The sequence below is a fragment of the Pseudomonas sp. GLN_2 genome (assembly GCF_043106005.1).
Taxonomy (GTDB): Bacteria; Pseudomonadota; Gammaproteobacteria; order Pseudomonadales; family Pseudomonadaceae; genus Aquipseudomonas; species Aquipseudomonas alloputida.
This window is the reverse complement of sequence record NZ_JBICMC010000067.1, coordinates 56,106-100,641: the sequence shown is the minus strand read 5'-3', so window position 1 is coordinate 100,641 and position 44,536 is coordinate 56,106. Positions and strand designations below refer to the sequence as shown.

Annotated in this window: 37 protein-coding genes and 2 pseudogenes (1 of these 39 running past the window's edge); 20 read left to right on the top strand and 19 right to left on the bottom strand. The window is 61.5% G+C overall.

Annotated features, from left to right (window positions below):
• Positions 1-65 precede the first annotated feature (65 nt).
• Positions 66-1,613, bottom strand: coding sequence for an AmpG family muropeptide MFS transporter (locus ACF8Q6_RS16135; protein WP_012053644.1), 1,548 nt, complete (start codon positions 1,611-1,613; stop codon positions 66-68).
• 43 nt (positions 1,614-1,656) lie between these two features.
• Entirely contained in the window at positions 1,657-2,010 is a 354-nt protein-coding gene (locus ACF8Q6_RS16130) for an MGMT family protein (protein ID WP_010952470.1), read from the bottom strand.
• Positions 2,011-2,174: 164 nt separating this feature from the next.
• Between ACF8Q6_RS16130 and ACF8Q6_RS16125 the strand changes: the two genes are divergently transcribed.
• The 5 genes from ACF8Q6_RS16125 (at position 2,175) to groL (ending at position 6,754) form a co-directional block, all read left to right on the top strand.
• Positions 2,175-3,185, top strand: coding sequence for a DUF481 domain-containing protein (locus tag ACF8Q6_RS16125; protein ID WP_392493834.1), 1,011 nt, complete (start codon positions 2,175-2,177; stop codon positions 3,183-3,185).
• An 82-nt stretch (positions 3,186-3,267) separates the two neighbouring features.
• Positions 3,268-3,999, top strand: coding sequence for a HugZ family protein (locus ACF8Q6_RS16120; protein ID WP_392493833.1), 732 nt, complete (start codon positions 3,268-3,270; stop codon positions 3,997-3,999).
• A gap of 65 nt (positions 4,000-4,064) precedes the next feature.
• On the top strand, positions 4,065-4,526 hold the full coding sequence (locus ACF8Q6_RS16115; RefSeq protein WP_003251903.1) for an FxsA family protein: 462 nt from the start codon (positions 4,065-4,067) through the stop codon (positions 4,524-4,526).
• 243 nt (positions 4,527-4,769) lie between these two features.
• Positions 4,770-5,063 (top strand): co-chaperone GroES, encoded by a 294-nt coding sequence (locus tag ACF8Q6_RS16110; protein WP_003251905.1) that lies wholly within the window; start codon positions 4,770-4,772, stop codon positions 5,061-5,063.
• Positions 5,064-5,113: 50 nt separating this feature from the next.
• Positions 5,114-6,754 (top strand): chaperonin GroEL, encoded by a 1,641-nt coding sequence (gene groL / locus ACF8Q6_RS16105; protein ID WP_003251907.1) that lies wholly within the window; start codon positions 5,114-5,116, stop codon positions 6,752-6,754.
• Between the two features lie 126 nt (positions 6,755-6,880).
• On the opposite strand, the gene pyk is transcribed toward groL, so the two are convergent.
• Complete coding sequence (gene pyk / locus ACF8Q6_RS16100) at positions 6,881-8,335, bottom strand: pyruvate kinase (protein ID WP_003251912.1); 1,455 nt, start codon at positions 8,333-8,335, stop codon at positions 6,881-6,883.
• 180 nt (positions 8,336-8,515) lie between these two features.
• Between pyk and ACF8Q6_RS16095 the strand changes: the two genes are divergently transcribed.
• From ACF8Q6_RS16095 to sbcB, 3 genes are all read left to right on the top strand, one after another.
• A complete protein-coding gene (locus ACF8Q6_RS16095; protein WP_003251914.1) occupies positions 8,516-8,902 on the top strand; it encodes a hypothetical protein in 387 nt (128 codons plus the stop codon).
• Positions 8,903-9,025: 123 nt separating this feature from the next.
• Complete coding sequence (locus ACF8Q6_RS16090) at positions 9,026-9,385, top strand: PilZ domain-containing protein (protein ID WP_012053641.1); 360 nt, start codon at positions 9,026-9,028, stop codon at positions 9,383-9,385.
• A gap of 57 nt (positions 9,386-9,442) precedes the next feature.
• Positions 9,443-10,876: an exodeoxyribonuclease I gene (sbcB, locus tag ACF8Q6_RS16085; RefSeq protein ID WP_392493143.1), complete on the top strand. Its 1,434-nt coding sequence runs from the start codon at positions 9,443-9,445 to the stop codon at positions 10,874-10,876.
• 72 nt (positions 10,877-10,948) lie between these two features.
• On the opposite strand, the gene mvaT is transcribed toward sbcB, so the two are convergent.
• Positions 10,949-11,326 (bottom strand): histone-like nucleoid-structuring protein MvaT, encoded by a 378-nt coding sequence (mvaT, locus tag ACF8Q6_RS16080; protein ID WP_003251920.1) that lies wholly within the window; start codon positions 11,324-11,326, stop codon positions 10,949-10,951.
• Positions 11,327-11,610: 284 nt separating this feature from the next.
• On the opposite strand from mvaT, the gene purU reads away from it, so the two are divergent.
• Positions 11,611-12,462, top strand: a complete 852-nt coding sequence (purU, locus tag ACF8Q6_RS16075) for a formyltetrahydrofolate deformylase (protein ID WP_003251921.1) — start codon at positions 11,611-11,613, stop codon at positions 12,460-12,462.
• A 231-nt stretch (positions 12,463-12,693) separates the two neighbouring features.
• Here the strand turns inward: purU and ACF8Q6_RS16070 are convergent, their stop codons facing one another.
• The 5 genes and pseudogenes from ACF8Q6_RS16070 to ACF8Q6_RS16050 form a co-directional block, all read right to left on the bottom strand.
• On the bottom strand, positions 12,694-13,686 hold the full coding sequence (locus tag ACF8Q6_RS16070; RefSeq protein ID WP_014859133.1) for a lysylphosphatidylglycerol synthase transmembrane domain-containing protein: 993 nt from the start codon (positions 13,684-13,686) through the stop codon (positions 12,694-12,696).
• Positions 13,683-14,447, bottom strand: coding sequence for a DUF2334 domain-containing protein (locus ACF8Q6_RS16065; RefSeq protein ID WP_392492421.1), 765 nt, complete (start codon positions 14,445-14,447; stop codon positions 13,683-13,685). The genes ACF8Q6_RS16070 and ACF8Q6_RS16065 overlap by 4 nt, the downstream gene beginning before the upstream one ends.
• Positions 14,440-15,561: a glycosyltransferase family 1 protein gene (locus ACF8Q6_RS16060; RefSeq protein WP_019437961.1), complete on the bottom strand. Its 1,122-nt coding sequence runs from the start codon at positions 15,559-15,561 to the stop codon at positions 14,440-14,442. Before ACF8Q6_RS16060 ends, ACF8Q6_RS16065 begins: the two co-directional genes overlap by 8 nt.
• A gap of 167 nt (positions 15,562-15,728) precedes the next feature.
• Positions 15,729-16,325: pseudogene (locus tag ACF8Q6_RS16055) on the bottom strand (methyl-accepting chemotaxis protein); the annotation flags it as partial.
• Positions 16,326-16,586: 261 nt separating this feature from the next.
• Positions 16,587-17,603 (bottom strand): annotated as a pseudogene (locus tag ACF8Q6_RS16050) (cache domain-containing protein); the annotation flags it as partial.
• Positions 17,604-17,772: 169 nt separating this feature from the next.
• On the opposite strand from ACF8Q6_RS16050, the gene ACF8Q6_RS16045 reads away from it, so the two are divergent.
• Entirely contained in the window at positions 17,773-19,248 is a 1,476-nt protein-coding gene (locus tag ACF8Q6_RS16045; RefSeq protein ID WP_392492418.1) for a helicase HerA-like domain-containing protein, read from the top strand.
• Positions 19,249-19,353: 105 nt separating this feature from the next.
• Here ACF8Q6_RS16045 and ACF8Q6_RS16040 read toward each other — a convergent pair whose 3' ends face one another.
• Complete coding sequence (locus ACF8Q6_RS16040) at positions 19,354-20,826, bottom strand: inorganic phosphate transporter (RefSeq protein ID WP_003251935.1); 1,473 nt, start codon at positions 20,824-20,826, stop codon at positions 19,354-19,356.
• 314 nt (positions 20,827-21,140) lie between these two features.
• Positions 21,141-21,341 (bottom strand): hypothetical protein, encoded by a 201-nt coding sequence (locus tag ACF8Q6_RS16035; protein ID WP_003251937.1) that lies wholly within the window; start codon positions 21,339-21,341, stop codon positions 21,141-21,143.
• 478 nt (positions 21,342-21,819) lie between these two features.
• Between ACF8Q6_RS16035 and pcaR the strand changes: the two genes are divergently transcribed.
• The 7 genes from pcaR (at position 21,820) to pcaC (ending at position 29,936) form a co-directional block, all read left to right on the top strand.
• Positions 21,820-22,695 (top strand): pca regulon transcriptional regulator PcaR, encoded by an 876-nt coding sequence (gene pcaR, locus ACF8Q6_RS16030; protein WP_003251938.1) that lies wholly within the window; start codon positions 21,820-21,822, stop codon positions 22,693-22,695.
• Between the two features lie 320 nt (positions 22,696-23,015).
• Positions 23,016-24,362, top strand: coding sequence for an MFS transporter (locus ACF8Q6_RS16025; RefSeq protein WP_012053634.1), 1,347 nt, complete (start codon positions 23,016-23,018; stop codon positions 24,360-24,362).
• A 323-nt stretch (positions 24,363-24,685) separates the two neighbouring features.
• Positions 24,686-25,891 (top strand): 3-oxoadipyl-CoA thiolase, encoded by a 1,206-nt coding sequence (gene pcaF / locus ACF8Q6_RS16020; RefSeq protein WP_392492424.1) that lies wholly within the window; start codon positions 24,686-24,688, stop codon positions 25,889-25,891.
• A gap of 187 nt (positions 25,892-26,078) precedes the next feature.
• Entirely contained in the window at positions 26,079-27,368 is a 1,290-nt protein-coding gene (locus ACF8Q6_RS16015) for an MFS family transporter (protein ID WP_003251946.1), read from the top strand.
• A gap of 9 nt (positions 27,369-27,377) precedes the next feature.
• Positions 27,378-28,730, top strand: coding sequence for a 3-carboxy-cis,cis-muconate cycloisomerase (locus ACF8Q6_RS16010; protein WP_392492417.1), 1,353 nt, complete (start codon positions 27,378-27,380; stop codon positions 28,728-28,730).
• Positions 28,731-28,741: 11 nt separating this feature from the next.
• Positions 28,742-29,533 (top strand): 3-oxoadipate enol-lactonase, encoded by a 792-nt coding sequence (pcaD, locus tag ACF8Q6_RS16005; RefSeq protein ID WP_014754363.1) that lies wholly within the window; start codon positions 28,742-28,744, stop codon positions 29,531-29,533.
• Positions 29,534-29,543: 10 nt separating this feature from the next.
• A complete protein-coding gene (gene pcaC / locus ACF8Q6_RS16000; RefSeq protein WP_003251949.1) occupies positions 29,544-29,936 on the top strand; it encodes a 4-carboxymuconolactone decarboxylase in 393 nt (130 codons plus the stop codon).
• Positions 29,937-29,989: 53 nt separating this feature from the next.
• On the opposite strand, the gene ACF8Q6_RS15995 is transcribed toward pcaC, so the two are convergent.
• The 5 genes from ACF8Q6_RS15995 to ttgA all read right to left on the bottom strand — a co-directional run bounded on the left by ACF8Q6_RS15995 (position 29,990) and on the right by ttgA (position 38,178).
• Complete coding sequence (locus ACF8Q6_RS15995) at positions 29,990-30,514, bottom strand: DUF962 domain-containing protein (protein ID WP_392492415.1); 525 nt, start codon at positions 30,512-30,514, stop codon at positions 29,990-29,992.
• Positions 30,515-30,757: 243 nt separating this feature from the next.
• Complete coding sequence (locus ACF8Q6_RS15990; protein ID WP_392492414.1) at positions 30,758-32,014, bottom strand: OprD family porin; 1,257 nt, start codon at positions 32,012-32,014, stop codon at positions 30,758-30,760.
• A 402-nt stretch (positions 32,015-32,416) separates the two neighbouring features.
• A complete protein-coding gene (locus ACF8Q6_RS15985) occupies positions 32,417-33,871 on the bottom strand; it encodes an AdeC/AdeK/OprM family multidrug efflux complex outer membrane factor (RefSeq protein ID WP_010952492.1) in 1,455 nt (484 codons plus the stop codon).
• Entirely contained in the window at positions 33,868-37,020 is a 3,153-nt protein-coding gene (gene ttgB / locus ACF8Q6_RS15980; protein ID WP_014754360.1) for a multidrug efflux RND transporter permease subunit TtgB, read from the bottom strand. The genes ACF8Q6_RS15985 and ttgB overlap by 4 nt, the downstream gene beginning before the upstream one ends.
• Before the next feature lie 3 nt (positions 37,021-37,023).
• Positions 37,024-38,178 (bottom strand): toluene efflux RND transporter periplasmic adaptor subunit TtgA, encoded by a 1,155-nt coding sequence (gene ttgA / locus ACF8Q6_RS15975; protein WP_010952494.1) that lies wholly within the window; start codon positions 38,176-38,178, stop codon positions 37,024-37,026.
• A gap of 257 nt (positions 38,179-38,435) precedes the next feature.
• Between ttgA and ttgR the strand changes: the two genes are divergently transcribed.
• Positions 38,436-39,068: an efflux transport transcriptional regulator TtgR gene (gene ttgR / locus ACF8Q6_RS15970; RefSeq protein WP_012053630.1), complete on the top strand. Its 633-nt coding sequence runs from the start codon at positions 38,436-38,438 to the stop codon at positions 39,066-39,068.
• Positions 39,069-39,176: 108 nt separating this feature from the next.
• On the opposite strand, the gene ACF8Q6_RS15965 is transcribed toward ttgR, so the two are convergent.
• Positions 39,177-40,628, bottom strand: a complete 1,452-nt coding sequence (locus ACF8Q6_RS15965) for an MDR family MFS transporter (RefSeq protein WP_392491136.1) — start codon at positions 40,626-40,628, stop codon at positions 39,177-39,179.
• Between the two features lie 380 nt (positions 40,629-41,008).
• Here ACF8Q6_RS15965 and ACF8Q6_RS15960 point away from each other — a divergent pair, with 380 nt between their 5' ends.
• Positions 41,009-41,878: an oxaloacetate decarboxylase gene (locus ACF8Q6_RS15960; protein WP_003251963.1), complete on the top strand. Its 870-nt coding sequence runs from the start codon at positions 41,009-41,011 to the stop codon at positions 41,876-41,878.
• Between the two features lie 232 nt (positions 41,879-42,110).
• Here the strand turns inward: ACF8Q6_RS15960 and ACF8Q6_RS15955 are convergent, their stop codons facing one another.
• Complete coding sequence (locus tag ACF8Q6_RS15955; RefSeq protein ID WP_012053628.1) at positions 42,111-43,019, bottom strand: LysR family transcriptional regulator; 909 nt, start codon at positions 43,017-43,019, stop codon at positions 42,111-42,113.
• Between the two features lie 183 nt (positions 43,020-43,202).
• On the opposite strand from ACF8Q6_RS15955, the gene ACF8Q6_RS15950 reads away from it, so the two are divergent.
• Positions 43,203-43,817: an NAD(P)-dependent oxidoreductase gene (locus tag ACF8Q6_RS15950; RefSeq protein WP_003251968.1), complete on the top strand. Its 615-nt coding sequence runs from the start codon at positions 43,203-43,205 to the stop codon at positions 43,815-43,817.
• Between the two features lie 19 nt (positions 43,818-43,836).
• Here ACF8Q6_RS15950 and ACF8Q6_RS15945 read toward each other — a convergent pair whose 3' ends face one another.
• A protein-coding gene (locus tag ACF8Q6_RS15945; protein ID WP_012053627.1) for a LysR substrate-binding domain-containing protein crosses the window boundary here: on the bottom strand, positions 43,837-44,536 show its 3' portion. 176 nt of this gene lie beyond the right edge of the window; only the last 700 of its 876 coding nucleotides appear in the window; its start codon lies beyond the right edge, outside the window; the stop codon is at positions 43,837-43,839.

The window sequence follows — 44,536 nt, the reverse complement described above, 5'->3', positions numbered from 1 at the left end:
GGCAACGCGGCCCGGTGTAGGAGCGGGTTTACCCGCGAAGAGGCCAGTACAGGCAATACAAAGTTTCAGGGCCGCTCAGCCACCGAGTGGTCGTCCGCCACCGGCGTTCCCCGCCCGGCTTCCTGATGCCACTGCAGGGCGATCAGGATCAGCGTAGGCACCCCCAGCAGCGCTGTGATCAGGAAGAAGTCGTGGTAGCCGAACTTCTCCACAATAACGCCCGAATACCCGCCGATCAGCCGCGGCAACAGCAACATGATCGAACTGAGCAGCGCGTACTGGGTCGCCGAGAACTTCAGGTTGGTCAGGCTTGACAGGTAGGCGACAAAGGCCGAGGTAGCCATGCCGGAGCTGAAGTTGTCCAGCGAGATGGTCACCACCAGCATTTCCAGGTTCGGCCCCATGTCAGCCAACATCAGGAACAGGATGTTGGTGCCGGCAGAGGCTACGCCGCCAATGAACAGGATGGGCATGATGCCGAAGCGTACGATCAGCAGGCCGCCAACCCCGGCGCCGACCAGGGTCATGATCAGGCCGAAGATCTTGCTGACGCTGGCAATCTGGTCCTTGGTGAAGCCCATGTCGATATAGAACACGTTGGCCATCACCCCCATCACCGTGTCCGACATGCGATAGGTGGCGATCAGGCCCAGCAGCAGCAGAGCCTGCCAGCGGTAGCGGGTGATGAAGTCGTTGATCGGGGTCAGCACGGGGGCCAGGCCGCGGCGGCCGAGGCTCGACAGGCAGGCCCAGGTCAGCAGCACGTAGAGGATCAGGCGCAGGAAGGCGCGGTCTTCCAGCAGCAGGTCGAGCGGCGTGGCATCACCGGAGACCACGCTGGACCAGCCGGTATTGAACATCTGGGTGAAGCTGGCCGGTACCGAGACCAGCAGGATGATCAGCACGAACACCGAAGCCATCTGGTGCACCAGCCCGTAGCGCGCTGCCGACAGTTGGGTGCGCATGGGCACTGGCGGTTCGCGCATGACCAAGGTGGTGAACAGGGCGGGCAGCATCATCACCCCGAACATCACGTAGGTGCCGGCCCAGGCCTTGTGCAGGTAGCTGAAGCCGGTAGAGCCGAACCACTCGGCGAAGAACAGGGCACCGGCGGTGGCGAGCAAGGCAGCCACCCGGTAGCCGGCCATGTAACTGGCTGCGAGCGCGGCCTGGCGCTGGTCGTCAGCGATTTCCAGGCGGTAGGCGTCGACAGCAATGTCCTGGGTAGCCGAGGCGAAAGCAACCAGTACGGCCATGGCAATCAGCCAGGAGAGATGCTGTTGCGGGTCGCACAGGCTCATGCCGACCAGCCCGATCACCACTAGCGCTTGCGACAACAGCAGCCACGAGCGCCGGCGCCCGAGGCCGCCAAGCAGCGGCAAGCGCCATTGGTCGAGCAGCGGTGACCAGACCCACTTGAAGGCGTAGGCCAAGCCAATCAGGCTTGCATAACCGATGGTTTCACGGGCAACGCCGGCTTCGCGCAACCATACCGACAGGGTCGAGAACACCAGCATGTAGGGTAGGCCGGCGGCGAAACCGAGTAGCAAAAGTACCAATGTTGACGGGCTGGCATAGGCAGCAAGCGCAGCGCGCCAGGTTTTACGGGGCATGGGCCAACATCTGCCTCAAGTTTTCGAAAACAAAGCGCGCACTCTAACCGCTGTGCTCCATTGGGCGCCAGCCATGGCGCGTCATATCCACACGATTGTTGCTTACATTCACACCTTCTGCGCGTAACCGCGCCCGTTGTTCATCGCCCGACGGGGTGCCCAGCGCCAGGCTCAGCCGGCCACCCGCACCAAGCACCCGGTGCCAAGGCAGGCGTGTGTCTGCAGGCAACTGCCCCAGGGTGCGCCCAACCCAGCGCGCCGCACGGCCAAGCCCAGCCAGTTCGGCCAGTTGGCCATAGCTCACGACCTTGCCGGGTGGCACTTGGCCCAGTACTGAATATAGCGCCGTTCGTCGGCCCTCGGCCGAATCGAGGGCGTGCTCATATCCATCAGACATCTCGCCCGCCTTGGGCTGCAGATGAAACCGGACCGGTGGTCTGGTAAATGAGAGTTGAACTCAACGGCATACTCCCGGTCTGTCCTTGCTCTGGTCGTGGGTATCTGGATAATGCCCGGCTTTTTCGTCAAATCGAACCCATAGTCCGCAAACAAAGCCCGTTTATGAATTCTAGATCCTTGTTGTGCCTTCTTGCTGTTTCCCTGTGTGCCTCTCCGGTGTTCGCCGACACTGTGTGGATGAAGAACGGTGACCGGCTAAGTGGCAAGATCAAGGTATTCGACGGCGGCAAGCTGCTGCTGGAAACCCCTTATGGCGGGTCCATCGCCCTGGACTGGAAAGAGGTCCAGACGCTGGAAAGCGACCAGGAGATGCTGGTCAAGCAGGACGCCTACAGCGGAGAGAAAGCCAAGTCGCTCAAGGCGGCAGAGCCAGGCAAGGTGACCTTGGCCAATGGCGATTCACCGAAGACGGTGGAGCTGGCCAGCATCGAACAGATCATGAAGCCCAAGCCGTTGGTCGAGGATTTCGTGTGGAAAGGCAATGTCGACGTGGCGCTGGACTACAAGCGCGCCGAGAACGACACCGACGATTACGACGTAGGCTTCAAGACCACTGCCCGCCATGGCCGCTGGCGGCACAACGCCGAGGGTGAGTACAACCGCGAGACCAAGGACGACGTCACCACCACCAACAACTGGAGCGCCGAGTACGCGCTGGACCGCTTCATTACCGATAAGTGGTTCTGGCAGGGGCGTGCGGAATACAAGCGCGATCACATCGAAGACCTGGCCCGCCAGCGCACCGTGGGTACCGGCCCGGGTTACCAGTTCTGGGACGATGAGCTGGGTGCGTTCTCGCTGGGCTCACTGATCAACCGCACAGATTTCGAGTACCGGGACGGCGGCAAGGATAATTTCTATTCTGCGGCCGTGAAGTGGGATTACACGCGATACCTGATCGGCAAGAACGTGCAGCTGTTCACCAACGGCGAGTTCGCCAAGCCGCTGGGTGGCGTGGCCGACTACTCGCTGGATGCCGAGGTTGGCCTGCGCTACAAGGTCACCGAGTGGGCCTCGCTGAACCTCAAGGCGGAGAAGGATATCATCACCGGCACGCGTGAAAGTGACCTGGACAAGACACGCTATACCGCGGGCTTCGGCGTTACCTGGTAAGGCGTCTGGATGCAGGTCAGTGGCACAGGCAGCTGATAATGCTTATCTTGTCCCCAACCCGTCCGCCAGGAGCCGCCCTCAAGTGAGTACCAACGCCATCCGCCCCGCCCGGGAACTGCTGCTCAAGGAATACCGCGGCGTGCTTTCGACACATTCCAGGTCGATGCCTGGCTACCCCTTCGGTTCGGTCGTGCCGTACTGCCTGGACGCCCAGGGCAACCCGCTGATCCTGATCAGCCGCATTGCCCAGCACACCCATAATCTGCAGAAGGACCCCAAGTGTTCGCTGTTGGTGGGTGAGCGCGAGGCTGAGGATGTGCAGGCGGTAGGGCGCCTGACGGTGATGGCCGAAGCGCACAAGCTGGTCGACGAAGCCGTCATCGAGGCCGCCGCCGAACGCTATTACCGCTATTTCCCGGACGCGGCCAACTACCACAAGGCCCACGACTTCGATTTCTGGGTGCTGCAACCGGTGCGCCACCGCTACATCGGCGGCTTCGGTGCGATCCACTGGCTTGACCATGTGACCTTGGCCAACCCGTTCGCGGGCAAGGCCGAGGGGAGCATGATCGAACACATGAACAGCGATCACGCCAGTGCCATTGCCCACTACGTCGAATTGACCGGGTTGCCACGGCACGTACCGGCGCAGATGGTTGGGGTAGACAGTGAAGGCATGCACCTGCGCATCGGCCAGGCCGTGCACTGGTTGCCTTTCCCCACTACTTGCAACACGCCGACACAAGTCCGCGAGGCCTTGGTTTTGCTGGCTCGCGCCGACAATTGGCCGCTTGTGATGCAAGCCGAGGGTTGAAATCCGGAGCGCAGGCATCCATTTGAGGTCTTATTGGAAGGTTATCTTCCGTCGAGGAACCCTTGATGCGTGCTTTTCTACTGCTGTTTCTGATTTTTCCTGTGCTGGAGCTGTTCGTCTTCGTGAAGGTCAGCGCGGCAATCGGTTTCTTTCCGGCGTTGCTGCTGATCATCGCCGGCTCCGCCTTGGGCGTACTGGTCATGCGGGTAGCCGGCCTGGCGACTGCATTGCGCGCCCGTGAAAGCCTGCAGCGCGGTGAATTGCCCGCCGAGGACATGTTCCAGGGCATGATGCTGGCCGTGGGTGGTGGCCTGTTGTTGCTGCCCGGCTTCATCAGCGACGTGCTGGGTGTGCTGTGCCTGCTGCCATTCACCCGCCGCCTGGCAGCGCGCAAGATGCGCGAGCGTGCCGAGGCCCAGGCCATGCGCCAGCGTGCATTCCAGGACGACCCCTTCCAGGCGCAGCCGCGTGATGGCGGCCACCGCCCGAACGTGATCGAAGGCGAGTACGAGCGCCGCGACAAGTAAGAAGGACCGGGGCCGCGCAAGCGGCCCCGGTTTTTTTTGGCCTGATGAAAAATTTTCTATCTCGAGCCTTGTAATTGGATGTGGCGGCCTCATGTATGTGGTCACCGCAAGGTTTCTGGTGGCAACACCAGACATTACACAGGTGGTTCGCTCACAGCGGGCCACCCCCGGCAACGCCGGACAGCATCAAAACCGCCGGTGTCGAACCGGCCGATGAAAACCACAATTTGGGAGAGATCGACAATGAAACTTCGTCCTCTGCATGACCGCGTAGTCATCCGTCGCAGCGAAGAAGAATCGAAAACCGCTGGCGGTATCGTCCTGCCGGGTTCGGCCGCTGAAAAACCAAACCGCGGCGAAGTTGTAGCCGTCGGCACCGGTCGCGTCCTGGACAACGGCGAAGTTCGCGCGCTGGCCGTGAAAGTGGGTGACAAAGTGGTTTTCGGCCCGTACTCGGGCAGCAACACCGTGAAAGTCGATGGCGAAGACCTGCTGGTCATGGCCGAGAACGAAATCCTCGCCGTTGTCGAAGGCTGATTTCCCCCCGACTTCCCGTTACTCCAAAGTTTTTCAAGGATTAAACGATCATGGCTGCTAAAGACGTAAAATTTGGTGATTCCGCTCGTAAGAAAATGCTGGTTGGTGTCAACGTTCTGGCTGACGCGGTAAAAGCGACCCTGGGCCCGAAAGGCCGTAACGTGGTACTGGCCAAGAGCTTCGGCGCGCCGACCATCACCAAGGACGGCGTTTCCGTCGCCAAAGAAATCGAGCTGAAAGACGCTTTCGAAAACATGGGCGCCCAGCTGGTCAAGGAAGTTGCTTCCAAGGCCAACGACGCTGCCGGTGACGGCACCACCACCGCTACCGTTCTGGCTCAGGCCATCGTCAACGAAGGCCTGAAAGCCGTCGCTGCCGGCATGAACCCGATGGACCTGAAGCGCGGTATCGACAAGGCCACTGCTGCCGTTGTTGCCGAGCTGAAGAACCTGTCCAAGCCATGCGCCGACTCCAAGGCCATCGCCCAGGTAGGTACTATCTCTGCCAACTCCGACAACTCCATCGGTGAAATCATCGCCGAAGCCATGGAAAAAGTCGGTAAAGAAGGCGTGATCACCGTTGAAGAAGGCTCGGGCCTGGAAAACGAACTGTCCGTCGTAGAAGGCATGCAGTTCGACCGCGGCTACCTGTCGCCGTACTTCGTCAACAAGCCGGACACCATGGTTGCCGAGCTGGAAGGCCCGCTGCTGCTGCTGGTCGACAAGAAAATCTCCAACATCCGTGAGCTGCTGCCAGTTCTGGAAGCCGTTGCCAAGGCCGGCCGCCCACTGCTGATCGTTGCCGAAGACGTTGAAGGTGAAGCGCTGGCTACCCTGGTAGTCAACAACATGCGCGGCATCGTCAAGGTTGCTGCAGTCAAGGCTCCAGGCTTCGGCGATCGCCGCAAGGCCATGCTGCAGGACATCGCTGTCCTGACTGGCGGCCAGGTCATCTCCGAAGAAATCGGCCTGTCCCTGGAAACCGCTACCCTGGAGCACCTGGGTAACGCCAAGCGCGTCATCCTGTCCAAGGAAAACACCACCATCATCGACGGTGCCGGCGCTGACACCGAGATCGAAGCACGCGTCAAGCAGATCCGTGCCCAGATCGAAGAAACTTCCTCGGACTACGACCGTGAGAAGCTGCAAGAGCGTCTGGCCAAGCTGGCTGGCGGTGTTGCCGTGATCAAGGTAGGTGCCGGCACTGAAGTTGAAATGAAAGAGAAGAAAGCCCGCGTTGAAGACGCCCTGCACGCTACCCGTGCAGCCGTTGAAGAAGGCGTGGTGCCTGGCGGTGGTGTTGCCCTGGTTCGCGCCCTGGCGGCCATCGTCGACCTGAAAGGCGACAACGAAGACCAGAACGTCGGTATCGCGCTGCTGCGTCGCGCTGTTGAATCCCCGCTGCGCCAGATCACTGCCAACGCCGGTGATGAGCCAAGCGTGGTTGCTGACAAGGTCAAGCAAGGTTCGGGCAACTTCGGCTACAACGCCGCTACCGGTGAATACGGCGACATGATCGAGATGGGCATCCTGGACCCAGCCAAGGTTACTCGCTCGGCGCTGCAAGCTGCTGCTTCGATCGGCGGTCTGATGATCACCACCGAAGCCATGGTTGCCGACCTGCCGGAAGACAAGCCAGCTGCTGGCATGCCTGATATGGGCGGCATGGGTGGCATGGGCGGCATGATGTAAGCCAGCCTTACCCCCTGCACCATCAAAAAGCCCCGGTTCGCGAGAACCGGGGCTTTTTGTTATTCCTGTCGGGGCCTCTTCGCAGCACAAGGCTGCGCTTGAGCCTTGTGCTGTGAAAAGCGTGGATCAACCGACCAGCGGATCACCCACGTGCAGGATCTTCATGCCGTTGGTGCCACCGATAGTGTGGTAGCTGTCACCCTTGGTCAGGATCACCCAGTCTCCTTGCTCCACCAGGCCACGTTTGAGCAGTTCGTCGACCGCTGCCTGGCTCACCTTGTCGGCCGGCAGCGCGGCCGGGTCGAAGGCAATCGGATACACGCCACGGAACATCGAGGCGCGTGCCTGGGTGGCGCGGTGCGGCGACAGGGCGAAGATCGGTACATGCGAACGCAGGCGCGACATGATCAGCGGGGTGTAGCCGCTTTCGGTCAGGGCGATGATCGCCTTTACGCCCGGGAAGTGGTTGGCAGTGTACATGGCCGCCAAGGCGATGCTTTCGTCGCAGCGCTGGAAGGTGGTGTGCAGGCGATGGCTGGACTTCTGGCTGGTCGGGTGCTTTTCGGCACCCAGGCAGATGCGTGCCATGGCCTGGACCGCTTCGATCGGGTAGGAACCGGCGGCGCTTTCGGCCGACAGCATCACCGCATCGGTGTTGTCCAGCACGGCGTTGGCCACATCGGACACTTCCGCGCGGGTCGGCATCGGGTTCTGGATCATCGACTCCATCATCTGAGTCGCCACGATCACGGCCTTGTTGTTGCGGCGGGCGTGCTGGATGATCTTCTTCTGGATAGCGATCAGCTCGGCGTCGCCGATTTCCACGCCCAGGTCACCACGGGCAACCATCACAGCGTCGGAGGCGGCGATCAGCTTGTCGAGGGTCTCGTCATCGGCAACTGCTTCGGCGCGTTCGATCTTGGCCACCAGCCAGGCGCTGCCGCCGGCTTCGTCACGCAGCTTGCGCGCGTATTCCATGTCGCTGGCGTCACGCGGGAAGGAAACGGCCAGGTAGTCCAGGTCCATTTCCGCAGCCAGTTTGATGTCGGCCTTGTCTTTTTCGGTCAGGGCCGGTGCGGTCAGGCCACCACCTTTACGGTTGATGCCTTTGTGGTCCGACAGCGGGCCACCGATGATCACCACGCAGTGCAGGGCGTCTGCAGTGGCGGTTTCGACGCGCATGACCACACGGCCATCGTCGAGCAGCAGTTCGTCACCAACGCCGCAGTCCTTGACCAGGTCGGGGTAGTCGATACCGACGATGTCCTGGTTGCCTTCGGTCAGCGGGTGGGCGGTGGAGAAGGTGAACTTGTCACCGATCTTCAGTTCGATGCGCTTGTTGGCGAACTTGGCGATGCGGATCTTCGGACCCTGCAGGTCGCCCAGCAGTGCAACATGGCGGCCGTTCTTGGCGGCGATGTCACGGATCAGGCGCGCGCGGGCCTTGTGCTCGTCCGGCGTGCCGTGGGAGAAGTTCAGACGTGCCACGTCCAGGCCGGCGAGGATCAGTTGTTCGATCACTTCCGGCGAGTTGCTGGCGGGGCCAAGGGTGGCGACGATTTTGGTGCGGCGGATGCTCATGCACAGACTCCTATAGTGAAGCGCAGCGAAAGGCTACTCCTGAATCTCGCTGTAGTCATTGTTCCGTTGCACTACCTGCGACCAAGGCAGGGTGGCATTTGAACGGGGCAGGGTATCCTTGCAAAAGGGTGTGAAGATTTGCAGGCAAACGCCGATACACTGGCATCAAAGGAGATCCCCATGCGAGCCCTGATCGTTTTAGCCTTGGCCGCCAGCGCCGTCGGCTGTACCCGCTGGTCCATGGACCACCATCTGAACAATGCCTACCGCGCCTACGACCGCGGCGATTGCGCACGGGTCATGCTCGAACTGTCGCAGGTTGATCGCACCAGCCGTGCCCGGCCGTTCATCCACCCCGAAGTGTCACTGCTGCGCGGCCAGTGCCTGGAGCGCCAGGCGTTGTACGTGGATGCGGCGCAAACCTATCAGTACCTGATCCAGCAGTACCCGGGCAACGAATATGCCTATCGCGCCCGAGCGCGTCTGCAGACGCTGGAAAAACTCGGCCATTTGCGCGGCGCAGAAACGGCCGTGGCCAATCCGGTGACGACCGTACCTTGGCGCTAACACAAAGGTGTGGTTTATTTCACGGGATTTGCTGCGCGTGCTGCGCTAATCTGTAACTCAGCTGTTACAACAACCGCCAGTACCTAGTATTCCTGGCATCAGGTACGGAATACACTCGCGATCATGTTTAACAAGCGCCACATCGAACGTCATCAGCTACCTTGTGTCCTCAAGGTGTTCAACCGCTTTACCGGTCAGGAGATCGGTCAGCTAGGCAATGCCTCTGAAAATGGGTTGATGGTCATCAGCCAGCTGCCCGTGTTGGTCGGGCCTGATTACGAGCTGCAACTGCGTATGCCCCTGCCGGGCGGCGGGCACCAGTTCGTCAACCTCACGGCCAGTTGCCTGTGGTGCCGCGAGGACCAGACGCCTGGGCACTACGATTCGGGCTTCATGCTGCTGCAGTCTCCGCGCGAGTACGATGATTTCGTACGTTCGTTGCGCGACTATTTCAGTTTCCGCCCCGCCAACGCTCCCGTCTGAACGTTCATTTTTCAGAATCGCGCTAGAATCGGGTCGACCTCGATACAGGACGACCCCGTGACCTCCAGCATTTTCTGGCACGACTATGAAACCACCGGCATCAACCCGCGCTGCGATCGGCCGCTGCAGGTGGCCGGCCTGCGCACTGACTTCGACCTCAACGAAATCGACGAGCCAATCAGCCTTTATTGCCGACCGTCGGACGACATCCTGCCGCACCCGGCGGCCTGCCTGGTGACAGGCATCACGCCACAACTGTTGGCGGAGCAGGGCCTGTGCGAAGCCGAGTTCATGACTCGCGTGCATGCCCAGCTGGCGCAACCGGGCACCTGTGGTGCCGGCTACAACACCCTGCGCTTCGACGATGAAGTGACTCGCTACAGCCTTTACCGCAACTTTTTCGACCCCTATGCCCGTGAATGGCAGGGAGGCAATAGCCGCTGGGACCTGATCGACATTGTACGCACCGCCTATGCCCTGCGCCCGGAAGGCATTGAATGGCCGCAGCAGGACGGGCGCACCAGCCTGCGTCTGGAGCTGCTGAGCAAGGCCAATGGCATTGACCACGGTCATGCCCACGAAGCGCTTTCCGACGTGCGGGCAACCATTGCCTTGGCTCGCCTGATTCGGCAGAAACAACCCAAGTTGTATGACTGGCTGTTTCAACTGCGCAGCAAGCATAAAGTGATGGAACAGATCCGTCTGTTGCAGCCACTGGTGCATATATCCGGGCGTTTTTCGGCGGCGCGCAATTACCTGGGGGTCGTATTGCCACTGGCCTGGCACCCGCGTAATCGCAATGCACTGATTGTCTGCGACCTGCATCAGGAAACCCTACCGTTACTGCGGGAAAGTGCTGAAGTTTTGCGTCAGCGCTTGTACACCCGGCATGATGAATTGGCTGAAGGTGAATTACCGGTACCGCTCAAATTGGTGCAGATCAATCGTTGCCCGGTAGTGGCGCCGCTGTCGGTATTGCGCCCGCTCGATCAACAACGATTGGGCCTGGACTTGACGTTGTTACAATCGCGCGGCGAACAATTGGCCAATCAACAGGCGCAATGGCAAGAAAAGCTGGAGCACATCTATGGCAAGGACGAGTTCGCTCCGAGCGAGGACCCGGAACAGCAGTTGTATGAGGGTTTTATAGGTGACCGCGACCGGCGCTTATGCGAGCAAGTTCGTGCGCTGGAACCGGCGCAGTTGAGCCATGGCCACTGGATGTTCGATGATCCGCGTTTGCCGGAGCTGTTGTTTCGCTACCGGGCACGTAACTTTCCTGAAACCTTGACCCCCGAAGAGCGGCAACGTTGGTATGGCTTCTGCCAGCAACGCCTGAGCGACCCGCAGTGGGGCGCGCCGAATACCTTGGGCGACTTCGAACAGGCACGCCAGCAAGCCTGGGAGGGCGCCGACGAGGCGGGCAGGCGAGTGTTGGAGGCCTGGCAACTGCATGCTCGACAATTGCAGGAGCACTATTCAATCGGCTGATGGCCGGTAAACAAAAACGCCGGCAGTGTGCCGGCGTTTTTGTTGTGCGAAGCAAGAGGCGTATGCGGATAATCAGTCCAGCAGGGTTGCCCAGCTTTCAACCACATCGCCGCCCCAAGTGGCTTTCCACTCTTTCAGGGTCTTGTGGTTGCCGCCTTTGGTTTCGATCACTTCACCGTTGTGCGGGTTCTTGTATTGCTTGACCTTGCGTGCGCGCTTGGTGGCGGTAGTCTTGACCGAACCACGAGGTGCCTTGCTCAGTTTCGATTCTGGATCGAGCAGGGCAATCACGTCGCGCAGCGACTTGGAGTACTCGCCCATCAGTGTGCGCAGTTTGCCTTCGAACTCCAGTTCTTTCTTCAGCTTGTCATCCTGCGACAGATTGGCCAGGCGGGCCTGAAGTTCCTTGATGGCTTCTTCGGTAGCGCGGTACTCGTTGATCAGGGACATGGAGTGTTCCTTAATGCGTGTTCAGAAATGTGTGGGGCAATAATAGACAGCCCCTACTCGCAAGTAAACATAAGATTGGGCAATTAACTGTTAATTAAGCTGTGACAGCATTTCTCTACGTGAACAAATTTTTACATATGCCCCGTGCGTTTCCTCTTGTCTGTCAGGCAGCGCCCGTGTGGCGTTTTCGGGCCTGCATATGCAATCGCGGCAGCGATCAATACTGCGTTTTTTCTGGCGGGCCGCTAGAATAGGCGCCTTTGCGAAGTTCTGGAGTCTCATTCATGCGCACCTATCGTCTGGTGATCGCCTGCCCCGACCGTGTAGGCATCGTGGCGAAAGTCAGTAATTTCCTGGCCTTGTACAATGGCTGGATCAACGAAGCCAGCCACCACTCCGATGAGCAGAGCGGTTGGTTCTTCATGCGTCATGAAATCCGCGCTGAATCGCTGCCGTTCGGTATCGAAGCCTTCCGTGAGGCGTTTGCGCCGATCGCCGAAGAGTTCTCCATGACCTGGCGCATTACCGACTCGGCTCAGAAAAAACGCGTGGTATTGATGGCCAGCCGTGAGTCGCACTGCCTGGCAGACTTGCTGCACCGCTGGCACACCGATGAGCTGGACTGCGAGATCCCTTGCGTCATCTCCAACCACAACGACCTGCGCAGCATGGTCGAGTGGCACGGTATTCCGTTCTTCCATGTTCCGGTCGACCCCAAAGACAAGGCCCCGGCCTTTGCCGAAGTGTCGCGCCTGGTGCAGGAGCATGCCGCCGACGTCGTGGTGCTGGCCCGCTACATGCAAATCCTGCCACCACAACTGTGCCGGGACTATGCCGAGAAGGTGATCAACATCCATCACAGCTTCCTGCCGTCGTTCGTCGGCGCCAAGCCTTACCACCAGGCTGCCCTGCGTGGGGTGAAGCTGATTGGCGCGACGTGCCACTACGTCACTGAAGAGTTGGATGCCGGCCCGATCATCGAGCAGGATGTGGTGCGTGTCAGCCATGCCGACAGCATCGAGGACATGGTCCGCTTTGGCCGTGATGTGGAGAAGATGGTGCTGGCCCGTGGCCTGCGTTATCACCTGGAAGACCGTGTGCTGGTGCATGGTAACAAGACTGTGGTGTTCGACTGACACCGTCCGGCTTGCTGTAAGAGGCTGGGCTGCTGCGCAGCCCTGTCGCAACAGGGGCGCAGAGCGCCCCGGCAATCTTGGGTGAAACGGCAATGACCAAGCAACGCAACAACCCCGTCGTCTCACCTCCACCGATTCTTGGCGAAGGCTGCCTGGCCCGCTACGACCCTGACGCCCTGGATGACACGGATGGCACCGACTTCCCCGGCGCCGCCGAACTCTGGCAACAGCTCAACCCGCCTGACGCCGCCAGCGCTCCAGCAACGGACGTCCCAGCAGGCACACAAACACCGGCCCCCCAGCCAGCAGATAAAAGTAGTAAGTAACCGCCCGCCATATCAGGATTGCCGCAGCTGCGGTCGAACTGCCCACCAAGGGTGTCAACAGGCTGGCCGACGTCAGCTCGGCGGCCCCGGCCCCGCCAGGCAGCAGACTGAATTGGCCGGCGCTCAGCGACAGCATCTGCACCAGGAAGCTGGGAATCCACTGCAGGTCTACCCCCAAGCCCCGCAACACCAGGTACAGCACGCTGTAGCGCAGCCCCCAGTGGATGCACGTCAGGGTGAACACCAGGCTCAGCCTGCGCTTGGGCAGGCGCCAGGTCTGCGCCAGTGCTGCAACGAAGTGCAGCAGTTTGCGCGCCCAGCGACGTTTGCGCGGCTGGCCCATCCCCATGCGCTGCAACAGCCTGCCGTTCATGCGCATTATCGGGCGCCGGTAGCGCAACAGCCCGATCACCCCGGCCAACGCTGTGCACAGCATTAACGCACTGCCAAGCAACATGCTTTCCTGGCTGCGGCCCAGGCTGTGGAACAGCGCGTAGCCGGCAATCGCCAGCATTGCGCAGAAGAAGAACACCAGGTCGTTCAACTGGTCCATGGCAAAAACGGCGCCGCTGCGCGCCGGGCGGATGCGGTCTCGCGCCAGCAGGGCCATCAGGGTCAGCGGCCCACCACTGCCGCCAGGGGTGGTGCAGATGGCAAACTCGGTGGCCATGACCACGCCGAGGCTGCGAGCATGGCTCAACTGTTTTGCCTGTTCACCCAGCAACAGGCGCAGGCGCAGCGCATTGATGACCCAGCACAACAGAATCATGCCTAGCAGCATGAGCAGCAGGTGCGGGTCGAACCGGCTCAGCCTCGGCAGCAGCTCGCTACCACCCAGCAACGCTGGCACCAGCGCTGCCCCCAGCAATGCCAGCGCCAGCCAGGCCCAGCGCTTCATGCTGCCCCCTGGCGCTCCAGCCAGGCAGATTTGGTCAGCGGTTCGCGGCCATCCTTCACCAGTGTTTCCAGCGTTCGCAACCAATAGTCTCGGGATGAGCGATGACGCATGTCTACAGGGTGCAGCCCCAAGCGCAATGTGCTCGCGCCCCGCCAGCGCCGGCATTGCCAGTCGCACAGCGTGCGGGACAACGTGCGACGCCATGCGCTCCGTGCGCTCCAGACCAGGCCTGGCGCATCAATGGCCGTAAAGTCCGGCAAGCGGTACAGATGCTGCGGTGTACTGGTGTATTTCAGTGGCAGGCGGCACAGCGCTTGCCGTGTGCCCTGGCTCATGAGCCAGGCCGGTGCGACAAACCCTGCCACAGGCCACCCTTGGTCTTCGAACAGTGCCAGGCCCTCCTGTAGACGGGTAAGCGCTTCGTTCTCATCAAGGCCGTAGAACTCGCCTTCATGGGTATATATACGCCGCATGAAGTAGTCGATGGGGCTGCGGGGGGCGGGGCCTTCGTCAGCATGGGCGTAGCCGTGAAGCGCCAGTTCGTCGCCTTTGGCAAGGCGTTCGTCCAGGAGGCGGCAGAACGAAGGTGCCTGGTGCAGCGGATTACGTCGATGGAAGTCCGGGACCACCAGCCATGTCATTGGCACGTTGCCCAGCGCGTCCACGGCCCTTACGAACGGTTCATAGTCCGGCCAGGTTTCCGGGGCAATATCATGCAACACCAGCATGAGGCTGCGCTGGCTGGCGGAGGGCTCAAGCATGGGCGCGCACCTGCGGCTGGTGGCCGAGCACGGCCTGGTAGTGCTGGAGCAGGCCAGCTACTACGTTATCCCATGAATAATGTTGCTCTACATGGTGGCGGGCCTGCACGCCGAGCTCGCGGATACCCGCCTCGAACGCCTCGCGCACGGCGCACGCCATGGCCCGACCATCGTTGGGCGTGCACAGGCGGCCACACTGTTCGTTGATGATTTCAGGGAACGCACCGGCGCGCACGGCCACCACGGGGGTGGCGCTGGCCATCGCTTCGAGAATGACCAGGCCGAATGTTTCCTGGTCGCCAGCATGCACCAGCAAGTCGGCGCTGGCGATCAGCCGGGCCACCTCGGCAGCCGGGCAGAAGTGATCGATGACGCTGACGTTGTGCGGCACGCTGGCCGGCATGTTCGAGCCCACCAGTAACAGGTGGTAGGGGTCGCCGAGTTGCTGCATGCAGTCAAGCAGCACCGGCAGGTTCTTTTCCCGCGAGCCGCGGCCGGCAAAGATCAACAGGCGGCTGGTGTCGGCAATGCCCAGTTCGGCACGCACATGTGGGTCGCGCCGGGAGGGGTGGAAGGTGGCAAGGTCAACGCCCAGCGGCTGCACATGGACATCGCGCACGCCCAAGCGGCGTAGTTTGTCGGCCATCACCTGGCTGGGGGCCAGTACCCGATCAAAGTTGCCGTATAGCTTGCTGACGTAGGCCTCGACATTGGGTGCGAACCAGTTGCCCATGCGGTTGCTGACCAGTAACGGCAGGTCGGAATGGTAGAAACCGATCACGGGCACGTCGAGCTGGCGCCGCGCTTCCAGCGCCGCCCAGGCGGTCAGGTAGGGGTCGCCAACTTCAATCAGGTCGGGTTTGAGCGTGCGCAGTGTATTGCACCAGGGGGCCAGGCGTACCGGAAAGCGGTAGCCCTTGCCAAACGGCAAGGGCGGCGCAGGTACCTGATAGATGCCATCGCCGTGCTGGGCGCTGGCACCGGGAATCAACAGGCTGTGGCGTACGCCGTGAATGGCGTCGAGACGGTGATGTTTGGCATCAAGATAGGTACGTACGCCACCGCTGGCCGGGGCGTAGAACATGGTGATGTCGGCGATGTGCACGATCAGCATCCCTCCGGGATCGTCTTCGGGTCTGTCATCCGGCGTTGAAATGCCGGCGATGAAATGCCTAAAGGTGGACCTATCAGAAGGATAGTTTGTTCGATCGGTTTGAGAGGAGGGGAGTGCGCAATGCCTGGAGCAGCACAAGGCTGCTCCAGGTGAAGGTGTAGCCTCTATCAGATACGGAAGCTGCCCACCAGGTGCTTCAGGCGGCCAGCCTGCTGCTCGAGGTCGGAGCAGGCGCGCAGGGTCGCTTGCAGGTTCTCCACGCCTTCCTGGTTGAGCATGTTGATCTCGTTGATGTCCATGTTGATCGCCTCGACCACGGCGGTCTGCTCTTCGGTGGCGGTGGCCACCGACTGGTTCATGCCGTCGATCTCGCCAATGCGCACGGTAACACTGTCCAGTCGCTCACCCGCCTGGTTGGCGATCTGCATGCTGTCCTGGCTGTGGCGCTGGCTCTGGTCCATGGTGTCGACCGACTCGCGGGCACCGACCTGCAGCTCTTCGATCATGGTCTGCACTTGCTGTGCCGACTCCTGGGTGCGGTGAGCCAGATTGCGCACCTCATCGGCGACCACGGCAAAGCCACGCCCGGCCTCACCGGCGCGGGCCGCTTCGATGGCGGCGTTCAGCGCCAGCAGGTTGGTCTGCTGGGAAATGCTGGTGATCACTTCCAGGATCTGGCCGATATTCACGGTCTTGCTGTTGAGTGTTTCGATGTGCGCGCTGGAGGTGACGATCAGGTCGGACAGGCGGTTCATTGCGGCAATGTTGCGCTCGACCACTTGCTGGCCTTCTTCGGCCAGCAGGCGTGCGGAGCTTGCGTGCTGCGAAGCCTGGGCGGCGTTGCCGGCGATTTCCTGAGCCGCAGCGCCCAATTCATTGATGGCGGCGGCGACACTGTTGGTGCGGTTGGACTGCTCGTCGGAGTTGGTCATCGACGAATTCGAAGCGCTGATCACCCGCAGGGCTACTTCGTTGACCTGCTCGGTGGCCGAGGACACTTCGCGAATGCTGCTGTGAATGCGTTCGACGAAGCGGTTGAAGGCGTTGCCGAGGACACCGAATTCGTCGTGGTTGTGGATGTGCAGGCGCTTGGTCAGGTCGCCTTCACCTTCGGCTATGTCTTCCATGGCGCGGGTCATGGTGTGCAGTGGTTGCATCAACACGCGGATCAGCAAGCCGAGCAGGCCGATGATGATCACCACTGCCACCACCGTGGCGATCACCGCCGAGGTGCGGAAGGTGCTGAGCATCGAGAAGGCCTTGTCCTTGTCCACCGACAGGCCGATGTACCAGTTTGCCGACGGCAGGCCGGTAATCGGGCTGAAGGTCAGCAGGCGGGTCTGGCCCTCGCTTTGCACTTCGGTCAGCTCACCGGTCAGTTTCGGCGTGCGCTGCGGGAACAGGTCCGACAGCGATTTCATGACCAGATCTTTATCCGGGTGCACCAGTATCTTGCCCTGGTCGTTGACCAGGAAGGCGTATCCCATGCCGCCGAAGTTCAGCGAGTTGATGATCTGCACCAGGCCGTCCAGGGCCAGGTCGCCGCCGACCACGCCCACGCTGCTGGAGACCTTGCTGAGGATACCAATGACCATCTTGTTGGTGGTCATATCGATGTAGGGTTCGGTCAGCGTCGCGCCGCTGGCGTTCATGCCGTCCTTGTACCAAGGGCGGGTGCGCGGGTCGTAGCCGTCGGGCATCTTCGCGTCCGGGCGTACGCTGAAACCGCCGTCGACTTTGCCCAGGTAGACCGTGAGGAAGCTGGATATCAGCGCATTCTGACCCATCAGGGTTTCGGCGTTGGCTGGGTCTTGGGCAATGTTCTGCGCCAGGTTCTCCACCAGCTTTATCCGGCCCTCGAACAGGTTGCGAATGTTGGTCGACGTGGAGGTGCCCATTTCAGCCAGATAGTTTTCCAGGTCCTCGCGGATCGCATTACGCTGGAGGTAATCGTTGTAGAGGGTGAAAAGGCTGAAGGCGAGTATCACGATCAGTGATGCCGCCAAAAGAATCTTGTGGCTGAAACGAAGGCTTTTGTTCATGGCGTAATCGGTTCCGCTAAGGTTTTATATCAGGCGTTCGCACGAGTGGAGCCGTAGGTTGTGCAACACCCCGAAAAGTCCCTTTTCGGCTGTTCCTCTCTAATTAAGGCGAATAACACCCACAGGTATCGGCCGAATTAAGCTAAAGCTTGAGCAGAGGATTAAAGAGATGTCGGAATTTTCGACCATCGTTGTAGGCGCGGGCCCGGATGGCCAGCCAGTCGGGCAAGCAATGCGCCTGGCCAACCGCCACGGTCTGGTGGCTGGCGCAACCGGTACTGGCAAGACCGTCACCCTGCAGCACCTGGCGGAGGTGTTCAGCGACGCGGGGGTAGCGGTGTTCGCCGCCGATGTCAAAGGCGACCTCTGTGGCCTGGGTGCTGCCGGTGCGCCACAAGGCAAGGTGGCTGAGCGCATCGCCGGCATGCCGTGGCTGGGGCATACGCCCAAGGCCTACCCGGTGAGCTTGTGGGATATCGCCGGGCTGTCGGGCCACCCGCTGCGCACCACCCTCAGTGAAATGGGGCCGCTGCTGCTGGGCAACTTGCTGGAACTGACCGACAGCCAGCAGGCGGCGCTGTATGCAGCATTCAAGGTGGCCGACCGCGAAGGCCTGCTGCTGCTGGACCTCAAAGACCTCAAGGCCCTGCTGGCGCATCTGAAGGACAACCCGCATCTGCTCGGCGAAGACAGCGCGCTGATGACCACGGCCTCCACCCAGGCTTTGTTGCGCCGGCTCGCTACCTTGGAGCAGCAGGGTGCCGAGGCACTGTTCGGCGAGCCGGCATTGCAACTGGAGGACCTGCTGCGCCCTGATCCGGATGGCCGTGGACGTATCCACCTGCTCGATGCCAGCCGATTGGTGCACGAGGCACCCAAGGTGTACGCGACGTTCCTGTTGTGGTTGCTGGCCGAACTGTTCGAGCAGTTGCCCGAGCGCGGTGATGCCGACAAGCCGGTGCTGGCGCTGTTCTTCGATGAAGCACACTTGCTGTTCAACGGCACGCCCAAGGCGCTGCAAGACCGTCTTGAGCAAGTGGTCCGGCTGATCCGCTCCAAGGGGGTGGGGGTCTATTTCGTTACCCAGTCGCCGGGTGACTTGCCTGACGCGGTACTGGCCCAGTTGGGCTTGCGCATTCAGCACGGCTTGCGGGCGTTCACGGCCAAGGAGCAGAAGTCGCTGCGGGCGGTAGCCGATGGTTTCCGTCCCAACCCAACATTCGACACCCTGGCGGTGCTTACCGAACTGGGTATTGGTGAGGCGCTGGTGGGGACGTTGGAAGAAAAGGGCACACCGGCGATCGTGCAGAGGGTGCTGGTTGCACCGCCGCAGTCGCGTATCGGGCCACTGGGTGCGGCTGAGCGCAGTGCGCTGATTGCGGCTTCGCCATTGGCCGGGCGCTATGACAAACCGGTGGACCGTGAGTCAGCCTATGAAATGCTGAGCCAGCGTAAGGGCGAGCCGGTGGAACCGGCGCCGCAACCGAAGGCGGATGAAGAGAGTTTTGCCGACAAGGCGGGTGAGTTCTTGCAGAGTGCAGCGGGGCAGGCGATCAAGTCAGCAGTGCGCCAGGCCGCTAACCAGTTGGGGCGGCAGTTGGTGCGCGGGTTGATGGGGTCGTTGTTAGGGGGCAAGAAAAGGTAGTCTTCCTGCGCCGCGCCCATACCCCTGGTAGCACAAGGCTGCTTCGGCAGACATAACGGCTATGAAAAAGGCGCCCGAGGGCGCCTTTATTCATTGCGGTGTCACTCAGCCAATGGCTTTGGACGCCAGCCAGAACAGGCCGGCCGCCAGGCCCATCGAGGCAGGCAGGGTCAGGACCCATGCCAGCAGGATGGTTTTTACAGTGCCGCCTTGCAGGCCACTTTTGTTGGCGACCATGGTGCCGGCCACGCCGGACGACAGCACGTGGGTGGTCGACACCGGCAGGGCGAATACGTTGGCCATACCGATGGCGCAGGCTGCGGTGATCTGTGCCGACATACCTTGGGCATAGGTCATGCCTTGTTTGCCGATCTTCTCGCCCACCGTCAATACCACGCGCTTCCAGCCAACCATGGTGCCCAGGCCAAGGGCCAGGGCGACGGCCACGATCACCCAGAACGGGGCGTATTCGGTGGTGGCGGTGAGGTCTTTGCGCAGTTTTTCAAGGTCGGACTTTTCACGGGCGTCCAGGCCTGGCAGCTTGCCAACCTTCTTTGCCGTGTCATCCAGGCACAACAAATAGCGGCGCACTTCAACGCGCTTCTCGGCATCGAGGCTGTGATAGTCCGTCACGCCTTTCAGCGAGGTCTGCAGCGCAGCAATGGTCGGCTCGGTCTGCTGCGGGTTGCAACTGAACTGCTCCGGCAGATCGCTGGCCTTGGCCTTGCCCAGTGCCAGGAACTCGCCCAGGGTGGCGGCGTTACGCTGGTAGAACTGGCTCATGTGCAGGGTAGCGTCGCGAGTACGTTCGATCTGGTAGGTGGTGCTGTTCAGGTCGAGTACGAACTTGGCCGGCACAATACCGATCAGCACCAGCATGATCAGGCCGATGCCTTTCTGGCCGTCGTTGGAGCCGTGCACGAAGCTCACGCCCATGGCGGAAACAACCAGGACCAGACGGTTCCAGAAGGGTGGGTGCTTCTTGTCATCGAGCTTGCGGCGCTGTTCCGGGGTCTTGTGCATCTTCGACAGCGGGCGCCACCATTTCAGGCCGATCAGCACCAGGGCAGCAACGGCGAAACCGGCCATTGGCGAGACCACCAGCGACATGGCGATATCGATCGCTTTCTGCCAGTTGACGCCGTCGCCTAGCGGAATGTCGTTGATCAGGGCGTTGGCCAGCCCGACACCGAGAATGGAGCCGATCAGCGTGTGCGAACTGGAGGCAGGGATGCCAAAGTACCAAGTGCCCAGGTTCCAGGTGATGGCCGCGGCCAGCAACGAGAAGACCATGGCCAGGCCGTGTCCGGTGTTCACATTGATCAGCAGCTCTACCGGCAACAGGTGCACGATGGCATAGGCCACCCCTACACCGCCGAGCAGAACGCCAAGGAAGTTGAACACGCCGGAGAAGAACACGGCGAGGTGTGGCGGCATGGCTTTGGTATAGATGACGGTAGCTACCGCGTTGGCGGTGTCATGAAAGCCATTGATGAACTCGAAGGCGAGTACGAAGGTCAAGGCGAGCAGCAGGCTCACCAACACCCAGGCATCCAGTCCGCTGAATAAATCGATCATGAAGGTTGTCTGGCGGGTCATAGGGGGGCGGGATTATGCCAGAAAACCTTGGCAATCGATGCACCTGCAACAGACAGATGACCGCCTTCAGGGTGCAATCGTGTCGTGCGGAGGGGGGCGCTCAAGGCGATAAATGGCGGTAAAAAATCACAAAATATGGCGAAATAAGGCCGAAATGTTGAGAAATGGTCATTTCCCTAAAATTCAAACGGCCGTATGAAATTTGTGTGATTCCATTTCATCATCGGCCAGACAGTAAAGATCGACCTCGCCCGGGTATACCGGGCGACGACACGCAGAGGGCGCCCCGAGGCTCAGGGGTTGTCGCTGCGCAATTCTTTTTCGATGCGTTCCAGTTCCTGGCTGAAGGCCTGGTCACGAACGCTGGCACGCTTGCGCCAGGGTTTGCGTTCCGGATCCGGTTGTGCGGCGTAAGTGGTGACTTCGCCACCATAAACATCCTTGTAACGTTCAGCCTGGCGCTCGAGTTCCGCGCGCAGTTCATCTTTCGTCACGTGCAGTACCTGAAATAAGTGTAATGACTGTTGTTATGCATTGTGCAACATGCATTTTGCCTTGCGGGCCGCAACGGCTTGATAAAGCGGAAGGTTCCATGACCACGGTAAGCGGAGGGCCTGCGCAATCGATTATAGCAACCGATAATTCGCCGATCATCGTTAATTTACGCAGCCCTGACATCATCTGGCGTAAATAGCAGGATGTGCCCGCGAACAGTTTGGACCTTTCGTACAAGTTAGAAAGGAATGACGGATAGAAGTTCGTTGCAATGTCAGGGCGGGTCGTAATGAAAAACGGCCTCGCCGAAAGGCGAGGCCGTTGCCTGGGGACTTCTACGGTGGGTACCTGACCAGTCTCTCCAAAGAAGCCACAAGTGGCATGAGAAAGGTATAAGCAAAAGTGTCGGCGGTCAATTGCGATTATCGGCCGTTTGTTCGATAATCGCACGAACCGGTGTTTTTTTTGAGGTGTGCGATGAGTGACGAAACCCTGGGCAACGATTCCGGCAATGCAGAGGTGGCGCGACCTGCTTCGGCTGCCATGGCGCCGCCGATCGTGGCTTCCCCGGCCAAGCGCATCCAGGCCTTTACCGGTGACCCGGACTTCATGACCTCGCTGGCACGTGGCCTGGCCGTGATCCAGGCATTCCAGGAGCGCAAGCGCCACCTGACCATCGCCCAGATCAGCCACCGTACTGAAATCCCTCGCGCAGCGGTGCGCCGTTGCCTGCACACGTTGATCAAGCTGGGTTACGCCACCACCGACGGGCGTACCTATTCGCTGCTGCCCAAAGTGCTGACCCTGGGGCATGCTTACCTGTCGTCGACGCCACTGGCAATTTCTGCCCAGCCGTACCTGGATCGCATCAGCGACCAGTTGCATGAGGCGGCCAACATGGCCACCCTCGAAGGCGACGACATCCTTTATATCGCCCGTTCGGCCACGGTCGAGCGGCTGATTTCGGTCGATCTCTCGGTGGGCGGACGCCTGCCGGCCTACTGCACGTCGATGGGGCGCATTCTGCTGGCGGCCATGGACGACACCAGCCTGCGTGAGTATCTGGAACGTGCTGATCTCAAAGCGCGCACCAGCCGCACCCTGAATGATCCCGAATCGTTGTTCGCCTGCATCCAGCAGGTGCGCGCCCAGGGCTGGTGCGTGGTGGACCAGGAACTGGAACAGGGGCTGCGATCGATTGCAGTACCGGTGTATGACGCTTCGGGGCAGGTGTTGGCTGCCTTGAACGTAAGTACCCATGTTGGGCGGGTGACCCGCAGTGAACTGGAGCAGCGGTTCTTGCCGATTTTACTGGCAGCCAGTCGAGACCTTTGCCATCAGTTGTTTGGTTGAAAGCGCAGGGAGCACGTTGCGGCCCCGAATCAGAACAGGCAAAACCGTTTCTTGTGCGATAAACGCACAGTGTCGTGCCGGGTGAATTGCGTCACCCCGGCCCGCTGATTAATGTCTCTCGCAACGGTCGGCTAGCCGACCGAACAAGAAAAACATAAGAGGCACTTACGCATGAATACTGTCACCTCCCTGCTGCGGCCGCACCCGCATGCAGTACCGTTGTATCCAGGCTGACCCAGGCCATATACCCCAATCATCGCCTTTGTACCGGTTACCCGCGTGCAATGGCCTGACTGTGCCCCACATTCTGGATAACAATAATGAATCAAGCGCAAACCAACGTCGGCAAAAGCCTCGACGTTCAGTCGTTCATCAATCAGCAGCCGCTGTCCCGCTATCAGTGGCGAGTCGTGCTGCTGTGCTTTCTGATCGTCTTCCTCGATGGCCTGGACACTGCTGCCATGGGTTTCATCGCCCCGGCACTGTCGCAAGAGTGGGGGATCGACCGCGCCAGCCTCGGGCCGGTCATGAGTGCCGCGTTGATCGGCATGGTGTTTGGCGCCCTGGGCTCCGGGCCCCTGGCTGACCGTTTCGGCCGCAAAGGCGTGCTGGTGGGGGCGGTGCTGGTATTTGGTGGTTTCAGCCTGGCCTCGGCCTATGCCACCAACGTCGACCAGTTGCTGGTACTGCGCTTCCTGACTGGCCTGGGCCTGGGTGCAGGCATGCCCAACGCTACCACGCTGTTGTCCGAATACACCCCGGAGCGCCTCAAGTCGCTGCTGGTGACCAGCATGTTCTGTGGCTTCAACCTGGGCATGGCGGGTGGTGGCTTCATTTCCGCCAAGATGATCCCGGCCTACGGCTGGCACAGCCTGCTGGTCATCGGTGGCGTGCTGCCGTTGCTGCTGGCGCTGGTGCTGATGGTCTGGCTGCCGGAGTCGGCGCGGTTCCTGGTGGTGCGCAACCGCGGCACCGACAAGGTGCGCAAGACCTTGTCGCCAATCGCCCCGCAAGTGGTGGCCGAGGCAGGCAGTTTCAGCGTGCCTGAGCAAAAGGCGGTGGCTGCGCGCAACGTGTTCGCGGTGATCTTCTCTGGCACCTACGGCTTGGGTACCGTGTTGCTGTGGCTGACCTATTTCATGGGCCTGGTGATCGTCTACCTTCTGACCAGCTGGCTGCCAACCCTGATGCGTGACAGCGGCGCGAGCATGGAGCAGGCGGCGTTCATCGGTGCGCTGTTCCAGTTTGGCGGCGTGCTAAGTGCAGTCGGCGTGGGTTGGGCCATGGACCGTTTCAATCCGCACAAGGTGATTGGCATTTTCTATCTGCTGGCCGGGGTGTTCGCCTACGCAGTGGGGCAGAGCCTGGGCAACATCACCTTGCTAGCTACGTTGGTACTGGTTGCCGGTATGTGTGTGAACGGTGCGCAGTCGGCAATGCCATCGCTGGCGGCGCGCTTCTATCCCACTCAGGGCCGTGCCACAGGTGTATCGTGGATGCTGGGTATTGGCCGCTTTGGTGCGATTCTTGGGGCCTGGAGTGGTGCAACGCTGCTTGGCCTGGGCTGGAACTTCGAGCAGGTGCTGACGGCGTTGCTGGTGCCGGCAGCGCTGGCGACTGTGGGTGTGGTCGTCAAGGGGCTGGTCAGCCACGCCGACGCAACCTGAGGGCGAGGGCCGCGGTACGGCCCATTCACAGCACAACGCCGCGCCGACAGGTGCGGCGTTGTGCTGCGATCAGGGCGCACAGCTGCCCTGCGGTGGGCGTGGGCAGTTGCGCAACAAATGGTTCGTTAATCGCACAAATAGTCGATTATCGGATTGTAAGGCGCCCACCAGTCTCCTTAATCTGGGTTCATCGAAGCACCCTGACCAGGAGCCTCCAAATGCCACGCGCAGACCATTTCCACACCCACCCCAATCGAGCCGTCCGCCATGCGTGACCTCGACGCCCGTACCGCCGCTGATCATGGTCAGCTGGCAGGAGAAGCCTGATGCACGACGTATTCATCTGTGACGCCATCCGTACCCCGATCGGCCGCTTTGGCGGCGCCCTGGCCAGCGTGCGGGCCGACGACCTGGCAGCCGTGCCGCTGAAGGCGCTGATTGAGCGCAACCCTGGCGTGCAATGGGACCAGGTAGACGAAGTGTTCTTCGGCTGCGCCAACCAGGCCGGTGAAGACAACCGCAACGTGGCCCGTATGGCACTGCTGCTGGCCGGCCTGCCGGAAAGCATCCCGGGCGTCACCTTGAACCGCCTGTGCGCGTCGGGCATGGATGCCATCGGCACCGCGTTCCGCGCCATCGCCAGCGGCGAGATGGAACTGGTGATTGCGGGTGGCGTCGAGTCGATGTCGCGCGCCCCGTTCGTCATGGGCAAGGCTGAAAACGCCTATTCGCGCAACATGAAGCTGGAAGACACCACCATTGGCTGGCGTTTCATCAACCCGCTGATGAAGCGCCAGTACGGTGTGGATTCCATGCCGGAAACCGCCGACAACGTGGCTGACGACTATCAGGTTTCGCGTGCCGACCAGGACGCTTTCGCCCTGCGCAGCCAGCAGAAGGCTGCCGCTGCGCAGGCTGCCGGCTTCTTTGCCGAAGAAATTGTTCCGGTGCGTATCGCTCACAAGAAGGGCGAAATCATCGTCGAACGTGACGAACACCTGCGCCCGGAAACCACGCTGGAGGCGCTGACCAAGCTCAAACCGGTCAACGGCCCGGACAAGACGGTCACCGCCGGCAACGCCTCGGGCGTTAACGACGGTGCTGCAGCGATGATCCTGGCCTCGGCCGCAGCGGTGAAGAAACACGGCCTGACCCCGCGTGCCCGCGTTCTGGGCATGGCCAGCGGCGGCGTTGCTCCACGTGTCATGGGCATTGGCCCGGTGCCGGCGGTGCGCAAGCTGACCGAGCGTCTGGGGGTTGCGGTAAGCGATTTCGACGTGATCGAGCTTAACGAAGCGTTTGCCAGTCAAGGCCTGGCGGTGCTGCGTGAGCTGGGTGTCGCTGACGATGCACCACAGGTAAACCCTAATGGTGGCGCCATTGCCCTGGGCCATCCGCTGGGCATGAGCGGTGCACGCCTGGTGCTGACTGCGCTGCACCAACTGGAGAAGAGTGGTGGGCGTAAAGGCCTGGCGACCATGTGTGTGGGCGTTGGCCAAGGTCTGGCACTGGCCATCGAGCGGGTTTGACCTGTACCGGCCGCTTCGCGGGCAAGCCCGCTCTTACAGGGATCCACGCAATCACCTGTGGGGGCGGGCTTGCCCGCGAAGAGGTCTGTCCTGTGAGACACAAGGCCAATTGCCAGCCAGATAGCGGAACGAGTGTGTTACTAGGTATGTCTAGACTTACCCAGGACCCTCCAGGAGTGAAACCCTCATGACCTCAACCTATTACACCGGCGAAGAACGCAGCAAGCGCATCTTCGCTATTGTCGGTGCCTCGTCAGGCAACCTGGTGGAATGGTTCGACTTCTACGTCTACGCCTTCTGCGCGATCTATTTTGCCCCGGCCTTCTTCCCCTCCGACGACCCCACCGTGCAGCTGTTGAACACGGCAGGTGTATTCGCCGCAGGCTTCCTGATGCGCCCCATTGGTGGCTGGATCTTCGGCCGCCTCGCCGACCGCCACGGTCGCAAGAACTCCCTGATGATCTCGGTGCTGATGATGTGCTTCGGCTCCCTGATGATCGCCTGCCTGCCCACCTATGCCAGCATCGGCACCTGGGCCCCGGCGCTGCTATTGCTGGCCCGCCTGATCCAGGGGCTGTCGGTAGGGGGCGAATACGGCACCACGGCCACCTACATGAGTGAAGTGGCACTGCGTGGGCAGCGCGGCTTCTTTGCTTCGTTCCAGTACGTCACCCTGATCGGCGGCCAGTTGCTGGCGGTATTGGTCGTGGTGATCCTGCAACAGCTGCTGACTGAAGATGAACTGCGGGCCTGGGGCTGGCGCATTCCCTTCGTGGTGGGGGCCATCGCCGCCCTGATCTCGCTGATGTTGCGCCGTTCGCTGCACGAGACCAGTAGCGCCGAAGCCCGCAATGACAAGGATGCAGGTTCTATCGCAGGCCTGTTCCGCAATCACGCAGCGGCGTTCATCACGGTACTGGGCTACACCGCGGGTGGCTCGCTGATTTTCTATACTTTCACCACCTACATGCAGAAGTACCTGGTCAACACCGCGGGCATGACAGCCAAGAACGCCAGCTACGTGATGACCGGGGCGTTGTTCCTGTTCATGGTGTTGCAGCCGTTCTTCGGCATGCTGTCCGACCGTATCGGTCGGCGCAATTCGATGCTGCTGTTCGGCGGCCTCGGTACCCTGTGCACCGTGCCGCTGCTGATGGCACTGAAAACCGTGACCAGCCCGTTCATGGCCTTCGTGCTGATCAGCCTGGCCCTGTGTATCGTCAGTTTCTACACCTCGATCAGCGGTCTGGTGAAGGCTGAGATGTTCCCGCCGCAGGTGCGTGCACTGGGTGTTGGCCTGGCCTATGCGGTGGCGAACGCAGCATTCGGCGGTTCGGCCGAGTATGTGGCCCTGGGCCTGAAGACCCTGGGGATGGAAAACACTTTCTATTGGTACGTCACGGCGATGATGGCGATTGCCTTCCTGTTCAGCCTGCGCCTGCCGAAGCAGGCGGCGTACCTGCACCATGATGACTAAGGACGCTGCATGAGCAACCAACTGTTCGACGCCTATTTCACCGCGCCGGCCATGCGCGAGATTTTCTCCGACCGTGGCCGCCTGCAGGGCATGCTGGATTTTGAAGCAGCGCTTGCCCGTGCCGAAGCCTCTGCCGGTCTGGTCCCGCACAGCGCGGTAGCAGCCATCGAGGCGGCATGCCAGGCCGAGCGCTATGACGTTGGTGCGTTGGCCAATGCCATCGCCACCGCCGGCAACTCGGCCATTCCGCTGGTGAAAGCGTTGGGCAAGGTGATCGCCACTGGCGTACCTGAGGCTGAGCGCTATGTGCACCTTGGGGCCACCAGTCAGGATGCGATGGACACGGGTCTGGTTCTGCAGCTGCGCGATGCCCTCGATTTGATCGAGGCCGACCTCGGCAAGCTCGCCGATACCCTGTCGCAGCAGGCCTTGAAGCACGCCGATACGCCATTGGTGGGTCGTACCTGGTTGCAACACGCCACCCCGGTGACCCTGGGCATGAAACTGGCCGGTGTACTGGGGGCTTTGACCCGCCACCGTCAGCGCCTGCAGGAACTGCGCCCGCGCCTGCTGGTCCTGCAGTTCGGCGGTGCCTCGGGCAGCCTGGCGGCCCTGGGCAGCAAGGCAATGCCGGTGGCCGAAGCGCTGGCCGAACAGCTCAAGCTGTCCCTGCCCGAGCAGCCCTGGCACACCCAGCGCGACCGCCTGGTGGAGTTTGCCTCGGTACTGGGCCTGGTTGCCGGCAGCCTGGGCAAGTTCGGCCGTGATATCAGCTTGCTGATGCAAACCGAGGCGGCGGAGGTATTTGAGCCTTCTGCGCCGGGCAAGGGTGGTTCTTCGACCATGCCACACAAGCGCAACCCGGTGGGTGCCGCCGTGTTGATCGGTGCCGCAACCCGCGTGCCGGGCCTGCTGTCGACGCTGTTTGCAGCCATGCCTCAGGAGCACGAACGCAGCCTGGGCCTATGGCATGCCGAGTGGGAAACCCTGCCGGACATCTGCTGCCTGGTCTCGGGTGCCCTGCGCCAGGCTCAAGTGATTGCCGAGGGCATGGAGGTGGATGCCGCGCGCATGCGCCGTAACCTCGACCTGACACAAGGCCTGGTGCTGGCTGAGGCGGTTAGCATCGTCCTCGCCCAGCGTCTGGGGCGCGACCGTGCCCACCACCTGCTGGAACAATGCTGCCAGCGCGCGGTGGCCGAACAGCGGCACCTGCGTGCCGTGCTGGGTGACGAGCCGCAGGTCAGCGCCGAGCTGTCTGGCGAAGAACTCGATCGCCTGCTCGACCCTGCCCATTACCTGGGCCAGGCCCGCGTCTGGGTGGCGCGCGCCGTGTCCGAACATCAACGTTTTACTGCCTGAAGGAGACCGCTGTGGCGCACTTGCAACTGGCCGATGGCGTTTTGAATTACCAGATCGATGGCCCGGATGACGCCCCGGTGCTGGTCCTGTCCAACTCGCTGGGTACCGACCTGGGCATGTGGGACACCCAGATTCCGCTCTGGAGCCAGCACTTCCGGGTGCTGCGCTATGACACCCGTGGTCACGGCGCATCGCTGGTCACTGAAGGCCCTTACAGCATCGAACAGCTGGGCCGCGACGTGCTGGCCCTGCTCGATGGCCTGGACATTCAAAAGGCTCACTTCGTCGGCCTGTCGATGGGAGGCCTGATCGGCCAGTGGCTGGGTATCCATGCAGGTGAGCGCCTGCACAGCCTGACCCTGTGCAACACGGCCGCCAAGATCGCCAACGACGAGGTGTGGAACACCCGTATCGACACAGTACTCAAAGGCGGCCAGCAGGCCATGGTCGACCTGCGCGATGCCTCTATCGCCCGCTGGTTCACCCCGGGCTTTGCCCAGGCACAGGCGGAGCAGGCCCAGCGTATCTGCCAGATGCTGGCGCAAACCAGCCCGCAAGGCTACGCAGGCAACTGTGCAGCGGTACGTGACGCTGATTATCGTGAGCAACTGGGCCGCATCCAGGTGCCTGCGCTGATCGTTGCCGGTACGGAAGACGTGGTTACCACCCCTGAGCATGGCCGCTTCATGCAGGCCGGTATCCAAGGTGCCGAGTACGTCGACTTCCCGGCGGCGCACCTGTCCAATGTCGAGATTGGCGAGGCCTTCAGCCGCCGCGTGCTCGATTTTCTGCTGGCTCACTGAGGACAACGCCATGGACGAGAAACAACGTTACGACGCTGGCATGCAAGTGCGCCGCGCAGTGCTGGGTGATGCCCACGTGGACCGCAGCCTGGAGAAGCTCAACGACTTCAATGGCGAGTTCCAGGAAATGATCACCCGCCACGCCTGGGGTGACATCTGGACCCGCCCGGGGCTGCCGCGTCATACCCGTAGCCTGATCACCATCGCCATGCTGATTGGCATGAACCGCAACGACGAGCTGAAGCTGCACCTGCGTGCGGCGGCCAACAATGGTGTGACCCGCGACGAGATCAAGGAAGTGCTGATGCAGAGCGCGATCTACTGCGGCATTCCGGCGGCCAATGCCACGTTCCACATGGCTGAGTCGGTGTGGGATGAACTTGGCGTAGAATCGCGCCAGTAAATCTTGTTCGCGGGCAAGCCCCCTGCAACAGGGCACTTGCCCGCGAATGGCCTTTACACCGATGCCTTTTTTTGCCGCATGGCAATCGGGCCGGCGTTGGTTTCCACGGCGCGCTTCAGGGTCGGGCACAGGCCCAGCATGAACGCAGCTTCCGCCACCACGAACAGCGGCCCGATGATCAGGCCACTCACGTCGTCAACAAATGCCGGTTTGCGGCCTTCGTAGTAATGGCCGATGAACTGGATGATCCAGCCCACCACGAACGCTCCCAGCCCGGCGCCGAGCCATAGCGTTGTCGACTGCACTGCCAGCGCCTCACCGACCCACAGGCACAGGCCCAGCAACAGCCCCATCACCAGCCCGAAGCGCAGGTCCAGGCGCAAATAGAACCACACAGACGCCGCCGCTGCCACCAGGGCAGGGGACAGCCACATGCCAGCTATCCCCCAGCCTGGGCGTGAAAGCAGGATGGTGACTGCCAGCACGATCATGGGGATGCCGACGAAGTGGGTGGCGATATTGCGCGGATCGCGGTGGTAGTTGGCGTATTGGCTCAGGTGGTCGACGAGGGTTTTCATTGTTGTGCCTCCCTGTTCTGCTTTGTTTCACCTGTACCTGATAGTGATCAGGATAGCCTGCAGTCACCACCATCATCAGCTCAGCGAATGGCGGCAGCGTGCACTGGCAAATTCATGGCAGGGATTTCATCAAGCTGTTGCAAATCATGCCTTCAAAAAAGGGGCATGGATTTTTATAGCTTCAGGTCATTTGAGGAGGCGTCTGGCCTCCTCGCGGGTTTATCCGCGAAGAGGCCATTTGATTCACAGAAGATTCAGCGGATAACTCACGATCAAGCGGTTCTCATCGAACGCGTTGGTGCTGAAGTCGCGACGCATGGTCGAGTTGCGCCATTTCACCGACAGGTCCTTGAAGCTGCCCGACTGCACCACATAGGCCAGCTCTGTTTCCCGCGCCCATTCCTTGCCATCGTCCACGTTGCCCACGGTGACGTTGTCACCCTTGATATAGCGGTTCATCAGGGTCAGGCCGGGTACGCCGACGGTGGCGAAGTTGAAGTCATGGCGAACCTGCCAGGAACGCTCCTTGGCATTGTCGAAGCTTGAATTGTAGCTGTCGTTGGCCAGGGTACCGCCACTGGTGCCATTGACCCGCATCCAGGCATCGTCGCCGCTGACCTTCTGCAGGCCAACGTAAAAGGTGTGGCCTTGGTAGCGCGCCGAAAGCAAGGCGGAGGCGGTGCGGTTGTCCAGCTTGCCGGCCCGTTCGGCGCCATCTTCCTTGCCGATGAAGTAGCCCAGGTTGGCGCCCAGCGTCCAGTCGCCCAGCGGCTGGCTGTGCGTCAGGTTGAGGTATTGCTGGCGGTAGATGTCCTTGAGCTGGGCATCCCACAGCCCGATCATGGTGCGCTTGTCGTTGAAGGTGTACTCACCGCCGCCGAAGTTGAAACGGTCGGAGGTGAAGGCGGCTTTGCCGTTGAGCGACATGTCTTCCATGCTGGCATCGTTGCGCGGGCTGTTGCCGCGGAACTGGCCGGCGTACAGGGTCAGGCCGGCGATTTCCCTGGAGGTCAGCTGGCCACCGCGGAAGGTTTGCGGCAGTGAGCGGCCATCGTCCGAACGCAGGATTGGCAGTACCGGCATCCATTCACCGACTTTCAGCTCGGTTTCGGACAGCTTGGCCTTGAGCGCCACACCCAGCCGGCCAAAGTCATCGGCCGGGCGGCCGTCGCCATGCACGGGCAGCAGGTGAGTGTTGGTGGTGCCTTTGCCGCCGTCGAGCTTGACCGAGTACAGGCCCAGTACGTCCACGCCGAAACCGACCGTGCCCTGGGTGAAACCGGAGCGGGCATCGAGGATGAAGCTTTGTGTCCATTCCTCGGCCTTGCCCTGTGGGTGGGCCGGGTCGACGAAGTTGCGGTTGATGTAGAAGTTGCGCAGGTTGAGGGTGGCCTTGGCGTCCTCGATGAAACCACCTTCGTTGGCGGCGAATGCGGGGAGGGCGCAGGACATGGCCAACAGGCCAGGCAGCAGCTGACGTGCGGGTAGCGAAATGCTCATCTGTTGTGGATCTCTTGTTTTTATGGTCGAGCCGGTGCGCTGCGGGATCGGGCCTGCAGGTGCGGGTGTTTTTGATGAACTTGGGTAACGTTGCGTGGGGGGATGGTGCGGGGTAGTGCGGGGGTGAGGCAATTCGCCGCAAACGGAACGGGGCGATAATCGAACGGAATGTTCCGGTTGGTTAATAACTCTCGTGTGGCGGCGTCTTCGCGGGTAAACCAGCTCTTACAACGGCTTGCGCCCAACCACCGTATGTGTCCGCCACACGATCCGTGTAGGAGCGGGTTCACCCGCGAATACGGTGGTGGCTGCGACGCTGAATCGCCAGGGGATACAGGTCGGCACAGGCAGTAAAAAAGCAAAGCCCACCGCTAAGGGTGGGCTTTGCTGTAACAAGGCCGATCAGCCTTTCGGTGTTTCCACCGATGCCTGCTGGTTGGCCTGCCCGGTCTGCTCGTACCAGCCACCGCCAAGCGCCTTGTACAGGTTGACCTCGCTGGTCAGCTGCGACAGGCGGTCGCCGATCAGCGCTTGTTGGGCACTGAACAGATTGCGTTGGGCATCGAGGAAGGTCAGGTTGCTGTCAATCCCGATGCGGTAACGGCGTTCGGCCAAGCGGTAGTAGTCCTGGTTCGCCTGCACCAGGTCGCGCTGGGCCTGCAACTGCTCTTCGAAGGTCTTGCGTGCCGCCAGGCCATCGGAGACTTCCTGGAAGGCCGTCTGGATGGTTTTTTCGTACTTGGCGACGTTGATGTCCTTCTGGATTTTCGAGTAGTCCAGGCTGGCTTTAAGGCTACCGGCGTTGAAGATCGGCAGGTTGATCTGCGGCTGGAACAGCCAGGTGCCCTGGCCGCCCGAGAACAGGTGGCCCATGTCGGGGCTCAGGCTACCAGCGTTAGCGGTCAGGCTGATGCTCGGGAAGAACGCTGCGCGGGCTGCACCAATGTTGGCGTTGGCGGCCTTGAGCAGGTGCTCGGCTTCCTGAATGTCCGGGCGACGCTGAAGGATATCCGATGGCAGGCCGGCCGGTACTTCGGCCAGTTGGTCGGCATCAAGCTCCAGCGGCTTGGCCAGGTCGGCAGGAATGCCGGTGCCCAGCAGCACGGTCAGGCTGTTGACGTCCTGGGCGACCAGACGCTGGTACTGCGAGTACTTGACCCTGGCGCCTTCCACGGCGGTACGCGCCTGGCTGACGTCCAGGGCCGAGGCCACGCCGACCTCGTTGCTGCGACGGGTGAGGTTGTAGCTTTCCTCGTAGGTCTTCAGCGTTTCTTCGGTCAGCTTGAACAGGGCCTGGTCAGCCTGCCAGGTGTAGTAGGCGTTGGCCACGCTGGCGACCAGGGCGATTTGCGTGGAACGACGCGCCTGCTCGCTGGAGAGGTAGGTTTCCAGAGCCTGCTCGGTCAGGCTGCGCACGCGGCCGAACAGGTCCAGCTCGTAGGCGCTGACGCCCAAGGTGGCCGAGTACTGGCTGGTAATGCCGGATTCGCCCGTTTGCGACATGTTCGCCGGGACACGCTGGCGGCTGCCGCTGCCGGTGGCCGAAACTGCCGGGAACAGGTCGGCGCGCTGAATGCGGTATTGCGCACGGTAGGCATCGAGGTTCAGCGCCGCGACCCGCAGGTCGCGGTTGTTGACCAGCGAGGTCTGGATCAGCTGTTGCAGCGCCGGGTCGTGGAAGAACTGGCGCCAGCCCTGTTCAGCAGCGGCAACATCCGCCGATTGCGTCGGCGAGTATGCAGGGCCTTGCGGCCACTGTGCAGCCACCGGTGCCTCTGGGGTCTGGTAGTCAGGGATCAGCGAGCAGCCGCCAAGAATGAAAGCGGTTACCGCCAGGGACAACAAAGACTTGGTCATTGCCCAGCCTCATAACGTGGATTTTCAGGGGTGACGTCTTTTTCCGGCTCTTTGCTGCCGAACAGCGACGACACTGCGACGAAGAACAGTGGTACCCAGAAGATAGCCAGCACGGTCGCACTGATCATGCCGCCGATCACGCCAGTACCGATGGCGTGCTGGCTGCCGGCGCCGGCGCCGCTGGCGATCGTCAACGGTACCACGCCCAGGATGAACGCCAGCGAGGTCATGATGATCGGGCGCAGACGCATGCGGCACGCCTCGATCGCTGCGTCGTACAGGCTACGGCCTTGTTCGTGCAGCTCCTTGGCGAATTCCACGATCAGAATGGCGTTTTTCGCCGCAAGACCGATGGTGGTCAACAGGCCAACCAGGAAGTACACGTCGTTGGACAGGCCGCGCAGGCTGGTAGCGATCAGCGCACCGATGATACCCAGCGGTACCACCAGCACCACAGCGATCGGGATCGACCAGCTTTCGTACAGGGCCGCCAGGCACAGGAACACGAACAGCACCGAGAGGGCGAACAGTGCCGGCATCTGCGAGCCGGAGAGTTTTTCCTCGTAGGACATGCCGGTCCAGGAGAAGCCGATACCGCTCGGCAGCTCGCCTGCAATGCGCTCGACCTCGGCCATGGCTTCACCGGTACTGTAACCAGGCGCCGGTGCACCGAGGATTTCCATCGCTTCGACACCGTTGTAACGCGACAGCTTCGGCGAACCGTAGGTCCATTCGCCTTTGGCGAAGGAGGAGAACGGCACCATCTCGCCTGCGCCGTTGCGCACGTACCATTTTTGCAGGTCTTCCGGGCTCATCCGCGCGCTGGGTTCGCCCTGGATGTACACCTTCTTGACCCGGCCACGGTCGATGAAGTCGTTGACGTAGCTGGCACCCAAGGCAATCGACAGGGTGTTGTTGATGTCGGCAATGGTCACGCCCAAGGCGCTGGCACGTTCGTCATCAATGGTCAGTTGGTACTGCGGTTCATCGTTCAGGCCGTTCGGGCGCACGGCGCTGAGGATCTTGCTCTGCGCAGCTTTGGCCAGGAACTGGTTGCGCGCCTCCATCAACTTCGCGTGGCCGACACCGCCGCGGTCCTGAAGGAACACGTCGAAGCCGGTGGCATTACCCAGTTCAAGCACCGCTGGCGGGGCGAAGGCGAACACCATCGCATCACGGAAGGTGAAGAAGTGCTGCTGGGCACGCTGGGCCAGGGCGAACACGCTGTTCTCCTTCGAGCGTTCATCCCAGGGTTTGAGCATGATGAAGGCCATGCCTGAGCTCTGGCCGCGGCCTGCGAAGTTGAAACCGTTGACCGTGAACACCGACGATACGGTATCGGCTTCGTCCTTGAGCAGGTATTCACGCATCTGGTCGACCACGACCTGCGTGCGCTCGGCACTGGAACCCGCCGGGGTCTGCACCTGAGCGAACAGTACGCCCTGGTCTTCTTCTGGCAGGAACGCGGTAGGGATGCGGGCGAACAGCCAGATCATGCCGACCACGATCAGCGCATAGGCCAGCAGGAATGGCACCTTGTTGCGCAGGATGGTGCCTACGCTACGCTCGTAGCCGTTGACGCTGCGGTCGAAGTTGCGGTTGAACCAGCCGAAGAAGCCGCCTTTGGCGGTGTGGTGTTCGCCCTTCTTCAGCGGTTTGAGCATGGTTGCGCAGAGCGCCGGGGTGAAGATCAGCGCAACCAGTACCGACAGGCCCATGGCCGAGACGATGGTGATGGAGAACTGCCGGTAGATCACACCCGTGGAGCCGCCAAAGAACGCCATGGGCAGCAGTACGGCCGAGAGCACCAGGGCGATACCCACCAGGGCGCCCTGGATCTGTTCCATCGAGCGCTTGGTCGCTTCCTTGGGCGGCAAGCCTTCTTCGGACATGACCCGCTCGACGTTCTCCACCACGACGATGGCGTCGTCCACCAGCAAGCCGATGGCCAGGACCATGGCGAACATGGTCAGGGTGTTGATGCTGAAGCCCGCGGCGGCAAGAATACCGAAGGTACCCAGCAATACGACCGGCACGGTCATGGTGGTGATGATGGTGGCGCGGAAGTTCTGCAGGAACAGGTACATCACCAGGAACACCAGCACCACGGCCTCGATCAGGGTGTGGATCACGCCGCTGATCGATTCGGTGACCACGGGGGTGGTGTCATACGGGAATACCGCCTTGACCCCCGGCGGGAAGAACGGCTCCAGGCCTTTGATGGTCTCGCGCAGTGCCTTGGCGGTGTCCAGGGCGTTGGCGCCGGTTGCCAGTTTTACCGCCAGGCCGGAAGCCGGCTTGCCGTTGAACTGGGCGCTGACAGCGTAGTTTTCACCCCCCAGGCCTACTTGGGCGACGTCACCCAGGCGCACCTGTGAACCGTCTTTGTTGACCTTGAGCAGAATGCTCTCGAACTGCTCGGCGGTTTGCAGGCGGGTCTTGCCGATGATGGTGGCGTTCAGCTGGGTGCCCGGCAGGGCTGGCAGGCCGCCGAGCTGGCCGGAAGACACCTGCACGTTCTGTGCGGCCACAGCGGTCTTGACGTCGACCGGGGTCAGCTGGAACTTGTTCAGCTTGGCCGGATCGAGCCAGATACGCATCGCGTACTGCGCACCGAACACCTGGAAGTCACCTACACCCGCGGTACGCGAGATCGGGTCCTGCATGTTCGAGACGATGTAGTTGGCCAGGTCGTCCTTGGTCATGCTGCCGTCTTCGGAGACCAGACCAATCACCAGCAGGAAGTTCTTCACTGCTTTGGTGACGCGGATACCTTGCTGCTGCACTTCCTGCGGCAGCAGCGGGGTGGCCAGGTTCAGCTTGTTCTGTACCTGTACCTGCGCGGTGTCGGGGTTGGTGCCCTGTTCGAAGGTGGCGGTAATGGTCATGCTGCCGTCGGAGTTACTTTCCGACGACACATAACGCAGGTTGTCGATACCGTTGAGCTGCTGCTCGATCACCTGCACCACGGTGTCCTGCACGGTTTGCGCCGAGGCGCCCGGGTAGGTCACGGCGATGGCGATGGCCGGCGGCGCGATACTGGGGTACTGGTTGATCGGCAGCTTCAGGATAGACAAGGCCCCGACCAGCATGATCACCAAGGCGATCACCCAGGCGAAGATCGGGCGATCGATAAAGAACTTCGACATGGTTTACTCCGCTTTGGCGTCTGCTTTCGCCGCGTTGGCCTGATCAGGGCCGGCCGGCTTCTTGACGTTGGTGGCATCGCTGACCTTCACCTCGACGCCTGGGCGCACGTATTGCAGCCCTTCGGTGATCAGGCGGTCACCCGGATTGAGGCCTTCCTCGATCAGCCAGTCGCTACCCAAGGTGCGGCTGGCCTTGAGCTGGCGCAGTTCGACCTTGTTCTCCTGGTTGACCACCAGGGCGGTGGGTGCACCCTTGAGGTCGCGGGTCACGCCTTGTTGCGGTGCCAGGATGGCGTTGGCGTTGACCCCGGCCTTGAGCCGCGCATGCACGAACATGCCTGGCAGCAGGGTGTGATCGGGGTTGGGGAACAGGGCGCGCAGGGTCACCGAGCCGGTGGTCTCGTCAACCGCGACTTCGGAGAATTCCAGGCGGCCTTCCTGCTTGAACAGGCTGCCGTCTTCCAGTACCAGCTGAACCGAGGCGGCGTTGTCGCCGGCCTTCTGCAACTGGCCGCTTTCCAGGTCACGGCGCAGCTTGAGCAGCTCGGCGGTGGACTGGGTAACGTCGACATAAATAGGATCGAGCTGCTGGATGGTGGCCATGGCGTCGGTCTGACCATTGCTCACCAGTGCACCTTCGGTGAACGAAGAGCGACCGATACGGCCGCTGATTGGCGCCAGAACCTTGGTATAGCGCAGGTCGATCTGTGCGCTCTTGAGCGAAGCCTCAGCCTGCAATCGTTTGGCATTGGCGTCGTCGTATTCCTGTTTGGAGACGGCCTGTTCGTCAATCAGTTGCTTGTAACGTTCGGCCAGTGAGCGTGTAGCCAGTAGGTTGGCCTTGGCATTGGCCAGGGTGGCTTCGTACACGGCAGGGTCGATCTGATACAACTGCTGGCCTTCCTTGACCTCACTGCCTTCCTTGAACAGGCGCTTGAGGATGATGCCGTTGACCTGCGGGCGCACTTCGGCGACGCGGTAGGCACTGGTTCGCCCCGGCAATTCCGAGGTGAGGGTGAAGGCTTGCGGCTGGATGGTCACGACGCCGACCTGAGGAGCCTGCGCCGCTGGCGCTGCTTCTTCTTTCTTACAGCCACTGAGCAGGGTTGCCAGGGCGACGGCGGAAACCAGAGCGGTAACGGCTGGCTTGAATTGCATGAGGATCCTCGGGTCGCTGGAGCAGGGAGACGCTCAAGAGTAATGGAAGAGATCTTGATCTGGAAAAAATGCTATCCGGTGGATAAATAGCTTGCTAAGGAATATACTTACATTCATGGTTGTTTGTAAATACTGCTGGGTGGTACTCAGGTACTGCCTCAGCGCTTGATTAGCTCATCCGAGAGGCCCCGGCAGAGGTGCCCCCGGAGCGTTCCCCGCACGCGCTGCGCGTTCGGGCCAGATGAGGTTGTACTGCCATGGTCCGTCGAACCAAAGAAGAAGCCCAGGAAACCCGTGCCCAGATCATCGAGGCGGCGGAAAGGGCCTTCTACAAGCGCGGGGTCGCGCGAACCACCCTGGCCGACATCGCCGAACTGGCGGGTGTGACGCGGGGGGCGATCTACTGGCACTTCAACAACAAGGCCGAGCTGGTGCAGGCGTTGCTCGACAGCCTGCGCGAGACCCATGACCATTTGGCGCGCGCGAGCGAAAGCGAGGATGAACTCGACCCGCTTGGCTGCATGCGCAAGCTGCTGTTGCAAGTGTTCAACGAGCTGGTGCTCGATGCCCGAACCCGTCGTATCAATGAAATCCTGCATCACAAGTGCGAGTTCACCGATGACATGTGTGAAATTCGCCAGCAGCGCCAGAGTGCGGTGCTGGATTGCCACAAGGGCATCACCCTGGCGCTGGCCAATGCCGTACGCCGGGGCCAGTTGCCTGGCGAGCTGGATGTCGAGCGCGCGGCGGTGGCCATGTTTGCCTATGTCGATGGCCTGATCGGGCGCTGGCTATTGCTGCCTGACAGTGTCGATCTGTTGGGTGATGTCGAAAAATGGGTCGACACCGGGCTGGATATGCTGCGCTTGAGCCCGGCTCTGCGCAAATGACACTTTGTTAAGGATTGTGAGGGAGTGTTTCCCCTTTGTGTTAAGGGGAGATTAAGGTCGCCGCCTTGCAGCTGTTCGCACCACAAGGCGGCAGCGCGTGTGCAACCTTCAGCGGCCGCGCAATTGCTGGTCAGGCAAAGCAAATGCCGCGAACAGTCCCAGCACCGCGACGAGCGCACTCCCCATCAGCAGTTGCCTGAACGTCTCCAGCAACCGCCCTTGAGTCACCAGGTCCACCTCTGCGGCCTTCAAACTCCCCAGCAACGGGTTACCCGTCAAGTCGAAACCACCTTGATGCAGCAGTGCCAGCAACAGGCTGGACATGCACGCTACGCCCATGGCTCCGCCCAGCGAGCGGAACAGGTTGGTGGTGCTGGTGGCCACGCCGATGTCCTTGCTGGCCACCGCGCTTTGTGTGCCCACCAGTGAGGTCGGGAATTGCAGCCCGCAGGCTATGCCGGTCAGCAGCATGAACAGCGCACTGAGCAACGCTGATTGCGGCGGAGTCAGTGCCATCGCGAAAATGGCCACTGGCATCAGCAGTGCACCGGCCAGGATCTGTGGCTTGTAGCGCCCGGTCCGGCTGGTCATCCGGCCTCCTGTGAAGGCGCCCATGGGCAGCCCCATGGCCAGCGGCAGCAGATGCAGGGCGGCGCTGTCGGCACCGGCGCCGGTAATGCCCTGGTAACGCAAGGGCATCAGCATGGTCAGGGAAATGGACTGGAAGCTGGCGAAGAAGATCACCGCCCAGCACAGCACTGCCACACGGTTGCCGAACAGGCTGAGCGGCAGCAGCGGTTCTGGGCAGCGGCGTTCGTGTGCGATGAAAAGCGCCAGGCCCAGCAGGGCGCAGCCGAACAGCGCCAGCACGGCCGGGTCGGCCCAGGCGTGGCCCTGGCCCACCAAGGTGATGCTCAGCAGCAGGCTGCCAAGGCCGAGAATCAACAGCATGGCGCCAAGGTAGTCCACCTGTGCCTCGCGACGCTGCACCGGCATGTCAGCGAGCGCACGGCGAATGGCCCACAAGGCGACCAGCCCCAGCGGCAGGTTGATCCAGAACACCCAGCGCCACGACAGGTACTCGGTCAACCAGCCGCCCAGCACTGGCCCGGCCACGCTGGCCGCGGCGTACATGCTGCTGAAGTAGCCCTGGTAGCGGCCGCGTTCGCGTGGGGGCACAAAGTCGCCAATGATTGCCTGGCTCACCGAGACCATCCCGCCTGCGCCGATACCCTGCAGTACCCGGGCCAGCACCAGCTGCGGCATGTCCTGGGCCATGGCGCAGGCAATGGAGGCCAGGGTGAACAGGCTGATGCCGGTGAGGATCATCCGGCGCCGGCCGTAAAGGTCGCCCAGTTTGCCGTAGATCGGCACGGCCACGGTCATGGCCACCATATAACCGGAGATGACCCAGGCCAGCAGGCCGACATCGCTGAACTGCGCCGAGATGGCGGGCAGCGAGACGGCAACGATGGTCTGGTCCAGTGCGCCGAGGAAGATGGCCAGCATCAGGGCGGTGAGCACGTTGCGCAGGGCGGTGGGGGGCAGAGCGGCGGTCACGGGAATACCTTGTTTGTCTATAGCGGCCCCTTCGCGGGCAAGCCAGCTCTCACAGAGCCCTCGGATTGTAACCTGAGTTAGGTAGCTTCCTATGTACTATCTGCATCCCCTATGCAAGATCGGCATTGGCGCATTCATCCAGTGCTGCATGGCTGCGTGATATCGTTGGTATGCCACAGAGGCTGAAATCCGGGGGTTGCACCAGGTTGGTGCAGCATATTGCCGCAGGTTTTTCAGTCCGCTGTCTCCCACACCTTTTATTCCTCTGCCTGCATGTCGAGCATGACCGCCCAGATGGCGACGGTTGGAACAGGTCAGGTAGACCCGATTACAGGGGTCGGTAGTTACCGTTCAAATTTCAACTTTTTTGCGGAGTGATCATGCCCAAGGCTTCCCACCAAGATCTGCGTTTTGCCTTCCGCGAGCTGCTCGCTTCAGGTTCCTGTTTCCACACTGCCTCGGTGTTCGACCCTATGTCGGCACGCATTGCCGCAGACCTGGGCTTCGAAGTCGGTATCCTCGGCGGTTCGGTCGCTTCGTTGCAGGTACTGGCTGCTCCAGACTTCGCTCTGATCACCCTCAGCGAGTTCGTCGAGCAGGCCACCCGCATTGGTCGGGTCGCGCAACTGCCGGTACTGGCCGACGCCGACCACGGTTATGGCAACGCATTGAACGTGATGCGCACGGTGATCGAACTGGAGCGCGCCGGTGTGGCCGCACTGACCATCGAGGACACCCTGCTGCCTGCCCAGTTCGGGCGCAAGTCCACCGACCTGATACCGGTCGAGGAGGGCGTTGGCAAGATCCGCGCGGCGCTGGAGGCACGAGTCGATTCGTCCCTGTCGATCATTGCCCGTACCAACGCGGGCGTACTCAGCACCGAAGAAATCATCGTGCGTACCCAGAGCTATCAGAAGGCGGGCGCTGATGGCATCTGCATGGTCGGGGTCAAGGACTTCGAGCAGCTCGAACAGATTGCCGAGCACCTGACCGTGCCGCTGATGCTGGTTACCTATGGCAACCCGAACCTGCGCGATGACGAGCGCCTGGCGCGTCTGGGCGTGCGCATCGTGGTCGATGGCCATGCGGCTTACTTTGCCGCGATCAAGGCCACTTACGACTGCCTGCGGCTGCAGCGTGGTCGGCAGAACAAGTCGGAAAACCTCAGTGCCACCGAACTCTCGCACACCTACACCCAGCCTGAAGACTACATTCGCTGGGCCAAGGAATACATGAGCGTCGAAGAGTGATCGGCAGGGCGCCGTTCATTCAACGGACGGCGCTCAAGGTTGCACTGTGAGGCACGCAATGTGCCTGCTCGCAGCTATTGGCGACGCTGGGCTGGCTGCGTAGCAGTTCGGCGCGCCAGCAGGCTGAGCCATACAGCGCTGTGACTGCGGTAAGGGCCATGACAAGGGCGACTCTTCTGGATTTGATGCCCATGGTGCTCACCTCCCGTGACAGCGATAGGGGTGTACGCCACTAGTATAGATCCCGATCCCACTCCGGCTCGTCCTTGAAACGCTGTACCAGGAAATCCAGCATGCTGCGCAAGGTCGCCGGCATGTGTTTGCGTGACGTATACACCGCATTCAGGTTCAGTTCCCGCGGTTTGGCCTCGGGCAGCAGACGCACCAGTTCACCCCGGCGTATGGCGTCGGCGGCCTGGAAGGTTGGCAGCATGGCGATACCTGCGCCAGCCAGCGCGGCCCTCTGCAGGGTCATCACCTCATTGGCACTGATGTTTCCGGATACGGGCACGGCGACCTGCTGGCCGGCTACCGCGAAATGCCACAAGCTGTGTCCGAAGTAGGCATGGGTCAGGCAGTTGTGCAGGCCCAGTTCCTCAACCCGTTGCGGCGTGCCTCGCTCATTCAGGTAGGCGGGTGCCGCGCACACGACCGAGCGGCACACGCTCAGGCGCCGGGCGATGAGGCTGGGGTCCACGTCATTGCTGGTGCGAATGGCCAGGTCGATGCGCTCGTCCACCAGGTTGACGGTGCGGTCGAGCATCTGCAGTTCTACCTTCACGTCAGGGAAGCGCCGCACATAGGCGGCCACTGCATCCACCAGCTGTGCCTGGCCGAATGAGGTACTGACGCTGATACGCAGTGCCCCCCTTGGCGCGTCTTCCGGCTGCTGCACGGCAGCCTGCAGGTCGCCGGCCAATTCCAGCAGTTGCCGGCAGCGAGGCAGGGTTTCCTGGCCGGCTGCCGTGAGGCTGAGCTTGCGCGTGGTCCGCTGCATCAGCCGCGTGCCAACCCAGTCTTCCAACTCTGCCAGGTAGCGCGACACGACCGGCCGCGATAACTGCAGATAGTCCGCCGCCGCCGACTGGCTGCCCAGGTCGATGACTGTGACGAAGACACGCATGGCGTTGAGACGGTCCATGATTTGCCCGATTTCAGAAACAAACTATGTCTGAGCATCGCATTTTTTGTGACGAATCGGGTAACTAAGCTATGCGCATTGTTTGGTAGAAGGCGTTACCCGAAGCCGGCAGACGAGAGCCTTGGCGCTGGCGGCGAAGGTCACCAAGGGCGGTCATTCCGTTCAACTGATGGAGAGTATTTCATGAGCAAGATCGCAATCATCGGTGCCACCGGCCGTGCTGGCAGCCAGTTACTGGAAGAGGCCCTGCGCCGTGGTCACCGTGTACTGGCCATAGCCCGCGACCCTTCCACGCTTGAAGGGCGTGAGGGTGTGACCGTCAAGTCGCTGGATGCCACGGACAGCGCGGCCCTGCAGGCAGCGGTCGCAGGTATGGACGCTGTGTTGAGTGCCGCGCATTTCTCGACAATGGAGCCGCACGCCATCATCGAGCCGGTGAAGCGCGCCGGGGTCAAGCGCCTGCTGGTGGTGGGTGGCGCCGGTAGCTTGTTGCTGCCGTCAGGGCATCGGGTGATCGACAGCCCGGATTTCCCGGAGGCATATAAAGCCGAGGCCAGTGCCGGCGTGCGTTTTCTGGAGGCGCTGCGGCGCGAGCCGAACCTGGACTGGACCTTCCTCTCGCCTTCGGCTGAGTTCGTTGAGGGTGAGCGCAGAGGTCACTATACGCTGGGCAAGGATCATCTGTTGATCGGTGCGGATGGCAAGAGCTGGATCACGTTTGCCGACTATGCGATTGCCATGCTGGATGAACTGGAGAAGCCGCAGCACTCGCGGCAACGGTTCACAGTCGGCTATTGAGTCGACTGCGAAAGGGCCGTCACAGGCTGGCCTGGCCCTCCAGCCAGTCCAGCAATTCCAGCAGCCCCGGCGGCAAGCTCCTGGCCTGGCTCACCAGGTAATACCCCTTGCCTGTCAGCACCTTCAGCGCAAACGGCATGCATAACCGCCCACCGCGCAGGTCATCGCCAATCAGCGACCAGTCACCGATTGCCACCCCTGTCCCCTGCGAGGCCATGGCCATCGCCATGTCCAGTGTCTCGAAATGTTGTTTAGGCCCATGCGTGGCGAGCGTCACTCCAGCCGCCTGCAACCACAACCGCCAGTCGTGTTCATCCCGCGAGGGATGCAGCAACATATGTCGGGCCAGGTCTTCCACCTGCTGCAACGGCACTGGCCCCTCACGCAGTGACGGTGCGCACACCGGGGTCAGCTGCTCATCGAACAGCTTGCGCACCTGCAGCCCGTGGTTCGGCGCATCGCCGTAGACCACAGCGGCATCGAAGCCCTCGCGACGGAAATCCACCCCGTGCTGCACGGTCGTGGTCAGCTCAACCGGCACATCCGGGCGCAGTGCCTGCCATTCCATCAGGCGTGGCAGCAGCCAGCGCATTACGCAGGTTGGTGCCTTCAGTTGCAAGGTCGTGCTGTGCTCACCCACCTCGCGCACCCCTTGTTCGATCAGGGCGAACACCTGCTGCACCCGCGGCAGCCAGTCCAGGCCTTCACGGGTCAGGCTC

Excerpts from the sequence above, each read along its gene's own strand:
- ACF8Q6_RS16135 (WP_012053644.1), bottom strand. The coding sequence starts at position 1,613 with ATGCCCCGTAAAACCTGGCGCGCTGCGCTTGCTGCCTATGCCAGCCCG.
- ACF8Q6_RS16130 (WP_010952470.1), bottom strand. The coding sequence starts at position 2,010 with ATGTCTGATGGATATGAGCACGCCCTCGATTCGGCCGAGGGCCGACGA.
- ACF8Q6_RS16125 (WP_392493834.1), top strand. The coding sequence starts at position 2,175 with ATGAATTCTAGATCCTTGTTGTGCCTTCTTGCTGTTTCCCTGTGTGCC.
- ACF8Q6_RS16115 (WP_003251903.1), top strand. The coding sequence starts at position 4,065 with ATGCGTGCTTTTCTACTGCTGTTTCTGATTTTTCCTGTGCTGGAGCTG.
- ACF8Q6_RS16110 (WP_003251905.1), top strand. The coding sequence starts at position 4,770 with ATGAAACTTCGTCCTCTGCATGACCGCGTAGTCATCCGTCGCAGCGAA.
- groL (WP_003251907.1), top strand. The coding sequence starts at position 5,114 with ATGGCTGCTAAAGACGTAAAATTTGGTGATTCCGCTCGTAAGAAAATG.
- pyk (WP_003251912.1), bottom strand. The coding sequence starts at position 8,335 with ATGAGCATCCGCCGCACCAAAATCGTCGCCACCCTTGGCCCCGCCAGC.
- ACF8Q6_RS16095 (WP_003251914.1), top strand. The coding sequence starts at position 8,516 with ATGCGAGCCCTGATCGTTTTAGCCTTGGCCGCCAGCGCCGTCGGCTGT.
- ACF8Q6_RS16090 (WP_012053641.1), top strand. The coding sequence starts at position 9,026 with ATGTTTAACAAGCGCCACATCGAACGTCATCAGCTACCTTGTGTCCTC.
- mvaT (WP_003251920.1), bottom strand. The coding sequence starts at position 11,326 with ATGTCCCTGATCAACGAGTACCGCGCTACCGAAGAAGCCATCAAGGAA.
- purU (WP_003251921.1), top strand. The coding sequence starts at position 11,611 with ATGCGCACCTATCGTCTGGTGATCGCCTGCCCCGACCGTGTAGGCATC.
- ACF8Q6_RS16070 (WP_014859133.1), bottom strand. The coding sequence starts at position 13,686 with ATGAAGCGCTGGGCCTGGCTGGCGCTGGCATTGCTGGGGGCAGCGCTG.
- ACF8Q6_RS16065 (WP_392492421.1), bottom strand. The coding sequence starts at position 14,447 with ATGCTTGAGCCCTCCGCCAGCCAGCGCAGCCTCATGCTGGTGTTGCAT.
- ACF8Q6_RS16060 (WP_019437961.1), bottom strand. The coding sequence starts at position 15,561 with ATGCTGATCGTGCACATCGCCGACATCACCATGTTCTACGCCCCGGCC.
- ACF8Q6_RS16045 (WP_392492418.1), top strand. The coding sequence starts at position 17,773 with ATGTCGGAATTTTCGACCATCGTTGTAGGCGCGGGCCCGGATGGCCAG.
- ACF8Q6_RS16040 (WP_003251935.1), bottom strand. The coding sequence starts at position 20,826 with ATGATCGATTTATTCAGCGGACTGGATGCCTGGGTGTTGGTGAGCCTG.
- pcaR (WP_003251938.1), top strand. The coding sequence starts at position 21,820 with ATGAGTGACGAAACCCTGGGCAACGATTCCGGCAATGCAGAGGTGGCG.
- ACF8Q6_RS16025 (WP_012053634.1), top strand. The coding sequence starts at position 23,016 with ATGAATCAAGCGCAAACCAACGTCGGCAAAAGCCTCGACGTTCAGTCG.
- ACF8Q6_RS16015 (WP_003251946.1), top strand. The coding sequence starts at position 26,079 with ATGACCTCAACCTATTACACCGGCGAAGAACGCAGCAAGCGCATCTTC.
- ACF8Q6_RS16010 (WP_392492417.1), top strand. The coding sequence starts at position 27,378 with ATGAGCAACCAACTGTTCGACGCCTATTTCACCGCGCCGGCCATGCGC.
- pcaC (WP_003251949.1), top strand. The coding sequence starts at position 29,544 with ATGGACGAGAAACAACGTTACGACGCTGGCATGCAAGTGCGCCGCGCA.
- ACF8Q6_RS15995 (WP_392492415.1), bottom strand. The coding sequence starts at position 30,514 with ATGAAAACCCTCGTCGACCACCTGAGCCAATACGCCAACTACCACCGC.
- ACF8Q6_RS15990 (WP_392492414.1), bottom strand. The coding sequence starts at position 32,014 with ATGAGCATTTCGCTACCCGCACGTCAGCTGCTGCCTGGCCTGTTGGCC.
- ACF8Q6_RS15985 (WP_010952492.1), bottom strand. The coding sequence starts at position 33,871 with ATGACCAAGTCTTTGTTGTCCCTGGCGGTAACCGCTTTCATTCTTGGC.
- ttgB (WP_014754360.1), bottom strand. The coding sequence starts at position 37,020 with ATGTCGAAGTTCTTTATCGATCGCCCGATCTTCGCCTGGGTGATCGCC.
- ttgA (WP_010952494.1), bottom strand. The coding sequence starts at position 38,178 with ATGCAATTCAAGCCAGCCGTTACCGCTCTGGTTTCCGCCGTCGCCCTG.
- ttgR (WP_012053630.1), top strand. The coding sequence starts at position 38,436 with ATGGTCCGTCGAACCAAAGAAGAAGCCCAGGAAACCCGTGCCCAGATC.
- ACF8Q6_RS15960 (WP_003251963.1), top strand. The coding sequence starts at position 41,009 with ATGCCCAAGGCTTCCCACCAAGATCTGCGTTTTGCCTTCCGCGAGCTG.
- ACF8Q6_RS15955 (WP_012053628.1), bottom strand. The coding sequence starts at position 43,019 with ATGGACCGTCTCAACGCCATGCGTGTCTTCGTCACAGTCATCGACCTG.
- ACF8Q6_RS15950 (WP_003251968.1), top strand. The coding sequence starts at position 43,203 with ATGAGCAAGATCGCAATCATCGGTGCCACCGGCCGTGCTGGCAGCCAG.